The organism is Alkalihalobacillus trypoxylicola (assembly GCF_001590785.1).
GTDB classification, from domain to species: Bacteria; Bacillota; Bacilli; order Bacillales; family Bacillaceae_D; genus Alkalihalobacillus; species Alkalihalobacillus trypoxylicola.
On the sequence record NZ_LTAO01000015.1, the window covers coordinates 1 to 44484 of the forward strand.

The following is a 44484-nucleotide window of genomic DNA, read 5'->3' on the forward strand; positions in this document are numbered from 1 at the left end:
TTGCAGGTCAAATAGGCTTCCTTGTCGTATAATAGGCATAAGGGAGTCTTCCTCCAGTCGTTAGTTTTGTGTGGTAACTTACTAATTCGACTTTTGGGGCGGTACTCCTTTTTTCGTGTCTTGAAAGCCTTACGAAACTAAGGGTTCAAATTATGAAATTCATTCAGTTGGCTTCCATATAATTTTTTATACAATAATCACGTAAAATTTCCCAAAAATAAAGCATAAGTTTTCCAAACCTTGGTATAACAATCTTTCTATATTAAAAAATTTGAACTATTAATCAATAATTTAGTTTTTTACCACTCTCTAAAGCTCCAATATGACCTTTATTTGTACTTCTGGCATTGATATACTTTAAAAATGTACTATCGGCAACGATATGCTTTAGCGAAATACTTTTAACTTATGTTTATGAAAAACCTAATTATAGGCTTTTGAAACGAAACTTATTGGACTAGTAGTACGATTAGTTGGATATTTAAATATAAAAGGTATTATTGGAATAAAAAGTTATTGACCTACTGTATTTTTATTAAATTAGGAGGATAGTATAATGACTCAAGAGAGCAAAAAAACAAAGTTACTTTTCAAAACATTACCGTTTTTATTAAAAGATATGGAGGAAAAAAAGTGGATTATTGATTCATTTCCATTTCAATACAAAAAAGAACAGTACATTGTAATATTAACTCTATACAAAAACAATGAGAAGAAACCAAATAATTATGCTAAAGCTAAAGTAGAATTTATAAAGAGAGGCAATACAAATATATCAATTATTGGTTATATAGATTTCTTCAATGTTCATTTCCAAAGTGTAGCAAATTTTTGTGACTTTTTTGGGGTAGAAAGAGGAAATGCGAATAGAGATTTATTCAAAGATTTTTCGCAAATTTTTTCCGATTTTATTCCTAACGAAAAAGTGATATACAAAAGTGATATAGAAAGTAAGTTACTTGGTAGTCGTGCAGAGGGAAATAACCCCAACGCAATTTATTGCTATGATGTACGTCGCAACGGAAGGAACAAAGATGGCTCACCCAATAGACGTAGCATTGAGAATAGTAATAAAGCACAATCGCTTCGTCCTGAACTCTACCAACGATATTATAATGATACAAATTTGAGCTTTTTCTTTTCTGATATTAAAGAAGATGGTAAAAGCGATATAGAAATTATTAATTTATTTGCTAATCGTTCAACTAAATAAAGTCGTCTTTTAGTTCGAGTGAGTAGGTATAGAATAAAACAAAGGAATATAAATAACTCCTATAAATAAATTAAAATCTACAATCAAGCGTTATAGCTTTAATTAAGAGTCTTTGTTTTTATTTAAGCAACGAGAACTTTAACAAATTAAAGAATATAATTAAAAAGCCAAAACATGCAATTTTTTTGTGCACTACTTGCGTAATTTTGGCTTTCTTACATCTATTGTTGAATCATGTTTATTCACAGTGATTAACATTCGTTAATAACGAAATCAATCAACAACATATCATCATCTGATAAATTAAACAGTTCCCGAACTTCTTCCTCACTGTGTCCACTTTTTTATTAGTTCAATTGCTTTTCTTACATTTTCATCATCGTTACAGTAGTATTGTTGTACTTCTTTATTCATTTTTATTTCACTCCCATCCAACCCAATTATACAAAAATCAAAAATATAAGCTTCAAAATGTCCGTACCTAATTGTAACTTTGCATCCGCTAGTATTTGTAATTACTGGCTTCAGGGCTTGGAATGATACTCTCATGGGATTCCTGTCAAGTTTTCAACTAATTTCTCGATATAATATAAAACCGTACTCAAAATTAGCACGGCTTTTCTCTTGTTATGATTAACAAATACTCTTTCACACTATAAACCATTTAAATTAACTTTTTATGACTACATAAGGATAGTTATAATAAAAATGTTTTCTTGTCCCCCATGAAGTCTAATCAATCTTCTTTTTTAAAGGAAGCGTACTTTGAGAAGAAGGAGTCTCTCCAAGAATTTCTAGGGAACAAGCTCTATTGTAGTGACAAGGTAAGAGCAGTATTAAAATGCACTTTCATAAGTTTCCTTTATTCACTGAATTATTTTTATTTTGGACTAAAGCATTCAACAACTTCCCATCCTGCTCCTTTAGCCTTTTGAATCTTTTCTTCATAATTATCTTCAATACATTCTCTTTTAATTGCTATTGCAGAAAAATGAGTAGGTCTACTCAATGCTACATAAGCAATTTTAAGTGCTTTTTTTGTAGCTCTCACAAATTGTTCATCTAACATATTGTTATAATCAATATATGTGCCTATTAGATAGTCAAATAAAACCTTACCCGCATAGTATTTAACTTCATTTGGCGAAAATCTATCTTCTATAATAACCGACTCTGTTAATAATGTTGCTTTATGAGTTTCACCCTTAACAGAATGTACAGTCCCAAAATAAATTTGTTTATTCGTTGTAGGCTCTACTATTTCACTATATTTATAACCTAGTGTTGTGCTTATTATAGTATCTTTTATATATTTACTAACACTACTATATGGTATTTGTCCCTTTATTTTTGAGAGCTCTTTCTTCTTAAATAGACGAAGAGTATTTTCTATCGAAGACATAAAGTCATCTTCAATTAGTTTCTTTTCTTTAATTAACTTATGAATACACTTTGCTATATCCACTTTAATTTCTAGTTGTTCTTTAGCTATATGTTTCTTTATGTCTGACATCGAAAAGTTACTTTTTTGTTCAGTTATATTATGAGCATATTTAAGGATTTCATATAATCCTTTGATAAATATTTGATAAATCTTACTACTCATAAGTTCTGTATTAGTTCTAACATTTTTAATTTCTTTATAATTTTCATTGAATTTTTTGATATCTGGCTTTGTCATGCCAACTACTGCTACTTTCCTATGAGATACCTTAAATTGTTCATCGATATTTTCATATTTTCTAATTAAGTCTCTATAATTTTCTATTACACTCTCTTCACTATCATAAATAAGCATATGAGGTTTAAAAGATCTTATATTACTATTACCACTAAAGTTTGAGTATTGTTTAATACAAGTAGTTTTTAAGATTTTAGCAATTGAATTGCCAAATCTAGTACTATGTGTTAATTCATTATAAGAAATATTATTATGCTTTCGTTCATATTCAGGGTTCCATGCCTCTTCATTATTATCATAGAGAGTATATAATGCTTGATATGGGTCACCAAATTTTTGAAAATAAATATTATCATTAAACAGAGCACATAATAAATTATACTGAATATTATTTGTATCTTGTGCTTCATCTAATAAAATATGGTCAAACCTTTTTGACAGAGCTTTTTTTAGTTCCTCTCCATACTTGCTTATATACCAGTAAGCTAATGAAAGCGAGTCATTATGCCTTAAATTTCCTGATTTAAATATGTCTCTTAATGTATCGATTAATTCCGTATAATAGTAGGATGAGACATTTTCATATAGCTCAAATTCCTCAGAGCTTATCAACTTTAGGTGCCAATTGTCCACTTTCGATGTCGGGGGATTCATTCTACTATGATAACCCAGAAAAATATCACTAAATTTCTTTTTAAAGATTTCGTTATCCAAAATCACTGGTGTTATATTGGGAAATAATTCTCTGTAAGCTTTGAATGCAGTAAAGTGATTAAAAAATTCGTGTATTGTTCCCACAAAGTTTGGATACTCTATATTATTAATACCAACTTTTTTTAGTCCCTCTTTTATTTCATCTACTGCTACATTTGTATGTGTAATTATACATATTCCTTTATTGTTTGTAACCCTTTCCTTAAGAAATAGAGCTAATTTAGCAACTAGAACTGTTGTTTTACCACTACCAGGTCCTGCAATAATATTCGCATTTCCCTCTGCGTTTATTACCTCTATTTGTTCTTTATTAAATCTATATTTATTACCTAATATTTTCTTCTCTATTAATGAAAATCCCTCAGTACTGAACATTAATCCACCCCTTACTGATTATCCGTCACATGAATAATGGCATCTATTAAATAAGATAATGTACTGTCTGACATCACTTTCTCCTTTAATTCTTCCTTATTATTAATTAACTCATATGCAAGTGTCTGAGCTACCTCGGCTTTTGATACTAGTTTATTATCTAGTGGCTTAAACAATTCATAAGCTCCAGATTTTATGTCTCTAGATTTATCTTGTTCAAGTTGAGCAATTATACCTTGTAATTTCTTTTGATTAGGAACCGAATTTGGATGCTTGTATCTAACATTATGAACACATTCCGCTAATAATATATTTAAACAACTATTCGCCAACACATATTCCAAGGTCCATTTAGGAGATACATATACATTTAAATTATTAAAATCATCTCTAAAATCAGTTTGTATCTTAGAAATTTTCATATCCTCTAAATGTTCAATTAATTTATTACTTAATTCAATCACCGTCAATCTTACTAGGTCATCTTCTAAAGATTCATCCATTGGGCCAAATTCAACTAACTTTGATTCTAAATCTTTTATAGAAGTAAACACTTCCCCTATTATATTACTATCAGATACATCCTCAAATCCATATAGGGATTCGACTGCATCAAGTGTTCCTTTATCTTTAATTGAATAGAAACACATACTTTTTTCTGTATCATTCCTAATCACATGATATTCATAAGGTTTTATATCGACATCAGTAATTAATGAAACTGGCAATAACAAAGGGGCTCCTCCCTCGTTCTTCCAAAATTCTGAGCGCATAAATATTTTTGCGTATCTCTTAAAAGCTGTATTACCCAAATTCACAATAGATACTCCGTATTTATGTAACGGGCGATCAATAACTTCAGCTAATGCTGGTAACAGCAAATTTTCAGCATCTCCTTCAACAAGAATAACTCCCCTAGCAAAGAATAAATTCGCTTTTGTTGCATCCAAAAAACGTTCTAAAAATTTATAATCTTCTGTATCTAATTTTGTGTTTTCTGGATTCATAGGAAATGATGAATTTTTATGTAATAATATGATGTTTGACAGTGATGTTGAAGCTGCTAAGGTCGTACTATGGGTCGTTAATATAAATTGACTGCTACTATTATTTAAATTAGATTGTAAAAACTTTATTAACCTTAGTTGTGCTTGCGGATGTAAATGAGCTTCAACTTCTTCTATCAAGGTTAATGCTGGTCCAACCCTCTTACCATCATTTAATAATAATAATTCTACTGCAATAAAAAGTAGATTCAAACTACCTAACCCAGCCAATGTATCACTATCTAACTCTATACTTAACTTTCTCAATATATCGTCGAGTTTAGCAGGCGTTACCATGAATTGCGGATTATATTCAGTATTCTTGCTAAAAAATTCATTTAAATAGCTTGATATCTCTCCAATTATCGATTTATCTTTACCATTGACAGGTGTGTTAAAATATTCTTCAATCTTACTATTTGTTTCAGCAACAATATCAACTAGAGTGTGATCTTCACCATTCAGAGTACTAAACTCTGAATATCCTTTAAGTATTTGAGCTAATCTAGACCTATAACCTGGTCTCAGTTCTGTTCTGGCATCACGCAACGGTTTTAGATAAGTGGATTTTATTACTTCATTAGGAATTGCTTCTAGCCTTGAATCTGCATTTTCTGGTCCTGCTTTTACCGTCCGTATAATTTTATTGTGTAATAATTCATTAGACACTCTCTCCGCCTCAAGTCTAATAATTAGCTCATACTCCTTAGCTTTATTAAACGAAAGCCACTCTAAAAATATTCCAGCTTCCTCATCAGTTAAATCTGAAAATATACATTCTACTTTTAAGTGTGAACTAACCTCACCTTCTTTATCTATATAGAAATCTTTTTCTACAATCCTACTATTTTCTGTACTTACTGTTCCTAAGGTAAAATGAATTGCATCAATAATTGCACTTTTTCCTGCATCGTTTTCTCCTATTAATAAATTAAATCCTTTTTGAAATTGAACAGAAACACCAGGTTCACTAGAATTACCCATACCAAACTTCCTGAAATTCCAAATTTTAACTTCACTAAGGTACATTATTAATCCTCCTTACACTTCTATTACAAAATTTTAGAATACATTATAAACCAAAGGTTAATTTCTTATATAAAATGTAGCATATTACCGAATACTTAGTAATAATTTACTAAATTTTAATAATACTATTTCTTTTTTAACTTATCTGAAATATTAATTTAGTAAATAAATCATATAAGTGTGAAGATTTAACCATAAGTCTCTCTTTGCAATATTCATGACCGCTTATGCTCTTATGTATCCTTTTTTACTTTAAAACACCCTACAAAATTACTTTACCTTTTTGTGCAAAAATATTTATTTATTTTAGAACTGAAGGAAGCTTTTTAGATAAAACAAAAAGAGGTTGAATCCAATTAGAAACACCTCCCTACATATCTAGCTATTCTCATTTTATTTAAACACATCATTCTCTTTATTCAGTTTGCTCAAAGATAAAACATAACCTTGTCAAACCTTAATATAACAAGCCTTCTATATTGAAAATTAGAACTTCCAATCAATCATTTTTGTTTTTTTCCACTTTCAAAAACTCCAATATACTTCCAGTAACGATGCTTTAACGAAAATCTTGTAACTTGATGTTTATAAGAAACCTAATTGGAATTATTCTCGATAATCCAACTTTCTTAATTCTTCTTCCCAAACTTCGTGAAACTTAATTAAACAGTTGGAATTAGATAATATTTTGTTTAAAGCTTTACCAGAAGGATATGTACCTACCTTCGCTATGCAATTTATACATAGCTTCTGTTAATTCTTCTTTTATTCTCTCCTCTCTCAACTTTCTCAGGTTCTTAATATAGCTCTTATAATTAATCACTAAATTCCTTGACAATTCAGGGCAATAACTTGAGCAACTCCTGCTTTAATATCATACTCTTTAACAAACTGGTTTAGGCTGATAGGCGGTTCCTTTTCTAGTGTCCTCAAAAATTTGCTTTCTATAATTTTCTTTTTTTCTCATTCTCTTCTCTCTTATATTGTAGATTTCTCAGATCAATTATCTTGCATAAGTCAGGAAAATATTTTTTTATATATTCAAAACAGCTAAAAACAAGGCAATAAGCTCTTAAAACATATGAATGAGATTAAATATATTATTTTTAGCCTTAATATTTTTAGGTTTAAGTCATTTTGTACTGTTATATTACTAATTAAAAACCCTCTTATTTCTCATTCTAATATCTGAATAACAAGATAATGGTCATTTTCAAACCAATTCCCTTTGTCAATAGTTTTATATCCTTCATCTGTTACCAATTTATCTATCTCTGGCAGAGAGCCTTTAGGTACTATTAATAGCTCGTAATCATCATTACCATCAATGTCTTTAATCCATTCTCCTTTTACTTGAAAATGATTTTTAATCTTTTTGTTTAAGTCTTTAGTCGAAATTTGAAAAACCTCCTTTATTATCTAATATTTCATTAAACTAATTTATACATTAGTTTAAAATACAATTTTATCATAAAATTTTTATACAATAATTTTTCATAAAATATTTGTGACTGAATGCAAGGAATAAGAGAAAACTAGAAACAGTAAAAGAAACTATTTAAAAGTTACGTTACCCTATCAATCTAAAACAACTTACCCCATGTTTTAGGACTGAGAATTCCATCAACTGTAATCTATTTGTACGTTGATAGTCTTTAACAGCTCTGTCCGTTCCGTTTCCGAATACGCCATCAAATGGATCAGGATTAAACCCATTAATATACAGGAAAGCTTGAAGAACTCTTGTAATATTTCCTCTTAATCCTTGTCTTACATCTTCCACAATTTCTTAAAATTCACCCTCAACATTACAAAAAAAGAAGCCACAATTGCAGCTGCAGATATGGAAACAAAGTTAAACAAAGGCTACGACTTGAAGAAGTCAGATCACTTATTTACTGAATATTTTAGGAGTTGGTATGAAGTATTTAGAAAAGGGAAAAATAGTCAAGATAATGATAATGATATAAGACGTGCTGTGGAATTTGCAGAGAAATATTTTGAAGGAATTAAGTTAAAAGAACTATAAAAGAAGATTATCAGCGCGCACTTAATAATTATGGTGAATTATTAATTTAACGAATCAAAAATTACAACCTCGTTATGTATCAAGATTTATTATATTGTTTCTAATCTCTACAGGAGCAAGATTCTCTGAAGCTTTGGGCTTAACATGGGATTGTATAGATTTAGATAATTACACAGTTAAGATCCATAAAACTGGGATTACAAATATAAAAATGACTTTAAATATACTAAAAATATGCATCAAAGAGAATCAAGACAAGTTGACGGTCTGATGAACGACCTATACAATGCAAAATGAATGCAAAAAATAATCTAAAACCCTCGTTTTCTCTCGGATTCTAATAAAATAAAAAAACCTCAAAACCCTTATAAATCAAGGGCTTCAAGATTTAGTTTACAAACTCTCGATTTGTTGGAATGGAGACGGTGGGAGTCGAACCCACGTCCAAACATAACGACACTTACGCTTCTACGAGTGTAGTTGCTGTATTAGTGATTCGCCAGTACGTCGGCCCAACAACAGGCTTCCGTATGGCTAGTTTGATTATTCTCTTCCTTCGCCCTCAAACGGCGGGCAGCCAGCGTATCCCACTAAAGTGAGTCCCAGTCCCTACCACATGGGCGATGGAGGGTGGAACCGCGTAGTGCTATTAGGCAGCTACAGCGAAGTTATTGTTTGTTTTGCCAGTTATTGGCTTTGGCGTTTTAACGAGGCCGACCCCCTCGACTCGCCACGTAAGCACGACCTATGCCTGTCGAATCCGTAACGTCCCCTTGGCAATAAATAAGAAACCAGAGTATGACCCTCTGGATAATACATTATAACATGTATCATTTTGAAAGCAAATGGAAATTACATCCCCTTTTGTCTTTCACGTAAAGCACGATCCACTTCTCGTTTTGCGTCTTTTCGTTTTAACGTTTCACGCTTATCAAAGTTCTTTTTACCTTTTGCAAGACCAATTAATAATTTAGCATAACCATTCTTAATATAGACCTTTAATGGAACAATTGAATAGCCTTGCTGTTTCGTCGAGCCGATTAGCATATCAATCTGCTTTTTCTTTAATAACAGTTTTCTCGCTCGCACTGGATCATGGTTATAACGATTCCCCTGCTCATATTCAGATATATGAGCATTGTGTAAAAAGACTTCACCATTAGAAACTCGTGCAAAAGATTCCTTCAAGTTCATTCGACCTGTACGGATCGATTTAATCTCAGTTCCTTGTAAAACCATACCTGCTTCAAAGGTTTCTTCAATAAAATAATCATGATTCGCTTTTTTGTTTTGAGCTATAACTTTACTTTCATGCTTCGCCATATCGCGACACCTCGTGTTTCATTCGTGTTCTTATCATAGCAAATCCTTTTAAGTATCGTCAATTTTAACTAAGAAAATTACTCTTTATCTGTTGGCGAATGAAGATGATTTTCGTACGTATCAATAAATAAATGTCCGACTCCTGATAAAACGGCATAAAATACATCTTCTTTTTGAAGCCCGCGTTTATGTAATTCTTGCTTGAGCCATAAGGTAGTTAAATTATTTTCTTTTAAATTTCTCTCTAATATCGTTCCATCCATAATTAACTGTATCGGTAGAGTTCGCTCGGACTCGACTTTTATATGTAAATCACCTCTCGTTATAGGACGAGCTTCTGGTTTTTTTAATACCGTCAACTTTCCATTCGTTTCGACAATGGCGAATAAAACTTCTTGTATATCAAAAATGTCCTTATCTCGTAAAAGCTGGTTTAAATCATCTAAATTATAGCGTGCTTTTTTCATGTTTTTTTCTAAAAGATGTCCGTGTTCAATGATGACTGTTGGATTCCCTGTTACGAAGTTGCGAAAGGTACTCGATTTTAAAGACACATACGATGTCAAAATACTAATGATCACAAAAAATGAAAAAGCTAATATTAAATGATGGATATGAATTTCTAAATTAAAGGCAATATTTGCGGTAATCGAGCCAATGGATATGGCAATGATAAAGTCTAATACGTTCATCTGTGATATCGTTTGTTTCCCTAAAATTCTGGCACCAATTAACAGTATGGCAAAAGCGAGGAATGAACGCATCATAATTTCAAAATGTCCAGCCACTTTTTATCCACCCTTTTTCGTCTCAATACCATCAGTTTTTCCCAATATGGTTATATTCATGCTGTGCAAGTCTTAATTACCTAGCATACGACGATTTTGCGCTCTTTTTTCTTATGTTTATAGCTTTATTGAAGTATGATATTATGGGTTTTATTATAGAGAAACTTGAAAATTCAAGGAGGATTTCATGGAAAAGAAAGCAATATTAGACCGGATAGAGGATGGACAGGTAGCCGTTTTACTTGTTGATTATTATGAGGAGGAATGGAATGTGTCAGCTACTCTTCTCCCAAAAGATAGTCAAGAAGGAGCTTCCCTATTAGTGACGATTGAAAATCAAAAAATCATACATATCCAATTAGATGAAGCAGCCCAATACATCTCGAAAGAGCGGATAACGAAAAAAATGAGCCAGCTCAAAAAGCAGACCAAAAGCAAGTTTAAGAAAAAGTAATTCTAAACCTAAAGAGATGACCCTAAAAAAAGAGAAAAATCTCCGTCACTTTAGTGACGAAGATTTCAATACACCGGTTTTTAATTATTTTTTCTTTTTACGTCCTTTTTTCCTTTTGACAGATGGAGCATTCTCATAAAAAGCTTTCTTCTTTTTCTTTTTTCGATTAGGTTTATCTCCTAAAGAAAGTCCTTTTTTATTCCCTTCCTCTTGAGCTCCTTTACCACGCTTTTTACGTTTTCCACCTTCAATGACTTTAGGACGACTTCTGTTTTCACGCTTTTTCCTTGGTTTCATACCAACGACTTCAAAGTCGATCGAAGCTTCGTCTACATTTACATTGACCACACGAACTTCAATTTCATCACCGATACGGAAAACTTGTCCAGAGCGTTCGCCTATCATGGCATATTGCTTTTCATCATAGTGGTAATAGTCATCCGTTAAATAACTAACATGAACTAAACCTTCAATGGTATTCTCAAGCTCTACAAATAATCCAAAATTGGTGACACCTGAAATGAGTCCAGGAAATACTTCTCCAATTTTATCTTCCATGAATTGAGCTTTTTTCACATTATCGGTATCGCGCTCTGCATCTACCGCTCTTCTTTCCATTTCAGAAGAATGCCTTGTAAGCTCAGGAAGCTTTTCTGACCAATGACTTTGTGTTTCTTGGTCTACATTGCCACGAATTAAGTACGTTCTAATAAGACGATGAACTAATAAATCTGGATAACGTCTAATTGGTGATGTAAAATGAGTATAAAAATCCGTCGATAATCCAAAATGCCCTAAGCTATTCGTATCGTATTTTGCTTGCTGCATGGAACGAAGCATAACCGTGCTTATAACCGTTTCCTCGGGCTCTCCTTTTACTTCTTCCAGAAGCTTTTGGAGCGCTCTTGGATGGACCGTATTGGCATTTCCTCTTACTACATACCCAAAGTTCGTAATAAACTCTAAAAATTTATTTAGCTTTTCTGCATCTGGATCTTCATGAATTCGGTACACAAATGGCACCTTTAACCAATGGAAGTGTTCAGCAACTGTTTCATTCGCTGCCAGCATGAATTCTTCAATTAATTTTTCAGCAACAGAACGCTCACGAATCACAACCTCGTTCGCCTTACCTTCTTCATCAACTAATACCTTTGCTTCTTTAAAGTCAAAGTCAATGGCCCCACGATCAAATCTCTTTGCTCGTAAAATTGCAGCTAGCTTTTCCATATCTTTGAAAAATGGAATGAGTGATTCATACCGAGCTTTTACTTCACTATCATCATCGACTAAGATTTTATTTACATCTGAATAGGTCATTCTTTCTGTTGTATTGATTACGCTTTGGAAAATTTCATGCTGTACCACTTGCCCTGCCGAATTGATTTCCATCTCACAAGAAAGAGTTAAACGATCGACCTGCGGATTCAAACTACAAATTCCGTTTGAAAGACGATGTGGAATCATCGGGATTACACGGTCAACCAAATAAACACTTGTAGCTCTATCTGCCGCTTCTTTATCTATCGGAGAACCCTCAGTCACATAATGAGAAACATCCGCGATATGAACTCCCAAAATATAGTTCCCGTTTTCTAATTTCTTTACATGGACAGCATCATCTAAATCCTTAGCATCCGCACCGTCAATTGTAACGATGACTTCATCTCTTAAATCACGACGATTAGCATAATCAGCTTCATCAATCACTTCTGGAACTGAATGTGCTTGCTCCATGACCTCATCTGGGAATTCTAATGGAATTCCATGTTTATAAATAATCGATAAAATATCCATCCCCGGATCATTTTTATGCCCGAGAATTTGGGTAACTTCTCCTTCAGCACTCATACGCCCCTCAGGATACTTAACGATTTTGACAATCACTTTGTGACCATCAACCGCACCGTTTATCGCTTCTTTTGGAATAAAAATATCATTGGCAATCCGCTTGTCATCAGCAACGACAAATCCGTAAGCCTTCTGGTCACTATAGGTTCCAATCACTTCTGAAACGCCACGCTCTAAAATACGAATGACTTTTCCTTCTGGCCTAGCACCAGTGGACTGCTGATGAAGTCGAACCAAAACGATATCTCCATTCATCGCGCTTCCTAAATCTGGCTGAGAGACATATACATCCTTCTCTCCTTCTATTTCAGGAATAATAAAGGCAAATCCTTTAGCATGTCCTTGAACCTTTCCTCGTACAAGATTCATTTTTTCTGGGACGCCATATCGATCGCTTCTTGTTCGAACAATCTGTCCACTTGATTCTAATTCATTTAAATGTTTTATAAATTCTTTAAAATTTTCACTACCTTCAATCTGAAAATGCTCTTCTAATTCAGATACGGAAAGAGGCTTATCCGCTTCTTCACGAAAGTAATTCAATAATTGCTTTTTCTGATCTTGATTCATAACTTTCTCCTTTCGTATTAGCAGCATTCAGTCTCTTCAACATTATTTTTTCCAATCTAATGTATTTAAAAATTCAAGTATATCTTCATGAAGCTGCTCTTTTTCTGGTCCAATTGTAATAGAATGACCAGAGTTTTCATACCATTTTAATTTTTTGTGCTCAGACTCTACTTCTTTGTGGATGGTCTCTGCACTTTGAGGATCAATCATGTCATCCTTTCTTGCTTGAACGACAAAAGTCGGTGCATAAATATGATCTAAATGCTCGGAAACATCCTTCATTAAGTATCTTAATTCTAATAGAGATTCTGTTGAAAGCATTTCAAAATGCTCCATTTCCTCTTCGATTTGTTTTTCTGACTTTTTTTCGAGTTGTTTATATTGTTTTGCATAAGATAAAACGCCTTTGTAAATTGATTCCTCTGTTCTTGGCTTTACTGGAGCGCACATCGGTATTATTCCCTTTACAGGTAAAGTGTAACCGAATTTTAAGGAGAATACCCCTCCTAAAGATAATCCGCAGACAGCTATTTCATCATACCCTTGTTCTTTTAAGAAATCGTATCCTTTTTTAGCAGATTCCCACCATTCATCTGGGCCCGTTTTTAATAATTGCTCAGGTGGAACACCATGACCCTCAAATAAAGGAGCATGGCAGGTGTAGCCTTCTTTTTGAAGATGTCTAGCAATCATTCTTACATCTGCGGTAGTTCCGGTAAAACCGTGTAACAACAAAACGGCGCGCTCTCCACCTTCAAACATAAAATCCTTAGGTTTAACTAACTTCATTGTGATCTTCCTTCCTCATACTCACGGCTGCATTTTTTTCTATTTTTTCTACTTCTAAAAATTCTTCTATATGATGAATGAGCTCAATCTGATCAAATCCATGACATATCATATGATGAGAATCCTTTAAAAAAATTAATAACTTCTTTTCTGATTGAATTCTTTCAAATAAATATTGAGCACTTTTTTTCGGGACGATTTCATCGAGCTCTCCTTGGATAATTAATGTTGGAGCTTTTATCTCTCTCAATTTAGGCTTAATCAGTTTTACGGCGCCCATAAATTGCCACACAGCTGACATGGGCGTTTCTAATATCTTTTGCCGATAGAGCTGATAATGCTCATCGTTTTGTAGTTGTCCTCGAATTCGTAGCTTAATCGCTTCCTTCAATTCATGTAGCAGTTGAGTTGGATTAACATAATAGGCTGCCGCACTTAATAAGACGACCTTATCAACCGGATACTTCGCAGCAATATGGCAGGCTAACATACCTCCCATCGAAAAACCTATAACGTAGACCTTATCGCACCTTTTTAAAAGCTCTTCTGTTGCCACCTCTGCTGCATAAAGCCATTGTTCGTGTGTAATATCTTTTAATTGGCCATTAGGACCATGCCCAGGTAAAGTAGGGGTGTAAACGAGCCAACGTTTTTTCTCGAATAGATAATTTGCGATTGGCTCAACTTCCCAAGGTTCACCAGTAAATCCGTGTAAACAAAGACATCCAATCATAGTATCACCTGATTTCTGTTGTTCTTCTCACCTTTATCTTCTACCTTTTTAATGAGTAATTAACATCCTATTTTTTTGATACCCGAATTGAAGAGCTGGCAATCTTCTTTCCTACTTCACTATATCAACATTTTATATCAGTAACTAAAATGATATTCACATAAAAAAGCAGTAGGTGTATACCTACTGCTTGGCCTATCTTATAAGAAATATGCGACGGCAATCGTAAGAACGAAAAACAGAACAGCAAGCACAATCGTTGCTTTATTTAAAACTGCATCGATCCCACGTGCTTTTTGTTTTCCTAATAGCTGCTCGGCACCACCTGAAATAGAACCAGCTAATCCAGCACTTTTCCCTGATTGTAGTAATACGACAGCAATTAAAGCGATTGAAACAAGAATTAATAAAACAAAAGCGACAGCTTGCATTTCTACACCTCCACAACAATATACACTCCTCTTAATTTATCATAGCGAGGCTTGTTTCGCAATGGTTAACTATAAACACACATATAATTATTTTTCACTAATATTCCTTGATTGTATAAAGCCTGTTTCTTCAAAGGAGCGAGCGACTTTTGCCACTCTGCTTCCTAGTCTGGCTGCCATAACTAACTCCTCTTCAGTTGGTTTTCTACTGCCATCAGGTCCTGCTAAAGTAGAAGCTCCATAAGAAGAACCACCAATAGCTTTATCGGTTAAGTATTCTGGATTTTCGGTATAAGGTAAGCCGATAAAAATCATCCCTAAATGAAGTAATGGTACGAGTGAGCTTAAAAGCGTTGCTTCATGGCCTCCGTGAATCGAGCCCGCACTTGTGAATAGAGCAGTAGGCTTTCCTTCAAGCTCACCCGTCGTACAAAATTGTCCAGCTCGGTCAAGAAAGGATTTAACCTGACCTGGCATCGATCCAAGGTAGGTCGGAAACCCCCAAATGACACCATCTGCATTACGCAAATCATCCATACTTACAAGTGGAATACTTTCTTGTTCCTGTTCATTGCGTTCATAATCCTCCTTGCTTTTTGTTAACTTAAAATGATTAATCTTTGTCGAAGATACCTGAGTTCTTTGATAAGCAACCCGTAAGCTTTCATCCTCAAAATCAGGAATTCTTACTACTTTCGCTTTACAGCCTTCTGTATCGTTCACTCCTTGGGCTACAGCTTCACTCATTTTTGCAATATGACCGTAGGCACTAAAATACACAACGACAATCTCAGCCATTAGTTCCCCACCTTATAAAAGGCTTCGGGATTTTTTAATACAGCTTGATGAATATTGACTTTCACGACAGAACTCCATGTTCCAGCTTGGAAAACCGCTCTTGATTCTGTTAATTCAGCAAATAAGGAAGGTAGGCTGTAACTATCAAACACAACAAAGCTTGCTCTTTCTCCTTCTCTCATTCCCCACTCTGTCTTTCCGATGATTTTTCTTGGCGTAATCGTCGCCATCTTCAACAATTCAATTAAATCCTCTTTTCCACCCATATGGGCTGTATACCCTGTGAGCTGTGCAATTTGCAGCATATCTGCACGACCAAAGGGGTGGAAAGGATCACAGACATTATCAGAAGCTGCTGCGAGAGGAACTTGCTTTTTTATTAAATCCTGCACTCGCGTGATTCCTCTTCTCACAAGTCCCTTATCTCCTCTTCCTTGAAGATACATATTGGCAGCTGGCAGAGTCACAGCCATTAATTCAGCTTCCTTCATTTTATTGATTACTAGTTCCGCCTTTGACTCATTCATTGCCGATAGAGAGCATAAATGATCGACCACGACTTTCCCTTGCCAGCCATATTCTATCGTTTTTTCAGCTATTCTTAAAACTGTATCAACAGTAGGATCATCGCTTTCATCTGTATGAAGATCTAAAGGTAATCCAGCCTCGACCGCAAAAGCAAAAATTTCATCGACACATTCTAGAGGCTTTTCACTTATATGGGGAGCGCCCCCGACTCCATCGATATTTAATTCCAAGACCTGTCGTATTCTCTTTCTATCTTCTTCGTCATAAGGGTGATAAGGAAGCATAGGATAAACTTGAATTTCGATTATTTCCTTTAGCTCGTCTTTAACCTCTAACGCCATTTTTACTCCTCGAAAGGTTGTATCTATATCACTCTTCGTATGAAAATCAATATGAGTTCTAATAATCGTTGTGCCATATTTCAAAGCAGAGAAAGCCGTTTTTCGAATCCGGTTTTTAATCATTTCATCGGAGAATTGCGGAGCTGCTGATTTATAGTTGGCAATCGCCTCTTCTAACGTTCCTGAATCATTTCCTACAAAAGGTAAAGAATGAGATTTATCTAGATGCATATGGATATCTGCAAAAGTAGGAAGCACGATTCTTCCTTCTAAATCCCATCCATTTTCTTGCTCTGAATTTTCACCAGTTAGTTGATAGAACGATAATTCATCTCTTGCTTCTATTTGATTATGTTTATTTAGACGTTGAATGATTCCATTTTTTATTTCTATCTCAAAATAGGATGTTTCATCTAATAGTGGCATTTTGGCATTGTAAATCTTTTGCATCATACTAATCTTCCTTTCTGATTTTTCTTTTACAGAGTTAGGGTCGTCTGCTCTGGTATCGTTTGAGCTACTATCCGACCGTTATGGATGACATAGGAAGGCTTTGGCTGTCTTCTTAATAAATCATGAGCATCTTTTGCAGGGAAAATTAATAAATTTGCCGGATGTCCAATATCGATTCCATAGTTAGACAAGCCCAACAATCTTGCAGCATTAGTCGTTAGCATTTTTAGTACTTTATCAAAATCGTCTTTTCCAGTCATGTGAGCAAGATGAATGAACATATACCCTGCCTGTAAAGGTGAACCAGTCCCTAATGGATAAAAGGGACTTAGAAAATCATCATGGGCACATGCTACATTTACACCTGCCTCTACTAAATCCTTCACCCGTGTAATTCCTCTGCTCTTAGGCCATTCCCCTAGCCTTCCTTGCACAACACTGCTTATTAAAGGAGCTGTTACGACGTGTAAATGAGCCCGTTTTACCAAAGAGATAACCTTCTGAGCATAGCTTTCGTTATAATAAGCTAGCGCATTAATATGGCTAACCGTGACTTGCTCAGATAAACGATGTTCGATCGCTAAAGAAGCGACCACTTCTAGAAATTTAGAATCAGCATCATCTGTTTCATCACAAAAAATATGAAGAGCTTTTCCTTCACTTTTAGCGATTTGAAAGCACATTTGAATCGATTTTATTCCTTCTTCTCTTGTATTTTCTAAATGAGGAACACAGCTTATTCCATCAACTCCTAAAGAAATTGCTTCTTTTAGCCGCTCTACTCCATTACCGTGTATTAAGCCTAATTGTGGAAAGGCGATGAGCTGTAAATCAAAATAATCTTTAACCTCTTCTTTCACTTTTAACAAAGCGTGAAGCCCAACTTGGCTATAAGCCGTTATATCGACCATACTTCTCATATAGAGAACTCCATACTCAATCATGCTCTCAATTACACTTTTGGCTCGTAGCTCCACATCTTCTTCATTTAAATAGTCTCTTTGATATTGTCCCCAAATCGAAATGCCCTCACTTAAACCTCCACTGTGATTTACGAAGGGCTTTCCGTAGGTCAAAGCTGTATCTAGATGAATATGTGACTCAACAAAAGGAGGAAGTAAAAATTGATTGGTCGCATCAATAATCTTCACTTCCTCCTTACACATTCGAGAGAATTGCCCAATCTCTATAATTTTCCCATGGCGAATTCTTATATCATAAAGCTGTTCATCACCGATAAAACGCGCATTACAAATTAATAACTCAGACATCACCCACACCTCTTATCCGATTCCGATCTTCATTTTTCCTGGGTTCAATAATTGATACGGATCGTTTTCTTTTTTCGCTAAAGAAATCAGCTCCACCCAATCATCCTTCCCACCTTCTTCTATTAAATAAGTATGAGGATTACTTACCTTTACCCCAATTTCTTTAAAATAAGTTATGATTTCATTTAATCTTTCTTCCGTTGTATATGAGATGATAGGTTGAGAGCTTGGCACAATGCTTCCTCCCACTGAAATCCATTCAAAATGAATAAGAACTTCATTAGGATATTTTTCTTTTAGTAGCTCTACCTGTTTTAGATAATTCTTTGTGTCAAATCGACCTTGTAAATAAGTAGCTTCTGGATGATGTTTCATCCACCATAAAGTAACATGATTCCAACTAAAGTCTGTTGTTCTTACTTTGTTCTTTTTTACATGCTCAGAAAATGTTGGTAAAAAGCTTCCATTGAATGAATGAGCGAGTTCTTCTACCTGGTCACAATCTCCTTTTTCTACCTGTAAAAGGACAATCGAATCATGTTCACTTACAAAGGCTTCAAATGGCTTAAAGGCTGTCGCAAGTGGCGATTCTGACACAGATACGAGCCTTTTTCGAATCGATTCACTTTTAGCAATGCTTTCTGAAAATGATAGTGCATCATTTATATTGGAAAATGTAACAAGGTGATCCTCCCATTCTCGATAGGGTGCTAAAGCAATTTCAGCTTCTATTATGACTCCAGATAATCCATAGTGATGGATATACTTTTTTAGTTCTTCTCCTTCAATCGTGAACAAGCGTGGTTTTTCTTCCAACGTTAGAATCGTTAAACGGACAACATTGCCTTCATCCCATAACGTTCCATATTCAATGGAACCAATTCCTCCTGTCCCACCAGCAATAAATCCACCAAGAGTTGACTTTAAATACGTACTAGGAAAAAAGCGTAGCGAATACCCATCGTTTGCTAAATCTGCTTCAAGCTTCCCTAATTTTATACCCGCACCAAATCGTCCTATTCCGTTTTTTATTTCAATGATTTTATTAAGAGCACTCGTATCAAGGATTATTCCCTTTTCCATCGGAATGATTTGACCGTAATTACCGGTTCCACCACCACGTGGTACGAGCGGTATTCTATTTTGAGCGGAGAACGCCAAAACTTCTATAACTTCCTCCACAGAGCTCGGCTTCACAATACAATCTGCATAAAAGTCCGATAGCTGTTTTTTCAAAATAGGAGAATACCAGTAAAAATCTTGGGACATTCTTTTGACATAGCTATCCTTCGTTTCCACTTTGTTTTCGCCTATTACTTGTTTCAATTCATCAATCCATCCCTGATTCATTTTACCCACCTCAATGCTCGAGTTCTTTTGAAACCTTTCCAATTAACTGACTAAATTCTGGAGTACTACGAAATTGCTCATTTCTTTCATATTCAGGTACATCAAAGGTATGACTAATACGTCCAGGTCTTGCAGACATGACCGCTATTTTGGTTGAAAGAAATACGGATTCAAAGACATTATGAGTAATAAATAAAACCGTCATATTGGTTTTCTCCCAAATTTTCAGCAATTCATAGTGCAAATTTTGTCTTGTTATTTCATCTAATGCACCGAATGGCTCATCCATTAGTAATAGCTTAGGTTTTGCTACTAAAGCTCTAGCAATGGAAACTCTCATCTGCATACCTCCAGAAAGCTGACGTGGCAATGCCTTTTCGTAACCTTTTAATCCGACCATTTCTAGTACTTCCCGTCCTTGGATATACCTTTTTTTCTTCGATACTCCCTTTAATTCTAACGGCAAGGTAATATTATCTAAAACGGATTTCCATGGTAAAAGAGTAGCGTGTTGAAAAACAAATCCAATTTCGGTACGGTCTAGCTCCTCCTGCTTTGATGTTTGATTGGTTAACTCTACCGAACCTGTAGTCGGTTCGCTTAAGCCGGCAATGATTTTAAATATTGTTGATTTCCCACAACCAGAAGGACCTACGAATGAAATAAATTCACCTTCTTTTACATCTAAATTCATATCCGTTAAAGCAACAATATCGCCATTATAGATTTTACTCACATTTTTGATTTGTAAAAGAACATTCTCTTTTGTATGTTCCTTTGGGTTTGCTAATTGGGCCGTTTCCATTCGATCGAGCTCCTTTCCTCTTATATATGAATACGATGTTCACCTTTTAAGTAATTCATTTCAAAAGTGCTAATCTTTATAAAAGCTTGAGCTGTTTTTTTACTTAATCTGTTAATGGTTTCAAGTCCTTTATCCTTATTACCTAAAGAAGCATCGCCCGATGTTCCACAGCTAGAAATATCATCACTTATCCAAGCAACAGAGGGACCGCCTTTTATATCTATTGTGATCGAATCTTCTTCAAATCTCTGATAAGCGTAAGATGGGGCCCTATTCATATCGACCCAGTCCTCTTCTAAGGCTAGAACAACAGACGTTTCAACATCACCACCATGAATACCAAAAGTCAATTCATGCTCACTATATAAATCTGTTAATGTCTCCTTATAATCCATTCCTGACATTTTAAACACCATTAATCCAGTTTCTATTCTTACTTCTCTAGCAATCATTGAAATTAAATCCCAATTTCCACCGTGAGTATTATAAAGAAGAAGCCTTTTAAACCCACTTAACTGAACACTTTTGGCAAGGTCGATAATGACTTGCTGAAGAGTCGTTGCTGATAAAGAGAATGTCCCTGGATGCCCTAAGTGCTCTGTGCTTTTTCCGTACGGTAAAGGCGGTAATAACCAAATTGAATCCTCTTTTTTTAGATGAGAAAAGGTAGCTTCTAATAATCCTTCTGCAATCAATGTATCCGTATATACAGGGAGATGTGGTCCATGCTGCTCAATAGCGCCTATTGGTAGAATGACCACTCCGTTTTCTTTATCAATTGATTCAATCTCTTTTGTAGAAAAACGTGGCAAGAAACATTCTTGCCACGCCTTTTGTCCTTTCCCTCTCAAAGTCCTTCACTCCTTTTATTTACTGCAAAAATTCAGTCGTATAGACATCACTTGGCTGAAGACCTTCATCTATCAGCTCCAAGTCCGTTAATTGGTCAATCAACGTTTGCCAGCGTTCCTCTGTCATCGTACCAACACCACCATCTGTTGCATCACCACCAAATACAAGCTCTTGCATTTGCTCCGTCGCATAGGTCATTTGCTCAACTGTTTTTTCTGGTTCTAGCTCAATAATATATGGGTAAAGAGGCTCTGGATTTTCCTGAAATAGCTCCCACCCTTTTGTAATCGCATCAACATAAGACTGTATAACATCAGGATTTTCCTCTAAATAATCCTTTGTTGTGAAAAGTACATCTCCGTATGGTGAGTATCCTGATTCAGCTATTAAAAGATAGCCTGTTTCAATTCCTTCTTGTTCTAAGTAAAAAGGTTCTGAGGTGACATACATTTGCGATGCAGCTAATGGATTGGACGCAAAAGTCGTGTTATCTCCGCTATAAACTCGATTTTGGTTATCTGTAATATCAGTCGTACTCACTAAATAATCCCAATACCCTGCTCCTGCAGCCGTATATATCTCAAAGTCACCTGCTAAATCGTTAAAGTCATTGACTGTATGCTCTGCATGGTACATGATTCCTTGCGGTGTTCTTTGGAAATTAGCAAAAAAGACGACCAAAGGGATTCCTTCATTGATGGCATTTAAGACTTGATCTGCCTGTGCCATACCAATTTCTGCATTTCCAGATGCAACAATCTGCGTAGAAGAAACCGTAGGACCTCCAGGCTCAGTCGTAACCGAAAGCCCTTCTTCTTCATAAAAACCTTCTAAAGCTGCATAATATTGACCTGCGTTTTCCACTTGAGGGAACCAGCTAGTTACCTGTGTGATTTCCGTTAATTCATCGTTTCCTTCAGCTGCGGTTGCTTCTGCTTCATTTTCTGTCTGATTTGCTTCGATGCTTTCCTCTACTGTATCCTCAGATCCACACCCTATTAATAGAATTCCAGCGAATACTGCCTGTAATGGAATAAGCCATGGTTTTGACATTTTCATTATAGTGCCTCCTATCTCATTCTCTCTTTTATTCAGATTCTAATTCAGATTCATGCCACGAGCTTAATAATTTTCTAGATAGAAAGCTCACAACTAAGAAAAATACGATTCCAAGCAGAGCTGCCGATAATCCTAGAGCAAATAAGTAAGGGGTTTGTAATCTTGAAGCTGCTACAGTAATTGCATAACCAATGCCTCCAGCTCCTCCTCCAACACCCGCTATATATTCACCAACGATTGCACCAACTACAGCTAATGTACAAGAAATTTTCATTCCTGCAATAATAAAAGGTAGTGCCGCCGGAAACCGGAGCTTCCACATAATTTGCCATTTTGAAGCGTTATATAGCTGAAATAAATCCTTTAGCTTATGATCCGTAGCATTTAAACCAATTAAAGTGTTTGATAGCATTGGGAAAAAACCAATGGTAAAGGCAATAATAATAATGGCATTCATTCCTGATCCAAACCAAATGACAATGATTGGAGCAATCGCGACGACAGGAATGGTTTGTAAAATAATCGCATAAGGATAAAAGCTCCTTTCAATCCATTTCGAGCTTGCCATGAATACGGCCACACCAATACCGATTATGACGCTAAAAATGAAGCCTATGACCGATTCAATAACTGTTGTTCGAAGAGCCATAAATAAATTACTCCAATTATCTATCGTTGCTCCGTATATATCCGTTGGCTTTGGTAAAATGTAGTGAGCAATTCCTAAAGCGCGAACTAAAACCTCCCACACGATAACAAATACAACTAATGCTAAAACTGGAGGTAGTACCTTTTTTACGATATCCTTTTGTGCTACTTTCCATTTCGTCATAATCGGAATGGTTTTTTCCTTTGACACAGCCATTCGTCCTGTGCCGACAATTTGCCTTGCCATTATCTATCACCTGCTTTCAAAAAGTAAACTTACATAACCGAAATAGCCTTTGTGCTTGGCATTTTTCCTTGATTTAATAAGTCGTAAGGGTCATTAACTTTTTTCAATTTCGCCATAGCTTCAAGCTGTAGATTCCAGCCTCCTGCACCTAAAAGATACGTATGAGGATCATTGACCGAAGCTCCTAATTGATTAAAGAATTCAATGATTTGATATAATCGTTCCTTGCTAGAATACTTCACTAACGGTAGCCCAGCAGGAATGAGTTTTCCTTTATCCTTTAACCATTCAATATGAATAAGCACTTCCTCGCCAAATTCTTTTTTTATAGTAGATATTTGATTTTGATAGTTTTCTAGATTAAAGAAGTTTTGTAGATAGGTCCAATTATCATCGTTTTTTAAAGCCCATAAGGTCGTATGATTCCATGTGAAATCTGAAATTCCGATACCCTTTCGATAATGACTCGGCTCTACTGTATATTCCTCTTCACCATCTAGACTTTCTGCTAGATATTTAATTTCTAGGTATGAGTCTTCTTCGATTTCTAAAAATGCGTAATGTCCTGTTTGGGATAGCTTCTTTTTTAATGGTAAAAAGTAAGTGGATATCGGTGCTTCTAACACGGTTACAAGTCTTTTATTCCACTTCTGTGAACTTGCTACATCCTCTGTAAAAGTGAGTACGTTAGTTAAGCTCGAAAATTGGAAAGCAATCTGTCTCCAATTTCTTTTTGGTTTTAGAGGAATCGTTACATCAATGATGACACCAGTTGTTCCGTAGCTATGAATATAGTTCAATAAATCATCCCCACTTATTGTAAGTAGCTGAACTGGCTCATTCATCGTTAAAACGGTTGCCTCTAGCACATTCCCATCCCAAAGATTTCCCCACGTTACTGAGCCAATTCCACCAGAGCCACCTGCTACAAAACCACCAATCGTCGCTTTGGCAAAAGTAGATGGATAAATCGTTAACTCAAGTCCATGTTCATTCGCCTGCTTTTCCAAATCTCTCAGCCTCATACCTGCCTGTACTTTAACAGAATGATTATGCCACTCTATTACTTCATTTAAATGACTCAAATCTATTACGATCCCACCTGTTAATGGCATCGCTTGTCCATAATTTCCTGTCCCTGCTCCGCGGATAGTCACGGGAATTTTACTATCACGGGCAAGATTTAAAATCGATTTAAGCTCAATCGTTGTTTCAGGAATGAGGATGATGTCTGCTTTCTTTTTTTCTAATTCTTCTTTTAACACAGGTGAGTACCAATAATAATCCCTAGATAGCTTTAAGACATTCTTTTCTTCTGTTAAGATGCTTGCACTTCCCACTACCTTCATAAAACGCTCTATGATGAATGATTCCATACTCCTCACTCCTCGTTATTGATTTTCATTAATTAAGAAAGCTAAAATATACATTCTTTATCCTTCATCTATTTTTATTACTATTACCTTACTTGATTTCTTTTTGAAATTGTTCGAAAAGGTGAAGTTTTCTGACACATAAAATTGTTTCTAAAATTCTCCTTTACTAATCTAAATGTTGTTAATAAACAAGTAAAACATTCATAATGTTATCATATATATTTATTTGTTTTCTTTTTGTATAAATAGGTAATTTAACATATGGGTGTTTGTTGCATTTTGTAACAACGGTCTATTTGTTGTATCCGTTTTCTTTTTTAAGTAAATCAATTTCATCATTCACATCTTTTTAATGAATACCGAGCGGTTAGGTTTTGATTTTCACTTTAGGTAGATGCTTTCCCAAGGGCTTGTTCTCAGCAGCTCACATGTTTGTTAAAGGTGAAGAGAATGACGGAGAAGAGTTTGTAACTTAGCACTCTGTTAACGTGCGTGAATTTTCAAAAAGAGAAATTCGAAAAAATTAGCATCTATCCAACCACAAGGCAAGGGAATAAACAAGGAAATCTCTGCGACTCCATACAAAAAAAACCCCTTATTCATATGGATATTCCACATGAATAAGGGGTTACATAATGAATTTCTACTATTACTTTTTCAAGTTATAGAAAGATTGAATTCCTTGGTAAGTTGCTACTTCTGCTAATTCGTCTTCGATACGAAGTAGTTGGTTGTACTTCGCTACACGGTCTGTACGAGATGGAGCACCTGTTTTAATTTGGCCAGCATTTGTTGCAACAGCGATGTCAGCAATCGTTGCATCCTCAGTTTCACCCGAACGGTGAGAGATAACAGCTGTGTAACCAGCACGCTTCGCCATTTCAATTGCTTCAAATGTCTCTGAAAGAGTACCGATTTGATTGACCTTAATAAGGATTGAGTTTCCAATTCCTTTTTCGATACCTTCAGCTAATTTTTTCGTATTCGTTACAAATAAATCATCACCAACAAGCTGAACTTTGCTTCCAAGACGGTCGGTTAATAATTTATGACCATCCCAATCGTTTTCATCTAATCCATCTTCAATAGAGATGATTGGATATTTTGAAACTAAGTCTTCATAGAAAGAGACCATTTCTTCAGAAGAAAGAACTTTACCTTCGCCCGATAAGTGGTATTTACCATCTTCTTTGTTATAAAGCTCTGAAGAAGCAACATCCATAGCAAGCTGAATTTGCTCACCTGGTTTGTAGCCAGCTTTTTCAATCGCTTCGATAATCGTTGATAGAGCTTCTTCATTAGAAGAAAGGTTCGGTGCGAAACCACCCTCGTCACCTACAGCTGTGTTATAGCCCTTCGCTTTTAGTACTGATTTTAGATTGTGGAAAATTTCTGCACCCATACGAAGTGCTTCTTTGAAGTTTTCAGCTCCTACAGGCATAACCATAAATTCTTGAATATCTACGTTATTGTCTGCATGCTCACCACCATTGATAATGTTCATCATTGGTACTGGAAGTTGCTTTGCACTGAAGCCACCAAGGTAAACGTATAATGGAATTCCTAATGCATCAGCAGCAGCGTGAGCCACAGCCATAGATACACCTAGGATAGCATTAGCGCCTAATTTTCCTTTGTTTTCTGTTCCATCTAAGTCGATCATAAGCTTATCAATACCTAGTTGGTCAAGAGCATCTAATCCAATAATTTCTGGAGCGATTACTTCATTAACATTTTCAACGGCTTTAAGAACACCTTTACCTAAGAAGCGTTCTCCACCATCACGTAATTCTACTGCTTCATATTCACCTGTAGAAGCTCCACTAGGTACTAACGCTCTACCCATTGCACCTGATTCTAAATAAATTTCTACTTCAACAGTTGGATTTCCACGTGAATCTAGTACTTCGCGCGCGTAAACATCTGTAATCATTGTCATTTTTAAGTCGACTCCTTTTTATAAAATCTTTTTTTATACCTTTATTGTACGTAAAGGTTGTCCTACTTCCAAGCAAAAACCTTAATTATTTTTAAACAAGCTTTTCCCTGTCATTTCAGCTGGCTGCTCTGCTCCTAATAATGTTAAAACGGTAGGAGCTAAATCTGCCAAAATGCCATCTTCTCGAAGCTCAACATTGTTCTCCGTTACAATAACAGGAACACGATTCGTTGTATGAGCGGTCATTGGTGTATCTTCCATCGTAATCACTTCGTCGGCATTACCATGGTCAGCCGTAATGACAGCTGCTCCACCTTTAGCCAATATTGCATCAACGACTTTCCCTAAGCATTCATCAACTGCTTCTATGGCTTTAATGGTTGGTTCTAGCATTCCTGAATGACCTACCATATCAGGGTTAGCAAAATTTAAAATAATCGCATCATGCTTGTCCTCTGCTATTTCAGCAAGTAATGCATCGGTTACCTCATATGCACTCATCTCAGGCTTCAAATCATAGGTTGCCACCTTAGGAGAATCGATTAAAATTCGTTCTTCTCCAGGAAACGGCTGCTCTCGACCACCACTGAAAAAGAATGTTACATGAGGGTATTTTTCCGTTTCTGCGATTCTTAGCTGCTTGTAATTTTGCTGTGATAATACTTCCCCAAGTGTGTTATCGAGATTGGTTGGCTTAAAGGCTACAAACCCTTTAACTGTCTCACTAAAATGAGTTAAGCACACATAGTGTAAGCCTTTAGGGTACTTGTCTCCGCGTTCAAACCCTCGAAAATCTTCATTTGTAAAGACTTGAGACATTTGAATGGCACGGTCTGGTCTGAAATTGAAAAATATAACCGCATCGTCATTTTGAATCGTAGCAACGGGTTGACCATTTGCTTTTGTAATGACTGAAGGGATAAGGAACTCATCATGAATTGAGTTGTTGTAACTATCTGCAATCGCTTCTTCCGCTGATAAGTATGAAGGTCCTTCTCCATAAACCATAGCACGATATGATTTATCTACACGGTCCCAACGCTTATCACGGTCCATTGCATAATAGCGTCCATGAATCGTCGCCATTTCACCAATTCCGATTTCAGCTATTTTTTCCTCTAAGGCTTTGATGTAGTTTTGAGAAGAGGTTGGACCAACATCACGACCATCTAAAAAGGCATGTATATATACTTTTTCGACGTTTTTGCGCTTAGCCAGCTCCAAGATAGCATATAGGTGTTCAATATGACTATGAATTCCTCCATCTGATAATAAACCATAAAGATGTAAGGCACTATTCTTTTCATTTACATGATTCATGGCTTGGTGAAGCGTTTCGTTTTCGAAAAAGTCTCCTTCACGAATAGAAAGATTCACTCTTGTAAGACTTTGATAAACGGTACGACCAGCACCAATATTTAAGTGTCCAACTTCTGAATTACCCATCTGACCTTCTGGCAATCCAACTGCTTCTCCTTGTGCTTCTAGAGTCGCATGAGGAAATTGATTCCAATAACGGTCAAAGTTAGGCTTGTTTGCTTGAGCAACCGCATTTCCCTTTTTCTCATCTCTTAGGGCAAAGCCATCAAGAATGATTAGAGCGACTGGTTTTTTACTCATTTTCCCGCCTCCGCAAGTGCAAGAAATGATGCAGTTTCTAAGCTTGCTCCACCAACTAAGGCGCCATCAATATCAGATTGAGCCATGTATTCTTTAATATTAGCAGGCTTTACACTACCGCCATATTGAATTCTTACTGCTTGAGCAGCTTCTTCCGTAAATGCGTTAGCCACTACTTGACGGATATAAGCACATACTTCATTCGCATCTGCAGCTGAAGATGATTTTCCTGTACCGATTGCCCAAATTGGCTCATAAGCAATAACTGTATTTTTAACCTGCTCTTCTGTTAGACCAGCAAGTCCTGCTTCAACTTGTGTTTTTACTACATCATTCGTTTGTCCTGCTTCTCGCTCATCGTCTGTTTCTCCACAGCACATAATCGGAATAATTCCGTGTGTGAAGGCAGAGTGTACTTTCTTATTAACGGTTTCATCCGTTTCAGCAAACATTTCACGACGCTCTGAATGACCAATAATAACGTAATCAACATTTAGGTCAGCTAGAGCCACAGGACTAATTTCACCTGTAAATGCACCATTTTCTTCAAAATGAACATTTTGTGCTCCAATTTTCAAGTCTGTACCTTCTGCTTCTTTTACTAAGCTATCTAAAAATAAAGCTGGTGAACAAACAACTGAATCAACCTCACTGTTTGCTGGTACGCTTGCTTTTACTTCTTGAACAAACGCTTTTGCCTCAGCTAACGTTTTATTCATTTTCCAGTTTCCTGCAATGATTGGTTTACGCATATTTTCACCTCATAAAATAGTATACAGTTTAGAGAAACCAACTATCTCTCTATGTAAAGAGCTATAAGCTTCAGAAAAGCCTACGCCCCTCCTATTACAAATCTTTATTTATCATTTAAAGCGACAACACCTGGAAGTTCTTTTCCTTCCATAAACTCAAGAGAAGCGCCGCCACCTGTTGAGATATGACTCATTTGATCGGCAAGTCCAAATTGCTCTGCTGCTGCTGCTGAGTCTCCACCACCAATAACAGAATAAGCTTCACTATCAGCAAGAGCTTGTGCTACACCTTTTGTTCCTTTTGAGAAAGCTTCTAATTCAAATACACCCATTGGGCCATTCCAAATAACGAGCTTTGATTCATTTACTACTTTTTGATAAGTAGCTAATGTTTTCGATCCAATATCAAGAGCTTCCCAATCTGATGGAATTTCTTCAATTGGGACGATTTTAATGTTAGCATCGTTTGAGAAATCATCAGCAATGGTCACATCCACTGGAAGGTAGAAATTCACATTATTTTCTTTTGCCTTATCCATAAATGTTTTGGCAAGCTCGATTTTATCTTCCTCAAGAAGCGATTTTCCGATTTCGTGTCCTAAAGCTTTCACAAAAGTATAAGCTAGTCCACCACCAATAATTAAGTTATCTACTTTTTCAAGTAAATTCTCAATAACACCGATTTTATCTTTTACCTTCGCTCCACCAATAATAGCTGTGAACGGTCTTTCAGGAGATAGTAGTGCATTTCCTAATACATCTAATTCTTTCTCCATTAGCAATCCTGCTACAGCTGGAAGATGATGAGCAATTCCCTCCGTTGAAGCATGCGCACGATGTGCTGTACCAAAGGCATCATTAACAAAGATATCTGCTAATGAAGCAAAAGCTTTTGCTAATTCAGAGTCATTTTTCTCTTCACCAGGATAGAAACGTACATTTTCTAAAAGTAAGATTTCACCATTTGTTAATCCGTTCGCCGCATCTTCAGCAACAGGACCAAAAGCTTCATCCACTTTTTTAACTTCTTTACCTAGTAATTGACTTAGCTTTTGTGCAACAGGTGTTAATCTTAATTCTTCGTTCACTTCGCCTTTAGGTCTTCCTAAATGGCTAGCTAAGATTACTTTTGCACCTTCGTTTACTAAGTACTCGATCGTAGGAATAGCAGCACGCAAACGAGTATCATCAGTAATCGCTCCATCTTTCATTGGAACATTAAAATCTACCCGACAAAAAACCTTTTTTCCTGCTAAATCTAAATCACGTATGCTTTTCTTATTCATTGAGATCCATGCCTCCTCTTATTAACCAACCACAGTCTATTATACCTTTTTAATCAATGGAAAGGGGAGTAAGAAAATTGTTCTCCTCCCCACCCTTTTTTATTTTATTAAGAAATTATAGTCCTTTGCTAGCGATATACTCAACAAGGTCTACTACACGATTTGAGTAACCAGACTCGTTGTCATACCAAGAAATGACTTTTACCATGTTTCCTTCCATAACCATTGTTGATAAACCATCAACTGTTGAAGATGCTGGGTTACCATTATAGTCACCAGAAACTAATGGCTCATCACTGAATTCTAAGATTCCTTTTAATGGACCTTCTGCTGCTTCTTTAAGAGCTGCGTTTACTTCTTCTGCTGTTACATCTTTATCAAGCTCTGCTACTAAGTCAACTAGTGATACGTTTGGAGTTGGAACACGCATTGCACCACCGTTTAATTTTCCTTTTAACTCTGGTAATACTAGAGCAACAGCTTTCGCAGCACCAGTAGTTGTTGGGATAATGTTCTCAGCAGCCGCACGAGCACGACGATAGTCTTTATGTGGTAAATCTAGAATTTGTTGATCATTTGTATATGAGTGAACAGTTGTCATCATACCACGACGGATACCAAATTGATCGTTTAAAACTTTAGCAAATGGAGCTAAACAGTTTGTTGTACAAGAAGCGTTAGAGATAACATCATGGCTACCAGCTTCATATTTATCTTCATTAACTCCCATAACGATTGTAATATCTTCGTCAGATGCAGGAGCTGAAATGATAACTTTTTTAGCGCCAGCTTCAATGTGTTTTGCAGCGTCAGAACGCTTTGTGAAGAATCCAGTTGATTCAATTACTACTTCTACTCCACGGTCTGCCCAAGCAAGCTTAGCAGGATCACGTTCTGCAGAAACATTAATTTCAGAACCATTTACAACTAATGCATTTTCTTTTACTTCAACTTTAGCGTCTAACTTACCGTGTACTGTATCGTACTTTAATAAGTGAGCAAGCATATTAGCATCCGTTAAGTCATTGATTGCTACAACCTCTACATTTGGGTTGTTTAAAGCTGCACGGAATACATTACGTCCAATTCTTCCAAAACCATTAATACCGATTTTTGTTGCCATTTAAATCTCCTCCTATTAATTCCATACTATTTTATATCAAAAAGGGATAACCCTTTTATCTAACTAAGTGATATCTCATTTTCAAGTAAACTTCTCGCTGCCCCTTCGTCTGTAATTAACACATCACTAGGGCAATTTTTCATATAAGCAAGTATTGCCTTGGCCTTTGAATGTCCACCTGCTACTGAAATTACATACTTATTTTGGTCTAATTCATCTAGTTGTAAACCAATCGTACGTTGTTTATAGATAATTTCTCCATTTTTATTAAAATAATAACCAAAAGCTTCACCAACTGCTTCATCGTCAGATAAATGATTTTTGATTTTAGCTGCTGAATTACGGCGTAAAGCCATCGTTTCAGCGACTCCAATTCCATGAATGACAACTGCAGCTGATTTGATAAGAGCTAAAATTTCTTGTACAGACGGTTCTAATCTTAAAGAAGAATAAGCTTCCTCACTTAATTGGTCGGGTACATGAAGCAATCGGTACTCTGCGCCAGCCCTGCTAGCAAACTCTGCACTAATCGTATTTGCTTGATTTTCCACACGCTCGCCTAGCCCGCCTCTTGCTGGAACAAAAACAACTTCCTTCATTTTCGTATCGGCTGTCATCATAGAAGCAACAGCAGCCAATGTCGTTCCGCCCATAACCGCAATAACGTCCTTAGCTTTTACCTTTGAATTGAGTTCTAATACTGCCGCACGACCCATTTCATGCTTAACCCAGTCATTATCATCGCTATCTCCGGAGACTACTATTACTTTAGTAACTCCTAGCTTACTTTGAAGCCTTTGCTCTAAGGTGCTTAGACCTAACAATTCTTTCATCATTTCTTCTAATTCTATAAACAACAATTCACCTTGCTCTGTTAAACTCATTCCTGAGGTAGCAAAATGCACAAGTCTTTGCTCTTTTAAAAAAGTGACTTCACTTCTCAAGACTCGTTCAGATATTTGAAGATTTGAAGATAAGTTTCTTCTTCCAATTGGTTGCATTAAGCGAATATTTTGTAAGATTGCATATCGCTTTACCATGACTTCTAATACATCTGGTAAAAGTTGTTTTTGTAAAGAAATTAAAGATTTCATCAATAAATGCTTCCTTTCAAAAACAGGTTTAAATCATTCAGTGAACAGTAGTACTATACAACCTTTTAAAATAGTGAGAGTAATATAATGACGGTTTAGAAAATGGGACTAAACAAAACCTTTTTCATTATTCCCTACATTCTCTAAAAATACTACGGGAACAAAAAGGTCCCGCTGTGACATTTTACGTCCCGACTAGATTAAAAAAATATCCTTCTTATCTTCCACTTCATTTTAACAATGTTTATGAAAGTAAACAAGTTAAATTTTCTCACAAAGCAAATTCACAAACATTTTCTTAGCCTACCTATAATAAAGCTATTCGGGTCGACTACAGCTTGTTAGAATGAGTGTCTATGGCAGAAATTACCTGCTGGTCTTCGATATGCCCATAGCCGATTTCTACATCTTCCACCAACACGACCGGAATCATTAATTGATATTTTTCTAATAATTGATCATCTTGGTAAATATCAATCACTTCTAATTCAAAGTTATAATCTCTTTGTAAGTTACGTAATTGAGCGATAGCCTCTGTGCACAATGGACAATTATTTCTTGACATGACCTGGACAGTAATCATATTCCCTTTTCACCTAGCTTTAAACAATTTTTATGGTAACAATGATATGTTAACAGATTATAAGGAAATAATTCAAATGGTCAGCTTCTTAATAGAAAGACTGTCCTTCTTAAAGTTGAAATATTTCACTGCAAAACCTTGATTTAGTTTAATCATCAAAATTCTGTTTCAATTTTTATAAATTCGGCTATCCTGTAAGAAGGGATTTTTATATGTAATCATGAATATATGTTAAAGAAGAAGCAAATCATTTGACCTTCTTTGACCTTTTAGGTATGATGTACATAAATTACCACTACATTAAAAGATTGATTACAAATATAAGGAGGCTTTACTATTATGAATTTAATTCCTACAGTTATTGAACAAACAAATCGTGGTGAAAGAGCCTATGACATTTATTCACGATTATTAAAAGACCGAATTGTTATGTTAGGATCTGCGATCGATGATAATGTGGCTAACTCTATTGTGGCACAGCTTCTATTTTTAAACGCTGAGGACCCTGAAAAAGACATTTCACTTTATATTAACAGTCCAGGTGGTTCCATTACAGCAGGTATGGCTATTTATGATACGATGCAATTCATCAAACCTAAAGTATCAACGATCTGCATCGGTATGGCTGCATCTATGGGAGCATTTTTACTTGCTGCTGGGGAGCCTGGTAAGCGTTATGCCCTCCCAAACAGTGAAGTCATGATTCATCAGCCACTTGGTGGTACGCAAGGTCAAGCATCTGACATTGAAATTCATGCTCGTCGTATTATTGAAATGCGTGAAACATTAAACAAAATTTTAGCTGAACGTACAGGTCAATCATTAGATGTTATTTCTCGTGATACAGACCGTGATAACTTCATGTCAGCAGATAAGGCTAAAGAATACGGTCTTATCGATGATATTATTAAACCAAACTAAGTAAACACAAAAAGAGTCCGTTTTAACTATCGGACTCTTTTTTTTGCCCTAAAAATCTCACCTTTCAACAAATAGATAAAACCATTCACCGTTCACCTTTGGCAAGCTCAATAATATTTTTAATAAAAGGTTCTTTTTTTTGAGTGTAGGTTTGTCTGTCATACTTATATTTAGTAGCTAATTCACTTTTTAGCAACGTATAATTTTCAGCCATTTTGGGATGTTTTCTAAGGTAATTACGAAACCCTATTTTTTCAGACCATTCTGTACTATGTATTTCACAAATATGTAAATGACAAGTACCCTTCCCCCATTCTCCCTTTCTAAAAAACCTCCTATCTGTTAATTCTGGCTTTGGAATATATTCAAAATCAATCTCACTTAAAGGGGAAATAAGATTTTCTGTAATGCTTAAATCCTTTACTCCTACCATGATGTCAATAATCGGTTTAGCCTTTAATCCCTCTATTGAAGTACTACCAATGTGTTCAATAGCAGCTATTTTATCCCCTATTACATTCAAAATATTATCCCTCTCAAGCTTGAATTGCTCTTTCCATCGTGACTGATAATCCATTAAATAGACAGTTGGTTTTATCATTCCTTCACCCCAATAAATATTTATTAGCTAACCACCATTAACGTTTAGCAACGGTTCCTTGATGAAAAAATAGCTGCCACCTGCCATCAATCCATTTCCAAATGGAGCTTCTCAAAGTATCTTGATTCTTCGTTTCATCTCTCACTCGGTAAGTCGTTAGCACCGACTCAGTTGACAAAGGATGAATGTCAAATTCAAAAAGAGAAAGATCGCCTACTTCTATTCCACCTTCAACTATACAATCTTTTTTGTATATAACTGTCCCTGAACTTCCGTACTCAAAGAAGTCATCTGCCAATATTTTATCTAATTCTATACTTGATGAACGAATTTCTGGTTTTAAATGACTTTCCTCGAGTTCCTGTAAATGAACCTTTAGGTTATGTCTATTTTCAGTCATGACACAATCCTCCTTTTCAGCTTTTTAATTTCTTATAAATGCGCGTTTAACGTTTCGGCTCCTTTGTTCGTTCTCATAACTAAGTACCTCCATTATATAGGAGGATTGAACGGAGAATATTGATTAAAACTCCATCTAAGTGGAAAACCACCCTTTACACTTCTTATTTGTTTAATCCTAAAAGTAATAGACTTTTCGTTATCAATCCAATCTATAGTTGATTCTCCATTCATTTGAAGAAAATTTCCATCCTCAAAATCAACGAACAACAATCCCGATTGATGATTCTCTACTAAGTTTCCTAAGGTATTGAACATATTATTTCCTGGATAATCTTTAATTTTTAAAGTATTGGAATCAATGATACGAACAAACCCTGGCTGACCTCCTCGATGGGAGGCATCTGCTCCATTCTCTGAATGATGGGTGGCTATAAAAAATGTATCAGATTGTAATACCTTTTCGAGTTGCTCTTGATTCAGCTTTGTAAAAAATTTCCCTTCCAAGTCTTTGATTTTTCTAAAACCTAAAAATGTACGTGATTGTATGAATTTAGGGCAGTTAGAATACACCTCCGTTGTTTTAATTTGAAATCCCTTATTATTAACTTGTGTGATAACCCCGTTTACTCTCATTCTTTTTCTAGCCGAAAATTCTATGGCTAAAATTCCTATAGTATTGCCTATAGTAAGACCATTAAATACTGGATCCGTTGAATCTGGTAAAGAAAAGATTGATAATGTCTGCTCATCATTTACTTTGACAAAGCCAGGGTTACCGTAAACAATAGAGGACCATACAAAGCCTTCTTTATTCTTCAACCCAATAATTAGCATTACTTGTTGTTCAATAAACTTTGCCGCTACTTCCACAATGTGATTACGAATGATTTTACTAACTTTTTTAGCCTCTTCTCTTACAGAAGATTTTTCTTGGACTTCTATTTCCCCTCTGTGATATCTCATCATTAAAAGAACCCACAAGCAGGACCTTCTGAATTTGAAGAATGATCAGAGTGTTCAACAGACGCAGTATATATTTCTAGTCGGATCCCATCCGGATCTAAGAAGAAAATCCCTCCTGATCCTGCCCCTTCTTCATGAAGTGTTACCCCCCGATAAATCATTTTCGTGCCCATTTCAATTAGCTTACTTTCCAATTGTTTTACTGAATCAAGGGAATCCGTTTCAAAGGCTAAATGATGAAGACCCGACTGATTTTTTGAGAATTCATTTTGGCTTTGTTCCCATAATGTTATAGTAATGTCTCCGTTGTGCCCTAGGAAGGCAAATTTTTTCCCATCCTCCAATGATTTTGATATCACCTCTAGCCCAAATACATCTGTATAAAATGAAATGGACGTTTCTAGATTTTTAACGTTTAATCCTACATGACCCGTTTTCATATCTAATTCTCCCTTCTAGTTCCTTATTTTTATCGAAAGTTATTGAGCAAAATACTTATAATCAATCTAAATATGAACACCCTTTCCACTTTAAATATTTTTAAATTTTTTGATATTCAAACTCAATACTTTTTCCCTGAGGATACATATATCATTTTAGTAGCCCACCCCTAAACTAACCACTAAAATAAATTCATATGGTTAGTTTAAACGTTTTTAATTAACCTGTAAATAGGGTATAATATAGTTAGTTTTAAAAACTACTAGCGGAGCAGGAGGAAAAAAGTTGTCGGAGAATACCATTTTCCCAGTCATTTCAAAGCATTTATCTCTAAATTTAGTGAATACAGAAATAGTTAAAAGAGGAATCAGACATGATTTACTAAAAGGAAGCTTTGGAGATTGGATTAAGAACATGAACCATTCAGAAAATATTGTGAATGAGCAATTTAATTTTGAAGATGTAGTAGCTGGAGAACTAGATACTCTATTTCATTTAAGGGAATTTTTACGTGATGGATTTGAAACAATGATAGAACGAGGAAATCTTAATGAGCAGTGGAGCTCTTATTTGGAACAATTAATTGAAAAAGCACCTTTATCATACAAACTAATTTCAGGCTCTCTTGTCCCGATCCCTGTTGGTTCTTCATCAGATGCCATTGTTTCGTTAATAGCATTCGATGCGTTACAATTATATACAAGTGGTGAACTACATACACTTCGACGCTGCGCTAATCCAGATTGTGTCTTACTGTTTTTAGATACTAGTGGTCGGCGAAAATGGTGCTCGATGAAAATATGCGGTAATCGAATGAAGGTATCGCGACACAATAAACAAAAATAAAAAACGCAGCTAGTAAAGCTTCTCTTTACTTAACTGCGTTTTTTTATAAAAGTATGTTATAAATTCAAAGTAAATTTCGCTTATTCTGACTCTACAAATTCGATAAGTGCAGATAAGGCTTCGTCTTCATCATGTCCTTCTACAGATAAAACGATTTCCGTTTTATGTCCAATAGCTAAGCTCATTAGACCCATAATACTTTTAGCATTGACCTTTCTATTCTCTCTTTCAATAAAAACATCTGATGCAAAGCGATTCGCCTCTTGTACAAATTTAGCCGCCGTGCGAGCCTGTAATCCTGACTTTAATTGCACGACTACCTGTTTTTGAACCATATAACGACTCCTCCTTTTTTATTCAGCTTCTGTATGATTTCAATCAATCATTTGCCCGGAACGAATCTTATCAGCCATTTCATCTATTTTTTTAAGGCGATGATTCACACCAGACTTACTGACAACTCCACCCTCTACCATTTCACCCAATTCTTTTAAGGTAACATCTTGGTGATTCATTCTTAAAATAGCTATTTCTCGAAGTTTTGGAGCTAATTTCTCTAGTCCATACTCTCGTTCAACAAGTTTAATGTTTTCAACCTGTCTTAATGCAGCTCCAACTGTTTTATTTAAATTAGCGGTTTCACAATTCACTAAGCGATTCACGGAGTTTCTCATATCCTTCATAATTCTTACATCTTCAAAATATAACAATGCCTGATGAGCGCCAATAATATTAAGGAACTCGGTAATTTTCTCGCTTTCCTTCATATAGGTTATAAACCCTTTTTTTCTCTCTAACGTTTTAGCATTTAATCCATATTCATTCATTAAATGACAAAGAGAGTCATTGTGCTCTTGATAGAAGGAAAAAATCTCCAAATGGTAAGAAGAAGTCTCCGGGTGATTAATTGAACCACCAGCGAGAAATGCGCCTCTTAAATACGCTCTTTTACAGCATGATTTGTTTGTCAGTTGTGGAGAAATTTCTCTCTTTATAAGCATTCCTTCCCCCACTATATCTAACTGCTCTAAAAGTGTTCTAGCTTGCTTAGAGATCCTTACTAGATAAACATTGTTCTTTTTTAATCTCATTTTTTTTCGAACAAGTAGTTCTAAAAAAATATCGGGATATTGTCTTTTTATTAATGTATAGATACGACGAGCAATTGCAGCATTTTCTGTCGTAACATCTAAGCTTAATTGTTGATTACCGAAGGAAAGAGAACCATTCATTCTGATAAGTGCGGCTAGCTCTGCCGTCGCACAGCAATCTTCACTTTCTAATTGAGTTAGTTCCTTTTTCGTTGTAGCTGCGAAGGACATTGTGCTCACTCCTTTCAGCCGTGTAGTCATTTCAGTATTGATCCAAGAGTAAACATTACTCCAATCAGAAAGTATCATAAACTCACACGGAATGATTTAAAAAAGCTAGAAGACCCCTTACATAACTTGTCTATTTATTAAAAGAATACGCTGTTTCCTTCTTAATAAACAATGATATAAAACGCTCCTACATTCTTTATGTCAATATTTCTATCATATCACTTTTTCAAGGTATATGGCTAAAGTCTTAATTACTTTTCATCGATAATTTTAAGAAGTGCCTTTGATACTTTTATAGCATCGTGTCTTAAACTAGTACCTCTTTCAATAACGAAGTGGTCTCTGATCACCTTCACACCGATTTGATCTAGCTTATCTAAGTCCATAATAACCGGTTCTGCACCCTCACTTGCATATCTCTTCTGTACCTCGTAGGAAATTGGCGTTTCATGAACTAAAATATGACTTACGCAATCAGCACCACAATGATTGATAATACTTTGTAAATGGTCACTTGCCGTATGCTGATCGGTTTCCCCTTTTTGTGTCATCACATTAGAGATATACACTTTCGCTGCCTTTGCAGAACAGATAGCCTCTACCATTCCTGGAACTAATAAATTAGGCAGTACACTTGTATATAAACTGCCAGGACCTAAAATAATTAAGTCTGCTTGTTGGATTTCTTTCAAGCTTTCTGTCAATGGATGAATATGTTCAGGCGTTAAGAAAACCCTTTTAATAGCCTTATTGGCTTGAGGAATTTTCGATTCTCCTGAAATAATTTCACCATCTTCCATTTCAGCATGTAGTACAACACTCCTATTGGTCGCCGGTAATACTTTTCCTCTAACATTTAATACTTTACTAATCTCGGATATCCCTTTGGCAAAGTCACCAGTTATTGATGTCATACCCGCTAATAGAAGGTTGCCTAAAGAATGACCTGAAAGTCCATTTCCATTTTTGAATCGATGCTGAAACAACTCTTCTACTAAAGGTTCTACCTCTGCTAAAGCAATCAAAACATTACGAATATCTCCAGGTGGTGGAACATCTAATTCTTCTCTTAAACGCCCTGAGCTTCCACCATCATCAGCCACCGTTACGATTGCGGTAATGTCGACAGGAAATGTTTTAAGTCCTCTTAGCAGAACGGATAATCCGGTTCCTCCTCCTAGAACGACTACTTTTTTATTCAATGAATTCGACCCTTTCCTTTATCAATATCACGGTGACTTGTGCGCACATCATATTCTTTCGAGAATTCCTTGCTAAAATATTCTGCTAGCGTAACAGAGCGATGCTTACCTCCCGTACAACCAATCGCTATCACTACTTGGCTTTTTCCTTCTCTCTTATACTGAGGTAGCATGAAATCCAATAAGTCCTTTAACTTGGTGATGAGTTGCTGTGTTTCTCCCCATTTGAGAACGTAAGAAGAAACCTCTTCTTCTAATCCTGTTTTTGGTCTCATATGCTCAATATAATGGGGGTTAGGTAAAAATCGAACATCAAAGGCAAGATCCGCATCAATCGGAATTCCGTATTTAAAACCAAAAGAAACGACATTAACAACAAAAGAAGAGGTCGTATTTGTTTTATAGCTCTCTATAATTTTTTCACGAAGCTGAACCGGCTTTAAATCGGTCGTATCAATAATTTGCTGCGCTCTTCCCTTCATCTCTTCAAGGAGCTCTCGTTCCTCTAAAATACCATCTAAAGGTAAGCCTCCTTTTGAAAGTGGATGAGAACGCCTCGTTTCTTTATACCTTTGGACGAGTTTATTATCCTTCGCATCCAGAAAGAGAATTTTAACATGCAAATGATAATGTGCTGGCACACTTATGGTATCGATTGTCTTAAATAAATCCTCAAAAAAGGATTGACTTCTAAGATCAATCACTAACGCAACCTTACTCATACTTCCATTGGAGCCTTCAATTAAATCAACGAATTTAGGAATTAATGCTGGTGGCAGATTATCGACACAGAAATATCCTAAATCTTCAAAGCTTTGAACTGCTACTGTTTTACCTGCTCCTGACATTCCTGTAATAATCACAATTTCTATTTCTTTTTTCAAATCCGACATTGCTTCCACCTCTTCTACCTATTTCTATGTTTCTTTAGCGATCATATTTCTATCATTTTAAATAAAAACTCGTGTTGGACGAGTTTTTATTATACATTCTTCTATTGTGGACTAGGATCTAGCCGATAAGATAACAGCTTAAAGTCAGGTGTATAATGGAAGGTTGCATAAAGAATCCCTTCTCCCTGTAGGATGTGATTCATAATATATAAATCGCCCTCTGCCATTGGTAAATCCTTTATAATAGATTTCTCCTTCCAGCCTAACTTTCCTTCTGGAGAATTTTCTAATTGATAACCTGTAAATGAATCTGCTGCAAAAGTAAACATCATCCACTCGGAAATAATCGTATTTTCTTCGATAATGACCATTGAACAAACTGCTTTTAATTCTGCATCTTGAAGGTGTAAGCCAGTTTCTTCTCGGAATTCACGAACAGCAGACTCTTTAATCGTTTCACCTGGTTCCATTTTGCCGCCTGGTGCTACCCACCAGCCTCTACTCGGTTTTTGTAAGAGTAGAACTTCTTCATTGTTGACTAAAATACAATTCGTAACCCTTTGCAATCCATTCACCTCACGTTTTCATACTACTATATTATACATCTATTTTTTTAACGTCACAATTATTTGGACAAGACTTTCATGGAGAATTCTGAAAACAGATGATTACTCTTTTCTCAGTAAAGTTAATATAAGAATTGAAGCTTACAAATACAAAAGCTTAAACTGGAAAGGCAATCTTATGGATTGAGAACCTAACAAAACCGGTTTTATAACCTTTAAAAATGAACATTTAGACAAAAAAAGGCACGGACTCAAAGTCCGTGCAAAAAACTATATAAAAAAGGGGGTCAATTACTTATTTATATAGTACCCCTTTTTTGTTTCATGACTGTTACAGAAGCATTAAGACCGAATTACGTTTATCCATATATATTAATATACTTATTAAATATATGAGGTCGCTTATTTTTTCCATCTCTTTTTTAGACTTACTGGTTCTGAACCTTTTTCTCCTCAAGCTCTTCTAAATAATGCTGAACTTGCTGAGCAGCAATACTGCCATCACCAGTAGCTGTTACAATTTGACGTAAATTCTTTTCTCTTACATCACCAGCTGCAAAAATCCCAGGTACACTTGTTTCCATTAATTCATTTGTAACAATATAACCTTCGTCATTTAATATTCCTAGATTTTGAACGCTTTGGTTTAAAGGAAGCATTCCAATGTAGATAAATACTCCATCAGCAGAAAAATCTTTTACTTCTCCAGTTTTCGTGCTTTCAATGCTCACACTGGACACCTTACCATTTTCTCCGTTAATTTCATTCACAACGTGGTCCCAAATAAATTCAACCTTATCATTATTAAACGCTCGATCTTGAAGAATTTTTTGAGCTCTTAATTGGTCTCGCCGATGAATAACCGTAACCTTTGAAGCAAACTTTGTTAAATAAACAGCTTCCTCAACTGCTGAATCTCCACCACCTATTACAACAAGCTCTCGATTTTTGAAGAAGGCTCCGTCACAGACCGCACAATAAGAAACTCCTCTACCACTGTATTCTTTCTCACCAGGAACACCTATTTTTTTATACTCCGCACCCGTCGTGACAATTACAGCTCTCGTTTTATATTCTTTGGAACCTGCATGAACAACTTTTAGTTCACCTTCATCTTTAATTTCTTTTATATCACCATATGCATATTCAGCACCGAATTTTTTTGCATGTTCAAACATTTTATTAGATAACTCTGGTCCAAGAATATGCTCAAAACCCGGGTAATTTTCTACCTCTTCTGTATTAGCCATCTGTCCACCAGGGATTCCTCTTTCTATCATTAAAGTAGATAAATTAGCTCTAGACGTATAAACCGCCGCCGTCATGCCTGCTGGGCCAGCTCCTGCAATGATTACGTCATATATTTTTTCATCTGTCATTTCACTCACTCCCTAATTCTAAACAATTCTGCTGATAATTAGATCGTATACAATACGGTCAAAAAAGTCTATATTTATGCTTAATCTAACTATTTTCTCATTTAATAAACATTTTATATGCTATGCATCCCAAGGATGATAGGTCCACTGCTTCAAAGAAGTATCATTTCCGCTCTTTATCAGCTCTTTACTTTTTGCACAGCCTAGAGAAGCGGATTTTTTTACGAAATTTAATGCCCTTTCCTTTTCACCTGTGTGCATTAGGGAAACGGCATAACAATATAACAATCGTTCATTTTCATGATAGAATGAATCAGCCATTCTTTCAAACCGCTCTTTAACCTCTTCATAATCTCCTGCTGCACAAAGGACCTCTGCTAAAAATAAATAATTTTCATAATCAATTGGGTAAACAATACGTATTGAACGTATGTAAGGCTCAGCCTTATTGTTATTACCTTGTTTCAGATAATATAGAGCTAAATTTGCTCGAACAAACAGATTACTTTCATCTTCACTTAATACTTGCGAGGAAATCTCGAAGCCACGCTCATCCTCTAAGCGAAATAAAGCTTCTGCAAGATGATTATAAGCTGACCAATGGGTGGGCCTTTTACTAATAATCTCTTCTAATATCGGAATAGCAGATAAACAATCACCGTTTTTTAAATAAACACGCGCTCTCTCATGCTTCATTAAAAATTCATCATCATGATTATCATTCCATAATGCTCCATCCTCATACTCAAATTCTAATAACTCGAGCAAGTCTTTGGCATCATTGGCAAAATTGCCTTCTGGTTGCATGGTTATATATTTTTCTGCTGATACTTGGGCTCTATCAAATAACCCTAGATAGGCATAGTTATTTGCCATAAAGAAATAACAATCTACCTGTTCTTCTTCATTATGCTCTTCTAGCACCTTTCGAAGAATATCATTAGATTGCTCATAATGACCTATTTCGGATAAAACAGCTGCTAACTGTATATGAAATACTGGTTCTTGATTTGTCAGCTTCACTGCACGCTGAAAAAGCTTAACCGCTCTTTGTAAATGTTTTTTTCTATAAGCAATAATACCTCTATGGAAAAAGTAATCACCATTTTGAATAAAAGGTATCACTTTTTTACTTTCCTGCTTCGGATGGGTAAATTCCATTAACTGTAAAACCTCCACTGTTCTTTCATGCCACAATTATACTATATCATGCAAACTTTTCGACCCTTTATAAATTAGAATGATAAATGCTGTTACAATCAGAACCTTTATTAAAATCGAACCCTATTAAATACTGATGATTCCATTGATTTAATTTCCCTCGATATACTATTTATTTTAACCATAGCATGACTTAGCAACCAAAAGGTAGATCTAATTTTAAACATTATTACTATAAAAATTAAACAAATTCAAAAAATCGATATCGAGAAAGCATAAAAAAAGCACCCGCAATATTTTTGAGGTGCTTTTTCTATGTAAAAGTATATAGCATTCAGTTCTGCCAAAATCGAACTTGACCCAGTCTAACTGCGGGTTTGCCTTTTTCCGTTCATTAAAGGGCGTTCTTTTAACCCTTTTTAGCGGTTGAAGTTTTTTAATAGTCAATAGAACCTTTCCTTTTGACTATTTTCGTTGTGCGGCTCCAGTTTCGGGCGAATAGAGCTTTTCCTTTTGACTCTTTCCTTGTGTGCAAGCAGTCAAGTCTATATTTATGTGTAAAAGAATTCACAATGAGTTGATGACTTTGTTAGGCTGTTTTTAAGTCGAATCTGTCTTGGGCGTAGTCATACAAAC

General features: G+C 35.6%; 42 protein-coding genes and 1 other RNA gene. 6 read left to right on the forward strand and 37 right to left on the reverse strand.

Going from position 1 to position 44484, the window contains the following annotated elements:
- Nucleotides 1–556: 556 nt before the first annotated feature.
- Nucleotides 557–1213, forward strand: a complete 657-nt coding sequence (locus AZF04_RS11365; RefSeq protein ID WP_061948821.1) for a DUF6037 family protein — start codon at nt 557–559, stop codon at nt 1211–1213.
- Between the two features lie 880 nt (nt 1214–2093).
- Here the strand turns inward: AZF04_RS11365 and AZF04_RS11375 are convergent.
- From AZF04_RS11375 to AZF04_RS22065, 3 genes are all read right to left on the reverse strand, one after another.
- Nucleotides 2094–3983 carry a UvrD-helicase domain-containing protein gene (locus tag AZF04_RS11375; RefSeq protein WP_061948823.1) on the reverse strand — a complete coding sequence of 630 codons (1890 nt, stop codon included), beginning with the start codon at nt 3981–3983 and terminating at the stop codon, nt 2094–2096.
- An 11-nt stretch (nt 3984–3994) separates the two neighbouring features.
- Entirely contained in the window at nt 3995–6058 is a 2064-nt protein-coding gene (locus tag AZF04_RS11380) for an ATP-dependent nuclease (RefSeq protein ID WP_061948824.1), read from the reverse strand.
- 1570 nt (nt 6059–7628) lie between these two features.
- A complete protein-coding gene (locus AZF04_RS22065; protein ID WP_061948825.1) occupies nt 7629–7841 on the reverse strand; it encodes a peptidoglycan-binding domain-containing protein in 213 nt (70 codons plus the stop codon).
- A gap of 60 nt (nt 7842–7901) precedes the next feature.
- Between AZF04_RS22065 and AZF04_RS21410 the strand changes: the two genes are divergently transcribed.
- Nucleotides 7902–8087, forward strand: a complete 186-nt coding sequence (locus AZF04_RS21410; protein WP_061950412.1) for a hypothetical protein — start codon at nt 7902–7904, stop codon at nt 8085–8087.
- 133 nt (nt 8088–8220) lie between these two features.
- Nucleotides 8221–8358, forward strand: coding sequence for a site-specific integrase (locus tag AZF04_RS21935; RefSeq protein WP_305765099.1), 138 nt, complete (start codon nt 8221–8223; stop codon nt 8356–8358).
- Nucleotides 8359–8501: 143 nt separating this feature from the next.
- Here AZF04_RS21935 and ssrA read toward each other — a convergent pair.
- From ssrA to AZF04_RS11405, 3 genes are all read right to left on the reverse strand, one after another.
- Nucleotides 8502–8860: a transfer-messenger RNA gene (gene ssrA / locus AZF04_RS11395) on the reverse strand.
- A gap of 79 nt (nt 8861–8939) precedes the next feature.
- Nucleotides 8940–9410: an SsrA-binding protein SmpB gene (gene smpB, locus AZF04_RS11400; protein ID WP_061948827.1), complete on the reverse strand. Its 471-nt coding sequence runs from the start codon at nt 9408–9410 to the stop codon at nt 8940–8942.
- A 77-nt stretch (nt 9411–9487) separates the two neighbouring features.
- Nucleotides 9488–10177, reverse strand: coding sequence for a DUF421 domain-containing protein (locus tag AZF04_RS11405; protein WP_235599977.1), 690 nt, complete (start codon nt 10175–10177; stop codon nt 9488–9490).
- 208 nt (nt 10178–10385) lie between these two features.
- On the opposite strand from AZF04_RS11405, the gene AZF04_RS11410 reads away from it, so the two are divergent.
- On the forward strand, nt 10386–10652 hold the full coding sequence (locus AZF04_RS11410) for a DUF3006 domain-containing protein (RefSeq protein ID WP_061948829.1): 267 nt from the start codon (nt 10386–10388) through the stop codon (nt 10650–10652).
- Nucleotides 10653–10736: 84 nt separating this feature from the next.
- Here the strand turns inward: AZF04_RS11410 and rnr are convergent, their stop codons facing one another.
- From rnr to AZF04_RS11510, 20 genes are all read right to left on the reverse strand, one after another.
- On the reverse strand, nt 10737–13073 hold the full coding sequence (rnr, locus tag AZF04_RS11415) for a ribonuclease R (RefSeq protein ID WP_061948830.1): 2337 nt from the start codon (nt 13071–13073) through the stop codon (nt 10737–10739).
- Between the two features lie 42 nt (nt 13074–13115).
- Nucleotides 13116–13862, reverse strand: coding sequence for an alpha/beta hydrolase (locus AZF04_RS11420; protein WP_061948831.1), 747 nt, complete (start codon nt 13860–13862; stop codon nt 13116–13118).
- On the reverse strand, nt 13849–14595 hold the full coding sequence (locus tag AZF04_RS11425; RefSeq protein ID WP_061948832.1) for an alpha/beta hydrolase: 747 nt from the start codon (nt 14593–14595) through the stop codon (nt 13849–13851). The genes AZF04_RS11420 and AZF04_RS11425 overlap by 14 nt, the downstream gene beginning before the upstream one ends.
- Nucleotides 14596–14795: 200 nt before the next feature.
- A complete protein-coding gene (gene secG / locus AZF04_RS11430; RefSeq protein ID WP_045485010.1) occupies nt 14796–15026 on the reverse strand; it encodes a preprotein translocase subunit SecG in 231 nt (76 codons plus the stop codon).
- Between the two features lie 87 nt (nt 15027–15113).
- Nucleotides 15114–15824 carry an NAD(P)H:quinone oxidoreductase gene (gene wrbA, locus AZF04_RS11435; RefSeq protein WP_061948833.1) on the reverse strand — a complete coding sequence of 237 codons (711 nt, stop codon included), beginning with the start codon at nt 15822–15824 and terminating at the stop codon, nt 15114–15116.
- Complete coding sequence (locus AZF04_RS11440; protein WP_061948834.1) at nt 15824–17146, reverse strand: amidohydrolase family protein; 1323 nt, start codon at nt 17144–17146, stop codon at nt 15824–15826. The genes wrbA and AZF04_RS11440 overlap by 1 nt, the downstream gene beginning before the upstream one ends.
- Before the next feature lie 26 nt (nt 17147–17172).
- The gene (locus AZF04_RS11445) at nt 17173–18417 is read right to left on the reverse strand and encodes an amidohydrolase family protein (RefSeq protein WP_061948835.1); all 1245 of its coding nucleotides are present in this window, start codon (nt 18415–18417) and stop codon (nt 17173–17175) included.
- 12 nt (nt 18418–18429) lie between these two features.
- Complete coding sequence (locus tag AZF04_RS11450; protein WP_061948836.1) at nt 18430–19767, reverse strand: FAD-binding oxidoreductase; 1338 nt, start codon at nt 19765–19767, stop codon at nt 18430–18432.
- A 10-nt stretch (nt 19768–19777) separates the two neighbouring features.
- Entirely contained in the window at nt 19778–20572 is a 795-nt protein-coding gene (locus AZF04_RS11455; RefSeq protein WP_045485024.1) for an ABC transporter ATP-binding protein, read from the reverse strand.
- 20 nt (nt 20573–20592) lie between these two features.
- Nucleotides 20593–21423, reverse strand: a complete 831-nt coding sequence (locus AZF04_RS11460; protein ID WP_061948837.1) for a creatininase family protein — start codon at nt 21421–21423, stop codon at nt 20593–20595.
- A gap of 19 nt (nt 21424–21442) precedes the next feature.
- Nucleotides 21443–22483, reverse strand: coding sequence for an ABC transporter substrate-binding protein (locus AZF04_RS11465; protein ID WP_061948838.1), 1041 nt, complete (start codon nt 22481–22483; stop codon nt 21443–21445).
- A gap of 28 nt (nt 22484–22511) precedes the next feature.
- Nucleotides 22512–23378: an ABC transporter permease gene (locus AZF04_RS11470; protein ID WP_082795301.1), complete on the reverse strand. Its 867-nt coding sequence runs from the start codon at nt 23376–23378 to the stop codon at nt 22512–22514.
- Nucleotides 23379–23407: 29 nt separating this feature from the next.
- On the reverse strand, nt 23408–24754 hold the full coding sequence (locus tag AZF04_RS11475; RefSeq protein ID WP_061948839.1) for an FAD-binding oxidoreductase: 1347 nt from the start codon (nt 24752–24754) through the stop codon (nt 23408–23410).
- A gap of 649 nt (nt 24755–25403) precedes the next feature.
- Nucleotides 25404–26693, reverse strand: a complete 1290-nt coding sequence (eno, locus tag AZF04_RS11480) for a phosphopyruvate hydratase (RefSeq protein ID WP_061948840.1) — start codon at nt 26691–26693, stop codon at nt 25404–25406.
- A gap of 81 nt (nt 26694–26774) precedes the next feature.
- On the reverse strand, nt 26775–28313 hold the full coding sequence (gene gpmI / locus AZF04_RS11485; protein WP_061948841.1) for a 2,3-bisphosphoglycerate-independent phosphoglycerate mutase: 1539 nt from the start codon (nt 28311–28313) through the stop codon (nt 26775–26777).
- Nucleotides 28310–29065: a triose-phosphate isomerase gene (gene tpiA / locus AZF04_RS11490; protein ID WP_061948842.1), complete on the reverse strand. Its 756-nt coding sequence runs from the start codon at nt 29063–29065 to the stop codon at nt 28310–28312. The genes gpmI and tpiA overlap by 4 nt, the downstream gene beginning before the upstream one ends.
- Nucleotides 29066–29169: 104 nt before the next feature.
- Nucleotides 29170–30351, reverse strand: coding sequence for a phosphoglycerate kinase (locus AZF04_RS11495; RefSeq protein WP_061948843.1), 1182 nt, complete (start codon nt 30349–30351; stop codon nt 29170–29172).
- 115 nt (nt 30352–30466) lie between these two features.
- Nucleotides 30467–31474 carry a type I glyceraldehyde-3-phosphate dehydrogenase gene (gene gap, locus AZF04_RS11500; RefSeq protein ID WP_045485048.1) on the reverse strand — a complete coding sequence of 336 codons (1008 nt, stop codon included), beginning with the start codon at nt 31472–31474 and terminating at the stop codon, nt 30467–30469.
- A 59-nt stretch (nt 31475–31533) separates the two neighbouring features.
- Nucleotides 31534–32568 carry a sugar-binding transcriptional regulator gene (locus AZF04_RS11505; RefSeq protein ID WP_061948844.1) on the reverse strand — a complete coding sequence of 345 codons (1035 nt, stop codon included), beginning with the start codon at nt 32566–32568 and terminating at the stop codon, nt 31534–31536.
- Between the two features lie 331 nt (nt 32569–32899).
- A complete protein-coding gene (locus tag AZF04_RS11510; RefSeq protein WP_235599976.1) occupies nt 32900–33151 on the reverse strand; it encodes a glutaredoxin family protein in 252 nt (83 codons plus the stop codon).
- A gap of 339 nt (nt 33152–33490) precedes the next feature.
- On the opposite strand from AZF04_RS11510, the gene clpP reads away from it, so the two are divergent.
- A complete protein-coding gene (gene clpP, locus AZF04_RS11515) occupies nt 33491–34072 on the forward strand; it encodes an ATP-dependent Clp endopeptidase proteolytic subunit ClpP (RefSeq protein WP_061948845.1) in 582 nt (193 codons plus the stop codon).
- An 85-nt stretch (nt 34073–34157) separates the two neighbouring features.
- Here clpP and AZF04_RS11520 read toward each other — a convergent pair whose 3' ends face one another.
- The 4 genes from AZF04_RS11520 to AZF04_RS11535 form a co-directional block, all read right to left on the reverse strand.
- The gene (locus AZF04_RS11520) at nt 34158–34673 is read right to left on the reverse strand and encodes a GrpB family protein (protein ID WP_061948846.1); all 516 of its coding nucleotides are present in this window, start codon (nt 34671–34673) and stop codon (nt 34158–34160) included.
- 37 nt (nt 34674–34710) lie between these two features.
- Nucleotides 34711–35073 carry a nuclear transport factor 2 family protein gene (locus AZF04_RS11525; RefSeq protein ID WP_061948847.1) on the reverse strand — a complete coding sequence of 121 codons (363 nt, stop codon included), beginning with the start codon at nt 35071–35073 and terminating at the stop codon, nt 34711–34713.
- Between the two features lie 92 nt (nt 35074–35165).
- Nucleotides 35166–36041 (reverse strand): PNPOx family protein, encoded by an 876-nt coding sequence (locus AZF04_RS11530; protein ID WP_153017250.1) that lies wholly within the window; start codon nt 36039–36041, stop codon nt 35166–35168.
- Nucleotides 36041–36478, reverse strand: coding sequence for a VOC family protein (locus AZF04_RS11535; RefSeq protein ID WP_061948849.1), 438 nt, complete (start codon nt 36476–36478; stop codon nt 36041–36043). Before AZF04_RS11535 ends, AZF04_RS11530 begins: the two co-directional genes overlap by 1 nt.
- 286 nt (nt 36479–36764) lie before the next feature.
- Between AZF04_RS11535 and AZF04_RS11540 the strand changes: the two genes are divergently transcribed.
- Nucleotides 36765–37325: a CGNR zinc finger domain-containing protein gene (locus AZF04_RS11540; protein ID WP_061948850.1), complete on the forward strand. Its 561-nt coding sequence runs from the start codon at nt 36765–36767 to the stop codon at nt 37323–37325.
- An 80-nt stretch (nt 37326–37405) separates the two neighbouring features.
- Here AZF04_RS11540 and AZF04_RS11545 read toward each other — a convergent pair whose 3' ends face one another.
- From AZF04_RS11545 to AZF04_RS11575, 7 genes are all read right to left on the reverse strand, one after another.
- Nucleotides 37406–37660 (reverse strand): HPr family phosphocarrier protein, encoded by a 255-nt coding sequence (locus AZF04_RS11545; RefSeq protein WP_061948851.1) that lies wholly within the window; start codon nt 37658–37660, stop codon nt 37406–37408.
- 39 nt (nt 37661–37699) lie between these two features.
- Nucleotides 37700–38647 carry a DNA-binding protein WhiA gene (whiA, locus tag AZF04_RS11550; protein ID WP_061948852.1) on the reverse strand — a complete coding sequence of 316 codons (948 nt, stop codon included), beginning with the start codon at nt 38645–38647 and terminating at the stop codon, nt 37700–37702.
- Between the two features lie 251 nt (nt 38648–38898).
- Complete coding sequence (locus tag AZF04_RS11555; protein ID WP_061948853.1) at nt 38899–39849, reverse strand: gluconeogenesis factor YvcK family protein; 951 nt, start codon at nt 39847–39849, stop codon at nt 38899–38901.
- Nucleotides 39846–40742: an RNase adapter RapZ gene (gene rapZ, locus AZF04_RS11560; protein ID WP_061948854.1), complete on the reverse strand. Its 897-nt coding sequence runs from the start codon at nt 40740–40742 to the stop codon at nt 39846–39848. Before rapZ ends, AZF04_RS11555 begins: the two co-directional genes overlap by 4 nt.
- A 101-nt stretch (nt 40743–40843) precedes the next feature.
- Nucleotides 40844–41308: an NUDIX hydrolase gene (locus AZF04_RS11565; protein WP_061948855.1), complete on the reverse strand. Its 465-nt coding sequence runs from the start codon at nt 41306–41308 to the stop codon at nt 40844–40846.
- 428 nt (nt 41309–41736) lie between these two features.
- On the reverse strand, nt 41737–42687 hold the full coding sequence (trxB, locus tag AZF04_RS11570) for a thioredoxin-disulfide reductase (RefSeq protein ID WP_045485085.1): 951 nt from the start codon (nt 42685–42687) through the stop codon (nt 41737–41739).
- A 120-nt stretch (nt 42688–42807) separates the two neighbouring features.
- A complete protein-coding gene (locus AZF04_RS11575) occupies nt 42808–43848 on the reverse strand; it encodes a tetratricopeptide repeat protein (RefSeq protein WP_061948856.1) in 1041 nt (346 codons plus the stop codon).
- Between the last annotated feature and the right edge of the window lie 636 nt (nt 43849–44484).

Bases quoted from the DNA above. Each gene is read 5' to 3' on its own strand.
- AZF04_RS11365 (WP_061948821.1), top strand. From the start codon at position 557: ATGACTCAAGAGAGCAAAAAAACAAAGTTACTTTTCAAAACATTACCG.
- AZF04_RS11375 (WP_061948823.1), bottom strand. From the start codon at position 3,983: ATGTTCAGTACTGAGGGATTTTCATTAATAGAGAAGAAAATATTAGGT.
- AZF04_RS11380 (WP_061948824.1), bottom strand. From the start codon at position 6,058: ATGTACCTTAGTGAAGTTAAAATTTGGAATTTCAGGAAGTTTGGTATG.
- AZF04_RS21410 (WP_061950412.1), top strand. From the start codon at position 7,902: ATGGAAACAAAGTTAAACAAAGGCTACGACTTGAAGAAGTCAGATCAC.
- smpB (WP_061948827.1), bottom strand. From the start codon at position 9,410: ATGGCGAAGCATGAAAGTAAAGTTATAGCTCAAAACAAAAAAGCGAAT.
- AZF04_RS11405 (WP_235599977.1), bottom strand. From the start codon at position 10,177: ATGATGCGTTCATTCCTCGCTTTTGCCATACTGTTAATTGGTGCCAGA.
- AZF04_RS11410 (WP_061948829.1), top strand. From the start codon at position 10,386: ATGGAAAAGAAAGCAATATTAGACCGGATAGAGGATGGACAGGTAGCC.
- rnr (WP_061948830.1), bottom strand. From the start codon at position 13,073: ATGAATCAAGATCAGAAAAAGCAATTATTGAATTACTTTCGTGAAGAA.
- AZF04_RS11420 (WP_061948831.1), bottom strand. From the start codon at position 13,862: ATGAAGTTAGTTAAACCTAAGGATTTTATGTTTGAAGGTGGAGAGCGC.
- AZF04_RS11425 (WP_061948832.1), bottom strand. From the start codon at position 14,595: ATGATTGGATGTCTTTGTTTACACGGATTTACTGGTGAACCTTGGGAA.
- secG (WP_045485010.1), bottom strand. From the start codon at position 15,026: ATGCAAGCTGTCGCTTTTGTTTTATTAATTCTTGTTTCAATCGCTTTA.
- wrbA (WP_061948833.1), bottom strand. From the start codon at position 15,824: ATGGCTGAGATTGTCGTTGTGTATTTTAGTGCCTACGGTCATATTGCA.
- AZF04_RS11440 (WP_061948834.1), bottom strand. From the start codon at position 17,146: ATGATGCAAAAGATTTACAATGCCAAAATGCCACTATTAGATGAAACA.
- AZF04_RS11445 (WP_061948835.1), bottom strand. From the start codon at position 18,417: ATGTCTGAGTTATTAATTTGTAATGCGCGTTTTATCGGTGATGAACAG.
- AZF04_RS11450 (WP_061948836.1), bottom strand. From the start codon at position 19,767: ATGAATCAGGGATGGATTGATGAATTGAAACAAGTAATAGGCGAAAAC.
- AZF04_RS11455 (WP_045485024.1), bottom strand. From the start codon at position 20,572: ATGGAAACGGCCCAATTAGCAAACCCAAAGGAACATACAAAAGAGAAT.
- AZF04_RS11465 (WP_061948838.1), bottom strand. From the start codon at position 22,483: ATGAAAATGTCAAAACCATGGCTTATTCCATTACAGGCAGTATTCGCT.
- AZF04_RS11470 (WP_082795301.1), bottom strand. From the start codon at position 23,378: ATGGCAAGGCAAATTGTCGGCACAGGACGAATGGCTGTGTCAAAGGAA.
- AZF04_RS11475 (WP_061948839.1), bottom strand. From the start codon at position 24,754: ATGGAATCATTCATCATAGAGCGTTTTATGAAGGTAGTGGGAAGTGCA.
- eno (WP_061948840.1), bottom strand. From the start codon at position 26,693: ATGACAATGATTACAGATGTTTACGCGCGCGAAGTACTAGATTCACGT.
- gpmI (WP_061948841.1), bottom strand. From the start codon at position 28,313: ATGAGTAAAAAACCAGTCGCTCTAATCATTCTTGATGGCTTTGCCCTA.
- tpiA (WP_061948842.1), bottom strand. From the start codon at position 29,065: ATGCGTAAACCAATCATTGCAGGAAACTGGAAAATGAATAAAACGTTA.
- AZF04_RS11495 (WP_061948843.1), bottom strand. From the start codon at position 30,351: ATGAATAAGAAAAGCATACGTGATTTAGATTTAGCAGGAAAAAAGGTT.
- gap (WP_045485048.1), bottom strand. From the start codon at position 31,474: ATGGCAACAAAAATCGGTATTAATGGTTTTGGAAGAATTGGACGTAAT.
- AZF04_RS11505 (WP_061948844.1), bottom strand. From the start codon at position 32,568: ATGAAATCTTTAATTTCTTTACAAAAACAACTTTTACCAGATGTATTA.
- AZF04_RS11510 (WP_235599976.1), bottom strand. From the start codon at position 33,151: ATGATTACTGTCCAGGTCATGTCAAGAAATAATTGTCCATTGTGCACA.
- clpP (WP_061948845.1), top strand. From the start codon at position 33,491: ATGAATTTAATTCCTACAGTTATTGAACAAACAAATCGTGGTGAAAGA.
- AZF04_RS11520 (WP_061948846.1), bottom strand. From the start codon at position 34,673: ATGATAAAACCAACTGTCTATTTAATGGATTATCAGTCACGATGGAAA.
- AZF04_RS11525 (WP_061948847.1), bottom strand. From the start codon at position 35,073: ATGACTGAAAATAGACATAACCTAAAGGTTCATTTACAGGAACTCGAG.
- AZF04_RS11530 (WP_153017250.1), bottom strand. From the start codon at position 36,041: ATGATGAGATATCACAGAGGGGAAATAGAAGTCCAAGAAAAATCTTCT.
- AZF04_RS11535 (WP_061948849.1), bottom strand. From the start codon at position 36,478: ATGAAAACGGGTCATGTAGGATTAAACGTTAAAAATCTAGAAACGTCC.
- AZF04_RS11545 (WP_061948851.1), bottom strand. From the start codon at position 37,660: ATGGTTCAAAAACAGGTAGTCGTGCAATTAAAGTCAGGATTACAGGCT.
- whiA (WP_061948852.1), bottom strand. From the start codon at position 38,647: ATGTCCTTCGCAGCTACAACGAAAAAGGAACTAACTCAATTAGAAAGT.
- rapZ (WP_061948854.1), bottom strand. From the start codon at position 40,742: ATGTCGGATTTGAAAAAAGAAATAGAAATTGTGATTATTACAGGAATG.
- trxB (WP_045485085.1), bottom strand. From the start codon at position 42,687: ATGACAGATGAAAAAATATATGACGTAATCATTGCAGGAGCTGGCCCA.
- AZF04_RS11575 (WP_061948856.1), bottom strand. From the start codon at position 43,848: ATGGAATTTACCCATCCGAAGCAGGAAAGTAAAAAAGTGATACCTTTT.